The organism is Streptomyces sp. Ru72 (assembly GCF_002920635.1).
Lineage (GTDB): Bacteria > Actinomycetota > Actinomycetes > Streptomycetales > Streptomycetaceae > Streptomyces.
This window is the reverse complement of record NZ_PQSR01000066.1, coordinates 1-45,115: the sequence shown is the minus strand read 5'-3', so window position 1 is coordinate 45,115 and position 45,115 is coordinate 1. Positions and strand designations below refer to the sequence as shown.

General features: G+C 71.4%; 44 protein-coding genes and 1 pseudogene. 36 read left to right on the top strand and 9 right to left on the bottom strand.

The window, feature by feature from the left end:
- Positions 1 to 81 precede the first annotated feature (81 nt).
- The 24 genes and pseudogenes from C3488_RS26375 to C3488_RS26260 all read left to right on the top strand — a co-directional run bounded on the left by C3488_RS26375 (position 82) and on the right by C3488_RS26260 (position 25,726).
- Positions 82 to 906 (top strand): thioesterase II family protein, encoded by an 825-nt coding sequence (locus C3488_RS26375; protein WP_181139205.1) that lies wholly within the window; start codon positions 82 to 84, stop codon positions 904 to 906.
- Complete coding sequence (locus tag C3488_RS26370) at positions 903 to 2,285, top strand: carotenoid oxygenase family protein (protein ID WP_103843404.1); 1,383 nt, start codon at positions 903 to 905, stop codon at positions 2,283 to 2,285. Before C3488_RS26375 ends, C3488_RS26370 begins: the two co-directional genes overlap by 4 nt.
- A 15-nt stretch (positions 2,286 to 2,300) precedes the next feature.
- Positions 2,301 to 3,650 (top strand): annotated as a pseudogene (locus C3488_RS26365) (aldehyde dehydrogenase family protein); the annotation flags it as partial.
- Between the two features lie 75 nt (positions 3,651 to 3,725).
- Positions 3,726 to 4,865 carry a nucleotide disphospho-sugar-binding domain-containing protein gene (locus C3488_RS26360; RefSeq protein WP_103843413.1) on the top strand — a complete coding sequence of 380 codons (1,140 nt, stop codon included), beginning with the start codon at positions 3,726 to 3,728 and terminating at the stop codon, positions 4,863 to 4,865.
- A 29-nt stretch (positions 4,866 to 4,894) separates the two neighbouring features.
- A complete protein-coding gene (locus tag C3488_RS26355) occupies positions 4,895 to 5,962 on the top strand; it encodes a glucose-1-phosphate thymidylyltransferase (RefSeq protein ID WP_103843402.1) in 1,068 nt (355 codons plus the stop codon).
- Entirely contained in the window at positions 5,959 to 6,945 is a 987-nt protein-coding gene (gene rfbB / locus C3488_RS26350; RefSeq protein WP_103843401.1) for a dTDP-glucose 4,6-dehydratase, read from the top strand. Before C3488_RS26355 ends, rfbB begins: the two co-directional genes overlap by 4 nt.
- Positions 6,946 to 6,993: 48 nt before the next feature.
- Entirely contained in the window at positions 6,994 to 7,758 is a 765-nt protein-coding gene (locus C3488_RS26345) for an NAD(P)-dependent oxidoreductase (RefSeq protein ID WP_103843400.1), read from the top strand.
- 37 nt (positions 7,759 to 7,795) lie between these two features.
- Positions 7,796 to 9,214: an NDP-hexose 2,3-dehydratase family protein gene (locus C3488_RS26340; RefSeq protein WP_103843399.1), complete on the top strand. Its 1,419-nt coding sequence runs from the start codon at positions 7,796 to 7,798 to the stop codon at positions 9,212 to 9,214.
- Positions 9,214 to 10,170, top strand: coding sequence for a Gfo/Idh/MocA family protein (locus tag C3488_RS26335; RefSeq protein WP_103843398.1), 957 nt, complete (start codon positions 9,214 to 9,216; stop codon positions 10,168 to 10,170). Before C3488_RS26340 ends, C3488_RS26335 begins: the two co-directional genes overlap by 1 nt.
- A 43-nt stretch (positions 10,171 to 10,213) precedes the next feature.
- Positions 10,214 to 10,846, top strand: coding sequence for a DsbA family protein (locus tag C3488_RS26330; RefSeq protein ID WP_103843397.1), 633 nt, complete (start codon positions 10,214 to 10,216; stop codon positions 10,844 to 10,846).
- Positions 10,847 to 11,276: 430 nt separating this feature from the next.
- Positions 11,277 to 12,752: an FAD-dependent monooxygenase gene (locus C3488_RS26325; RefSeq protein WP_103843412.1), complete on the top strand. Its 1,476-nt coding sequence runs from the start codon at positions 11,277 to 11,279 to the stop codon at positions 12,750 to 12,752.
- A gap of 48 nt (positions 12,753 to 12,800) precedes the next feature.
- Entirely contained in the window at positions 12,801 to 13,460 is a 660-nt protein-coding gene (locus tag C3488_RS26320) for a TetR/AcrR family transcriptional regulator (protein WP_181139203.1), read from the top strand.
- A 20-nt stretch (positions 13,461 to 13,480) separates the two neighbouring features.
- The gene (locus C3488_RS26315) at positions 13,481 to 13,810 is read left to right on the top strand and encodes a TcmI family type II polyketide cyclase (protein WP_103843396.1); all 330 of its coding nucleotides are present in this window, start codon (positions 13,481 to 13,483) and stop codon (positions 13,808 to 13,810) included.
- Positions 13,811 to 13,847: 37 nt separating this feature from the next.
- A complete protein-coding gene (locus tag C3488_RS26310; RefSeq protein WP_258053649.1) occupies positions 13,848 to 15,116 on the top strand; it encodes a beta-ketoacyl synthase in 1,269 nt (422 codons plus the stop codon).
- Entirely contained in the window at positions 15,113 to 16,330 is a 1,218-nt protein-coding gene (locus C3488_RS26305; protein WP_103843394.1) for a ketosynthase chain-length factor, read from the top strand. Before C3488_RS26310 ends, C3488_RS26305 begins: the two co-directional genes overlap by 4 nt.
- 54 nt (positions 16,331 to 16,384) lie before the next feature.
- Positions 16,385 to 16,654, top strand: coding sequence for an acyl carrier protein (locus tag C3488_RS26300; RefSeq protein ID WP_103843393.1), 270 nt, complete (start codon positions 16,385 to 16,387; stop codon positions 16,652 to 16,654).
- A gap of 77 nt (positions 16,655 to 16,731) precedes the next feature.
- Entirely contained in the window at positions 16,732 to 17,517 is a 786-nt protein-coding gene (gene fabG / locus C3488_RS26295; protein ID WP_103843392.1) for a 3-oxoacyl-ACP reductase FabG, read from the top strand.
- Between the two features lie 38 nt (positions 17,518 to 17,555).
- Positions 17,556 to 18,491, top strand: coding sequence for an aromatase/cyclase (locus C3488_RS26290; RefSeq protein WP_103843391.1), 936 nt, complete (start codon positions 17,556 to 17,558; stop codon positions 18,489 to 18,491).
- Between the two features lie 2 nt (positions 18,492 to 18,493).
- Entirely contained in the window at positions 18,494 to 20,815 is a 2,322-nt protein-coding gene (locus C3488_RS26285; RefSeq protein ID WP_103843390.1) for an SDR family oxidoreductase, read from the top strand.
- Positions 20,816 to 20,946: 131 nt separating this feature from the next.
- Positions 20,947 to 22,380, top strand: coding sequence for an MFS transporter (locus C3488_RS26280; RefSeq protein WP_103843389.1), 1,434 nt, complete (start codon positions 20,947 to 20,949; stop codon positions 22,378 to 22,380).
- Entirely contained in the window at positions 22,377 to 22,961 is a 585-nt protein-coding gene (locus tag C3488_RS26275; protein ID WP_103843388.1) for an NADPH-dependent FMN reductase, read from the top strand. The genes C3488_RS26280 and C3488_RS26275 overlap by 4 nt, the downstream gene beginning before the upstream one ends.
- A 316-nt stretch (positions 22,962 to 23,277) precedes the next feature.
- Positions 23,278 to 24,843, top strand: a complete 1,566-nt coding sequence (locus C3488_RS26270) for an acyl-CoA carboxylase subunit beta (protein WP_103843387.1) — start codon at positions 23,278 to 23,280, stop codon at positions 24,841 to 24,843.
- Between the two features lie 33 nt (positions 24,844 to 24,876).
- Positions 24,877 to 25,134, top strand: a complete 258-nt coding sequence (locus tag C3488_RS26265) for an acyl-CoA carboxylase subunit epsilon (RefSeq protein ID WP_103843410.1) — start codon at positions 24,877 to 24,879, stop codon at positions 25,132 to 25,134.
- A 115-nt stretch (positions 25,135 to 25,249) separates the two neighbouring features.
- Entirely contained in the window at positions 25,250 to 25,726 is a 477-nt protein-coding gene (locus C3488_RS26260) for a nuclear transport factor 2 family protein (protein ID WP_181139202.1), read from the top strand.
- 87 nt (positions 25,727 to 25,813) lie between these two features.
- On the opposite strand, the gene C3488_RS26255 is transcribed toward C3488_RS26260, so the two are convergent.
- The gene (locus C3488_RS26255) at positions 25,814 to 26,689 is read right to left on the bottom strand and encodes a hypothetical protein (RefSeq protein ID WP_103843409.1); all 876 of its coding nucleotides are present in this window, start codon (positions 26,687 to 26,689) and stop codon (positions 25,814 to 25,816) included.
- A 139-nt stretch (positions 26,690 to 26,828) separates the two neighbouring features.
- Between C3488_RS26255 and C3488_RS40740 the strand changes: the two genes are divergently transcribed.
- The 5 genes from C3488_RS40740 (at position 26,829) to C3488_RS26240 (ending at position 30,039) form a co-directional block, all read left to right on the top strand.
- Positions 26,829 to 26,969: a hypothetical protein gene (locus C3488_RS40740; RefSeq protein WP_181139201.1), complete on the top strand. Its 141-nt coding sequence runs from the start codon at positions 26,829 to 26,831 to the stop codon at positions 26,967 to 26,969.
- A gap of 3 nt (positions 26,970 to 26,972) precedes the next feature.
- The gene (locus tag C3488_RS26250) at positions 26,973 to 27,944 is read left to right on the top strand and encodes an alpha/beta hydrolase (protein WP_103843385.1); all 972 of its coding nucleotides are present in this window, start codon (positions 26,973 to 26,975) and stop codon (positions 27,942 to 27,944) included.
- Positions 27,941 to 28,066: a hypothetical protein gene (locus C3488_RS41800; protein ID WP_258053648.1), complete on the top strand. Its 126-nt coding sequence runs from the start codon at positions 27,941 to 27,943 to the stop codon at positions 28,064 to 28,066. Before C3488_RS26250 ends, C3488_RS41800 begins: the two co-directional genes overlap by 4 nt.
- Before the next feature lie 100 nt (positions 28,067 to 28,166).
- On the top strand, positions 28,167 to 29,372 hold the full coding sequence (locus tag C3488_RS26245) for an MFS transporter (RefSeq protein WP_103843408.1): 1,206 nt from the start codon (positions 28,167 to 28,169) through the stop codon (positions 29,370 to 29,372).
- Positions 29,373 to 29,445: 73 nt separating this feature from the next.
- Complete coding sequence (locus tag C3488_RS26240; protein ID WP_103843384.1) at positions 29,446 to 30,039, top strand: NADPH-dependent FMN reductase; 594 nt, start codon at positions 29,446 to 29,448, stop codon at positions 30,037 to 30,039.
- A gap of 4 nt (positions 30,040 to 30,043) precedes the next feature.
- Here the strand turns inward: C3488_RS26240 and soxR are convergent, their stop codons facing one another.
- The 3 genes from soxR to C3488_RS26225 all read right to left on the bottom strand — a co-directional run bounded on the left by soxR (position 30,044) and on the right by C3488_RS26225 (position 32,222).
- A complete protein-coding gene (gene soxR, locus C3488_RS26235) occupies positions 30,044 to 30,505 on the bottom strand; it encodes a redox-sensitive transcriptional activator SoxR (protein ID WP_103843383.1) in 462 nt (153 codons plus the stop codon).
- 49 nt (positions 30,506 to 30,554) lie between these two features.
- A complete protein-coding gene (locus C3488_RS41110; protein WP_219822337.1) occupies positions 30,555 to 31,409 on the bottom strand; it encodes a hypothetical protein in 855 nt (284 codons plus the stop codon).
- 84 nt (positions 31,410 to 31,493) lie between these two features.
- Positions 31,494 to 32,222: a TetR/AcrR family transcriptional regulator gene (locus C3488_RS26225; RefSeq protein ID WP_103843382.1), complete on the bottom strand. Its 729-nt coding sequence runs from the start codon at positions 32,220 to 32,222 to the stop codon at positions 31,494 to 31,496.
- 334 nt (positions 32,223 to 32,556) lie between these two features.
- Between C3488_RS26225 and C3488_RS26220 the strand changes: the two genes are divergently transcribed.
- The 7 genes from C3488_RS26220 to C3488_RS26190 all read left to right on the top strand — a co-directional run bounded on the left by C3488_RS26220 (position 32,557) and on the right by C3488_RS26190 (position 39,780).
- Complete coding sequence (locus C3488_RS26220; RefSeq protein WP_103843381.1) at positions 32,557 to 33,297, top strand: response regulator transcription factor; 741 nt, start codon at positions 32,557 to 32,559, stop codon at positions 33,295 to 33,297.
- Between the two features lie 258 nt (positions 33,298 to 33,555).
- Positions 33,556 to 33,804, top strand: a complete 249-nt coding sequence (locus C3488_RS26215) for an acyl carrier protein (RefSeq protein ID WP_103843380.1) — start codon at positions 33,556 to 33,558, stop codon at positions 33,802 to 33,804.
- Positions 33,801 to 34,889 (top strand): beta-ketoacyl synthase N-terminal-like domain-containing protein, encoded by a 1,089-nt coding sequence (locus tag C3488_RS26210; RefSeq protein ID WP_103843379.1) that lies wholly within the window; start codon positions 33,801 to 33,803, stop codon positions 34,887 to 34,889. The genes C3488_RS26215 and C3488_RS26210 overlap by 4 nt, the downstream gene beginning before the upstream one ends.
- A 191-nt stretch (positions 34,890 to 35,080) precedes the next feature.
- Positions 35,081 to 36,016 (top strand): 3-oxoacyl-[acyl-carrier-protein] synthase III C-terminal domain-containing protein, encoded by a 936-nt coding sequence (locus C3488_RS26205; RefSeq protein ID WP_103843378.1) that lies wholly within the window; start codon positions 35,081 to 35,083, stop codon positions 36,014 to 36,016.
- Positions 36,013 to 36,726 (top strand): hypothetical protein, encoded by a 714-nt coding sequence (locus C3488_RS26200; RefSeq protein ID WP_103843377.1) that lies wholly within the window; start codon positions 36,013 to 36,015, stop codon positions 36,724 to 36,726. Before C3488_RS26205 ends, C3488_RS26200 begins: the two co-directional genes overlap by 4 nt.
- A gap of 39 nt (positions 36,727 to 36,765) precedes the next feature.
- Positions 36,766 to 38,034, top strand: a complete 1,269-nt coding sequence (locus C3488_RS26195) for a beta-ketoacyl synthase (RefSeq protein ID WP_103843376.1) — start codon at positions 36,766 to 36,768, stop codon at positions 38,032 to 38,034.
- A 132-nt stretch (positions 38,035 to 38,166) separates the two neighbouring features.
- Positions 38,167 to 39,780: a DHA2 family efflux MFS transporter permease subunit gene (locus C3488_RS26190; RefSeq protein WP_258053646.1), complete on the top strand. Its 1,614-nt coding sequence runs from the start codon at positions 38,167 to 38,169 to the stop codon at positions 39,778 to 39,780.
- Positions 39,781 to 39,927: 147 nt separating this feature from the next.
- Here the strand turns inward: C3488_RS26190 and C3488_RS26185 are convergent, their stop codons facing one another.
- From C3488_RS26185 to C3488_RS26165, 5 genes are all read right to left on the bottom strand, one after another.
- Positions 39,928 to 40,461, bottom strand: coding sequence for a hypothetical protein (locus tag C3488_RS26185; protein WP_258053645.1), 534 nt, complete (start codon positions 40,459 to 40,461; stop codon positions 39,928 to 39,930).
- A gap of 319 nt (positions 40,462 to 40,780) precedes the next feature.
- The gene (locus tag C3488_RS26180; protein ID WP_258053644.1) at positions 40,781 to 41,566 is read right to left on the bottom strand and encodes an immunity 49 family protein; all 786 of its coding nucleotides are present in this window, start codon (positions 41,564 to 41,566) and stop codon (positions 40,781 to 40,783) included.
- 195 nt (positions 41,567 to 41,761) lie between these two features.
- Positions 41,762 to 43,951, bottom strand: a complete 2,190-nt coding sequence (locus tag C3488_RS26175; protein WP_103843373.1) for an SUKH-4 family immunity protein — start codon at positions 43,949 to 43,951, stop codon at positions 41,762 to 41,764.
- 54 nt (positions 43,952 to 44,005) lie between these two features.
- Positions 44,006 to 44,413: a toxin glutamine deamidase domain-containing protein gene (locus C3488_RS42720; protein ID WP_103843372.1), complete on the bottom strand. Its 408-nt coding sequence runs from the start codon at positions 44,411 to 44,413 to the stop codon at positions 44,006 to 44,008.
- Positions 44,376 to 45,035 (bottom strand): hypothetical protein, encoded by a 660-nt coding sequence (locus C3488_RS26165; RefSeq protein WP_103843371.1) that lies wholly within the window; start codon positions 45,033 to 45,035, stop codon positions 44,376 to 44,378. The genes C3488_RS42720 and C3488_RS26165 overlap by 38 nt, the downstream gene beginning before the upstream one ends.
- Between the last annotated feature and the right edge of the window lie 80 nt (positions 45,036 to 45,115).

The window sequence follows — 45,115 nt, the reverse complement described above, 5'->3', positions numbered from 1 at the left end:
GGGCACCATCAAGGGCCTGAGCGCCGAGGTCGGCGCCTCCATCACCTCCGGTGCCGCGATCTGCGAGATCAAGGACGGGTCGTGAGCAGCGGGACCGGCCGAGCCGACGCGGCGGACCCGCAGTGGACGGTGCGGTTGCGACGGGCGGACCGCCCAGCCCGCCGGCTGCTCGTCTTTCCGCACGCGGGGGCCGGACCTGACACCTATCTACGGCTGCTCGACGACCTGCCCGCCGACGTGGAGCTGCTGGGGGTCGCCCTCCCGGGCCGTGAGCACCGTACCGCCGAGCCCCCCGGCACCACCTTGACCGCGACCGTGTCCGGGATACTCGGTGAACTGAGGCGCCGGGAGCCGTTGCCCACGGTGTACTACGGGCACAGCATGGGCGCGCTGCTGGCCGTCGCAACCGCCCGTGCCGACCCCGCCCGGTGCCGTGCGCTGGTGCTCACCGCGGGTGTGCCCGGGGCCGACGCCCTGAACCTGCCCGTCGCGCTGGACACCCCGGAAGGGCTGGAGCTGATGTTCGCCCGGCACCGGGTGCCGATGCGGGCGCTCGACTCGGACCTGGCCCGTACCCCCGAGGAGTACCGCCTCGCCCACGACCTCATCCTGGCGCGCGAGGCCCTGCTCGCCGTCGGCGGACTGCGGCTGGACTGCCCGATAACGGCGATCGGCGGCCGCGACGACCAGCTCGCACCGGCCGCCGCGGTTCCGGGCTGGCAGCGGTACACCACTGGGCCGTTCCGTCACACGACCGTGAAGGGCGCCCACTTCTTCCCGTTCCTGCAGACCAGCGGAAGCGCCGTGCTGGCCGCGATCAGTGAGGCGCTCGAACCGGCCCCCCTCGGTGCGGGGGCCGCACCCGTCAGCGCCGTCCGGACCACCCCGACAGGAGGCATTGGATGACCACCCCGGCCAAGGAGCCCTTCCGCGGTGCCCTGAGTCCGGTGACGGAGGAGGTCACCGCCTTCGACCTGCCCGTCACCGGCACCCTGCCGCCCGAGCTCACCGGCCTCTTCGTGCGCAACGGCCCCAACCCGCTGGTCCCCGACGAGCCCCGCAACCACCTCTTCCGGGGCGAGGGCATGGTGCACGGTGTCCGCCTGCGCGACGGCAGGGCCGAGTGGTACCGCAACCGCTGGGTGCGCTCCGCCGCCGTCTCCCGTGCACTCGGTGAACGCCGCCGGCGCGGCGCGGCCGCCGCCCGCGCCGACATCTCGCCCAACACCCATGTCGTCGGACACGCCGGACGGATCCTCGCCCTCATCGAGTCGGGGTTCCGCCCGTACGAGCTGAGCGAGGAGCTGGAGACCTACGGCGCCTGCGACTTCGACGGGTCCCTGCCGGCCGGCTTCACCGCCCATCCCAAGCTGGATCCGGAGACCGGTGAGCTGCACGCCGTCGCGCACGCCACCCGGTTCCCCTTCGTGCAGCACCTCGTCGTCTCGCCGTCCGGGCTCGTCACCAGCGTGGTGAACGTCCCGGCGCCGCACCGCCCGGTGATGCACGACTTCGGCCTGACCCGACGGTACGTGGTCCTGTACGACCTGCCGGTGGTCAACAGCCTGGCGGCGGCCGCGGCCGGGGAGCCGATGGTCTACGACTGGGACGACAGCCGTCCGGCGCGGATCGGGCTCCTGCCGCGGGGCGGCACCGAGGTGCGGTGGTTCGAGATCGAGCCGTGCTGGGTCTTCCACACGCTCAACGCCTACGACGACGGCGACCGCGTCGTGGTCGACGTGATCCGCTATCCACGGATGTTCGACGGCCTCCGGCTGGACGGCAACTCCCTGCCGACGCTGGACCGGTGGGTGGTCGACACCGTCGGCGGGAAGGTCACGGAGACCCGGCTCGACGACCGTCCGCAGGAATTCCCGGGAGTCTCCCCGGACCGGGTCTCGCGGCCGCACCGCTACGGCTACGCCGCCACCGTCCCCGACCTGCACGACTACTTCGGCCCGCACGGGGACGTGCTCGGCGCGGACGGCACCGGGCCGGTCGCCGACGACACCCTGCTCAAGCACGACTTCACCACCGGCAGCACCGAGGTGCGGTCCTTCCGCCGCGGCCACTACACGGCCGAGCCGGTCTTCGTACCGGCCGCCGCCGCCCGGGGCGAGGACGACGGCTGGCTGCTCACCTACGTGTACGACCCCGAGCGCGGCGCCTCCGACCTCGTGGTGCTCTCCGCCGAGGACTTCACCGGCGCGCCCGTCGCGAACGTCCACCTGCCCGGCCGGGTGCCGCTCGGCTTCCACGGCAGCTGGATCCCCGACCAGGGCTGACCCCTCCAACCCGAACCGACCGCAGGAGTCGCGTTGCCCGAACCGACCGACGCCCCCGCCGCCGTCGTCTCCGCTCTGCGTGCCGCCTTCACCGCGGGCCGCACCCGGCCGGCCGCGTGGCGCACCCGGCAGCTCGCCGCCCTGCGCGCCCTGCTGGACGGCCACCGCGCGGAACTCGCCGACGCGCTCCACCAGGACCTGGGCAAGAGCCGCACCGAGGCCCTCGCCGTCGAGGTCGACTTCGTCATCCAGGAGATCGACTACCTGCTCGGTCATCTCGACAGCTGGATGCGGCCGCAGCCGGTGGCGGTGACCGGCTGCCCGCCCGGCTCGGCGGCAGCGGTCCACCACGTGCCGCTGGGTGTGATTCTCGTCATCGCGCCGTGGAACTATCCGGTGCAGCTCGCCCTGCTGCCGCTGGCCGGGGCGCTGGCCGCCGGCAACGCGGCCGTGGTCAAACCGAGCGAGCTCGCCCCGGCGTCGTCCGCACTGCTGGCCCGGTTGCTGCCGCGTCATCTCGACCCGCAGGCCGTCGCCGTGGTGGAGGGCGGGCCCCGGGCGGCACAGGAGCTGCTCGCCGAGCGGTTCGACCACGTCTTCTACACCGGCAGCACGGCCGTGGGCCGGATGGTGATGCGTGCCGCGGCCGAGCACCTGACCCCGGTGACCCTGGAACTCGGCGGCAAGTCACCCGTGTTCGTCGACCGGGACGCGCCCCTGGCGCACACCGCAAAGCGCCTGGTGCGCGCCAAGTTCACCAACGCGGGGCAGGCGTGCGTCGCCCCCGACTATGTGCTCACCGATCCGGCCACCGCCCGGGCGCTCGAACCGGAGCTGGTACGAGCGCTGCACCGGCTCTACGGGCCGGACCCACAGGCCGCGCCGGGCTACGGGCGGATAGTCAGCACCCGTCACTTCGACCGGCTGACCGGGCTGCTGGGCGCCGGGCGGACGGTCGTCGGCGGCACCGGTAACCGGGCCTCCCGGTACCTGGCACCGACCGTGCTGGCGGAGGTGCCGGCCGACGCCCCGGTGATGCAGGAGGAGGTGTTCGGACCGGTGCTCCCCATCACGGAGGTGGCCGGCCCGGAGGAGGCCGTCGCCTTCATCAACGGGCAGGAACGCCCGCTGGCCGTCTACGCCTTCACCGGAAACGACGAGACCCGCCGACGGCTGACGGCGGAGACCACCTCCGGTGCCGTGGTGTTCGGCATGCCCGCGGTACAGGTGATGGCCCCGGAGCTGCCGTTCGGCGGGATCGGCGCGAGCGGAACCGGCGCCTACCGGGGGCTGCACTCGCTGGCCGCGTTCAGCCACCGCAAACCGGTGGTGGACGTGCCGTTCCGCTCCGGGCCCCGGCGCTGAGCCCGCGTGCCCGCCGGTCGCACGCGACCGCCGCACACCCGCCTTCCCCCTCGTGAGGAGACAGACCGCGTGAAGATGCTGTTCGTGGCCGCCGGCAGCCCGGCGACCGTGTTCGCCCTGGCCCCGCTGGCCACCGCCGCACGCAACGCCGGGCACCAGGTGATCATGGCCGCCAACGGGGACATGACGCCGGTCGTCACGTCCATGGGCCTGCCCGCCACCGAGACGACCGACCTGCCCATCAAGGAGTTCATCACCACCGGCCGCGACGGGAAGCCCGTACGGATCCCCGCCGACCCGACCGAGGAGGCGCACTTCACCGGCAGCTGGTTCGCTCGCATGGCCCTGGCCGGGCTGCCGCGGCTGAGGGAACTGGCCGAGCGCTGGCGGCCGGACGTGATCGTCGGCGGCACCCTCAGCTATGTGGCGCCGCTCCTCGCGGCCGGCCTCGGCATTTCCCACGTTCGCCAGACCTGGGATGCGATCGACGCCGACGACATCCACCACGGCGCCCATGCCGAACTCGCCCCCGACCTCGCCTCGCTGGGTCTGGACCGCCTGCCCGAGCCCGACCTGACCATCGACATCTGCCCGCCCAGCCTCAGGCCCGCCGAGGCCGCCGCGGCCCTGCCGATGCGCCACGTATCGGCGGTCCGGCACGACGGCCGCCTGGAACCGTGGATGTACACCCGCGGCGAGCGCTCCCGTATCTGCGTCACCTCCGGCAGCCGTGTCGCCAAGGACAGTTACGACCAGAACTTCGTCTTCCTGCGTTCCCTGGCCCGCGACCTGGCCGCTTGGGACGCCGAGCTCGTCGTCGCGGCGCCCGAGGAGGTGGCCGGGGCGCTGCGTCCCGAGCTGCCTGGGGCCCGCGTGGGCTGGATGCCCCTGGACGTGGTCGCCCCCACCTGTGACCTGATGGTGCATCACGGCGGTGGCGTCACCACACTCTCCGGTCTGGCCGCCGGTGTGCCGCAGCTGCTGATCCCCAAGGGCGCGGTGCTGTGCAAGCCCGCGCTCCGCGTCGCCGACCGGGGGGCGGGGATCACGCTGCTGCCCGGTGAGGACACCCCCGAGGCCGTCTCGGCGGCCTGCCGTGAGCTGCTGGAGAAGCCGGACTACCGGCAGCGGGCGGGTGAACTGGCCGCTGAGATCGCCCGAATGCCGGCGCCCGCGCAGCTGGTCCCCGTACTCGAACAGCTCGCCCGCAATTGACCCCTTCGCCAACCGAAAGGACCTCTCCCATGAAGGCACTGGTGCTGTCAGGAGGGTCGGGAACACGTCTTCGCCCCTTCAGCTACTCGATGCCCAAGCAGCTGATCCCCGTCGCCAACACCCCCGTCCTCGTCCACGTCCTGCGCAACATCGAGGAGCTGGGCGTCAAGGAGATCGGTGTGGTCGTCGGTGACCGCGGCGCCGAGATCGAGGCGGCGATCGGCGACGGCTCCCGATTCGGGGCCCGGGTGACGTATCTGCGGCAGGACGCGCCGCGGGGCCTGGCCGACACCGTCGCCGTGGCCCGCGACTTCCTGGGCGACGACGACTTCGTGATGTACCTGGGCGACATCATGCTGCCCGACGGCATCGCCGACGCGGCCGCCGAGTTCACCGCCCGTCGGCCCGCCGCCCAGGTGCTGGTCCACAAGGTCGCCGATCCGCGTGCCTTCGGCGTGGTGGAGCTCGGGCCGGACGGCGAGGTGCAGCGGCTGGTGGAGAAGCCCGAGCACCCGCGCAGCGACCTCGCCCTGTGCGGGGTGTACTTCTTCACCTCCGCCGTGCACGAGGCGGTGGCCACGATCGCCCCGAGCCCCCGCGGCGAACTCGAGATCACCGACGCGGTGCAGTGGCTGCTGACCCACGGCGCGGACGTCCGGGCCCACCGGTACGCCGGTTACTGGAAGGACACCGGCCGGGTGGAGGACGTCCTGGAGTGCAACCGGCATCTCCTCGACCGGGCGGCCCGCTCCGTGTCCGGCACGGTGGACCAGGACAGTGAGCTGGTGGGAGAAGTGGTGGTGGAACCGGGGGCGCGGATCGTCCGCTCCCGCATCACCGGCCCCGTCATCGTGGGCGCCGGCTCACTCGTCCAGGACAGCCGGCTCGGCCCGTACACCTCGGTGGGCCGTGACTGCGTGGTGCACGGCAGCCGGCTGGAGGACTCCATCGCCCTCGACGGGGCATCGGTCACCGGTATCGACGGGCTGCGGCACTCCCTCATCGGGCGGTCCGCCTCCGTGGGTGCGGTGCGCGAGGACAGCGACCACCTCCGGCTCGTCGTCGGCGACCACACGCAGGTGGAGGTGGCGGCATGAGGATCCTGGTCACGGGCGCCGCGGGCTTCATCGGTTCCCACTTCGTGCGCAGCCTGCTCGACAACCGTTATCCGGCGTGGACGGACGCCCGGGTCACCGCCCTGGACAAGCTCACCTACGCCGGAAACCGCGACAACCTGCCGGGCGCTCATCCGCGTCTGGAGTTCGTCCACGGGGACATCTGCGACCGTGCCCTGCTGGCGGAGCTGCTGCCCGGCCACGACGCCGTGGTCCACTTCGCCGCCGAGTCGCACGTGGACCGCTCCCTGGACGGCGCGGGCGAGTTCTTCCGTACGAACGTGTGCGGCACGCAGACCCTGTTCGACGCGGCCCTGGCCGCCGGGGTCCCCCGTGTCGTCCATGTCTCCACGGACGAGGTGTACGGCTCGCTCGCCGAGGGCTCGTGGACCGAGGACTGCCCGCTGCTGCCCAACTCGCCCTACGCAGCCTCCAAGGCCGCCTCAGACCTTGTGGCCCGGGCGTACTGGCGCAGCCACGGACTGAACGTGTCCGTCACGCGGTGCTCCAACAACTACGGGCCTTACCAGCACCCGGAGAAGCTGATACCGCTGTTCGTCACCAACCTGCTGGAGGGGCGGACGGTCCCGCTGTACGGCGACGGCCGCAACGTCCGCGAATGGCTGCATGTCGACGACCACTGCCGGGCCATCGCCCTCGTCCTCGACGGCGGGCGGGCCGGCGAGGTCTACAACATCGGCGGCGGCAACGAGCACACCAACCTCGACCTCACCCGGCGTCTGCTGGAGCTGCTCGGCGCCGGGGAGGAGAGCGTGCGGCGGGTGCCCGACCGCAAGGCGCACGACCTGCGCTACTCCATCGACGACACGAAGATCCGCGAGGAACTGGGGTACGCCCCGCGGATCGATTTCGCACAGGGCCTCACCGACACCGTCGCCTGGTACACCGACCACCCGCACTGGTGGAAACCGGTGAAGCACCCGGCGGACGACTCCGCCCGCTGACCCCCGCCCCCACACCTGCCCGTCACCGACCGGAACAGGACCACGCGCATGCACATCGTGGGGAACGGCTTCCTCGCACGGAACCTGCGGCCCCTCGCCGACCGCCACCCCGACACCGTCGCCCTTGCAGCAGGCGTCTCCTGGGCCAGCGGCACCCGCGAGGAGGACTTCGCCCGCGAGCGGGCGCTTCTCGCCGACACCGCCCGGCGCTGCGTCGCCACCGGCCGACGGCTGCTGTTCTTCTCCACCTCCTCCGCGGGCCTGTACGGCCCCCTCGACGGTCCGGCCCGCGAGGACGTCCCCGTCACCCCGTCCACCCCCTACGGCGCCCACAAGCTCGCCCAGGAGGACCTGCTGCGGGCCAGCGGCGCCGATCACCTGATCCTGCGCCTGAGCCATCTCGTCGGCCCGGGCCAGCCCGACCACCAGCTCCTGCCGACCCTGGTGCGGAGCCTGCGCGAGGGCACCGTACGGATCCACCGGGGCGCCACCCGGGACCTCATCGCGGTCGCCGACGTGGTCGACATCATCGACCGTCTGCTCGCGCTTCCGCTGCGGTCCGGCACGGTCAACGTCGCCTCCGGCAGGGCGGTCCCGGTCGAGGAGATCGCCGGGCATCTGCGCCGCCGGATGGGCGTCACGGCACACACCGAATACGTGGACGCCGGCCCCGTCCACCCGCACACCGTGTCCATCGACACATTGCGTGCCCTCGTCCCGCAGACCGCTCCCCTGGGCCTGGACCCCGACTACCCGAGCCGGATCCTGGACGGCTGTCTCGCCGAGGCGGGGCCGTGGCCCACCCCCGCCTGACCCGCCCCGCCGCCCCCGAGAGCAAGGAGAAACCGCGATGCCGCTCGCGCCCACTCACCGCGCCCCCGCCGCGCTCAGGCCACGCCAGGACGCGGACCTCGGCGCCCGCCTCGCCGCCTCCGCCGTGGCTGCCGACGGCGTCCACCGCAGCACCGCGGACGTCGTGGGCTGGCTGGCCGAGCGCGGCCGTGCCCACGCCTTCCGGGTCGACCGCATTCCCTTCGCCGCTCTGGACGGATGGTCGTTTGAACCCGGCACCGGCAACCTGAGGCACCGTACCGGCCGGTTCTTCACCGTGGAGGGGCTGCATGTCCGGCAGGAGGGCGAGCCACTCGGCGACGGCCCCGCCGCCCAGTGGAACCAGCCCATCATCGTCCAGCCAGAAGTCGGCATCCTGGGCATCCTCGCCAAGGAGTTCGACGGTGTGCTGCACTTCCTGATGCAGGCGAAGATGGAGCCGGGCAACCCTAATCTCCTGCAACTGTCCCCGACCGTGCAGGCCACCCGCAGCAACTACACGGGCGCCCACCGCGGCTCCGCCGTCCGGTACCTCGAGTACTTCACCGGGCCCCGGCGCGGGCGGGTGCTCGCCGACTCGCTGCAGTCCGAGCACGGCTCGTGGTTCCACCGGAAGTCCAACCGCAACATGGTCGTCGAGGTGACGGGCGACGTCCCGCTGCACGAGGACTTCGTGTGGCTGACCCTCGGTCAGATCAACGCGCTCCTGCACCGCGACAACACGGTCAACATGGACTCCCGCACCGTGCTGTCCTGCCTGCCCCCGGCTCGTGGCCCGCTCGCCCACGCCGTGCTCGGCGACACCGAGCTGCTCTCCTGGATCACCGGCGAACGCTCCCGGCACCATGTGCGGGCCCGGCGCGTCCCGCTCGCCGGACTGCCCGGCTGGACCAGGGACGAGCACGCCGTCAGCCACGACGAGGGCCGCTACTTCCAGGTCATCGCCGTCGACGTCCGGGCCGGCAACCGAGAGGTGTCCGGCTGGAGTCAGCCGTTGTTCGCCCCCGTCGGCCGCGGCGTCACCGCATTCCTGAGGCGGGAGTTCGGCGGCGTTGCGCATCTGCTGGTGCACGCCCGGGTCGAAGGCGGCTTCCTCGACACCGTCGAACTCGGGCCGTCGCTCCAGTGCACTCCTGGCAACCACGCGCACCTGCCCCCGGAGCAACGCCCTCGTTTTCTCGACGCCGTGCTCAACGCCCCCGCGGGGGCCATACGGTACGAGGCCGTGCACGCCGAGGAGGGCGGCCGCTTCTACCACGCCGAGAGCCGCTACCTGATCGTCGACGCCGACGAGGACACCGCGCCCGCGGACCCGCCGCCCGGCTACGCCTGGGTGACGCCCGCGCAGCTGTCCGCCCTGGCACGGCACGGCCACTACCTCAACGTTCAGGCCCGCACCCTGCTGGCCTGCGTCAACGCCCTGCCGGGAGACGAGTGATGAGCGACGCCGTACGGATCGGCGTGCTGGGCTGCGCCGACATCGCCGTACGCCGGATGCTGCCCGCGTTCGCGGCGCACCCCGGCACCCGGGTCGCGGCCGTCGCCAGCCGCGATCCGGACCGGGCCCGCCGGACCGCCGACCGCTTCGGCGGCCGGCCGATGTACGGCTACGCCGAACTCCTCGCGCGGGACGACGTCGACGCCGTCTACCTCCCGCTGCCCGCCGCCCTGCACGCCGACTGGACCCGGGCCGCCCTCGACGCGGGCAAGCACGTCCTGGTGGAGAAGCCCATCGCCCAGGACGCGGACACGGCCGCCGGGCTGTGCGAGCGGGCTCGCTCGGCCGGACTGGCCCTCGTCGAGAACGTTCTGTTCCTCCACCACCCGCAGCACGCGGCGGTACAGCGGCTCATCGCCGAGGGCGCGATCGGTGAACTCCGCTCCCTGCAGGCGGTGTTCACCATCCCGGCGCCCGGCGAGCACGACATCCGCCACGACCCGGAGCTGGGCGGCGGTGCCCTCGCCGACGTCGGCCTGTATCCGGTCCGCGCCGCTCTGCACCTCCTCGGCGGCAGGCTGGAGGTCGTCGGCGCGCACCTCGCCGCCGGGCCCGGCCGGCGCGTCGAGACCTCCGGCGGCGCGCTGCTGCGCACCCCGCACGACGTCACCGTCCACCTGGAGTTCGGGATGGCGCACGCCTACCGTTCGGAGTACCAGTTGTGGGGCAGCGAGGGGGGTATCCGAGTGCAGCGGGCATTCACGCCCCCCGCCGACCACGTTCCCGATGTCGTCCTGCAGCGGGGTGGCCGCACCGAGCGGATCCGGCTGGACCCGTTCGACCAGGTCGCGGCTGCGGTCGGGGCCTTCGCCGACGCCGTGCGGAAGGGCGCCGCACCCGACGAGGACATGGTCGCGCAGGCAGCGTTGCTGGACGCGATCCGCACATCGGCATGACCTCACGCCGAGCACGACACACACACACTGAGGAGACCCAGACATGCAGCAGCAGACCGCGGTGCGGGCGGAGATCGTGGTGGACGTGATCTGCGCCCACTCCTACATCGGCTGGACCCGGTTCGCCCGTGCCGCCGCCCGCCTGCGCGAGGAGGGCGTCGACGTCCAGGTGGACGTCCTGCCCTTCGAGCTGGCGCCCGGCGCGCCGACCACCGGGAGTCCGCTGCTGGAGGTGCTGCGCCATGCCTTCGGCGAGCACGCGGTGACGAACGCCCTCGCCCTCGCCGACCGGGCCGTCGACGAGGGCCTGAGCTTCGACTACGGACGGGCCGTGGCCACGGGTACCTTCGAGGCCCACCGGCTCATCCTGCTGGCGGGCCGCCAGGGCCACGCCGAGCAGATGACGGAGCGGCTGTTCCGCGCCCACTTCACCGACGGCCTGCACATCGGCGACCCGCAGGTGCTGGCCCGACTGGCCGCCGAGGTGGGCGTGCGCATCGACGACGAGGCGGCCGCCGGCAGCGCCGAGGAGCTGAAGCAACGCCTGGAGTACGTCCGCGGCCACGGCGTGCGGGGCGTTCCCGTGTTCGTCGTCGACGGGGTGCCGCCGATGACCGGCGAGCAGCCCGAGGACGCCCTCTACGGCGCCCTGCGCTCCGCTGCGGGCCGCGCGTAGCCCGGCGAGGGCCCGCGACACCGTCACCCCGACTCCACCCCCACGCCCCATCCCGGGCGGGGGGTGGTTTTGCATTCACCTGATGTTTGTCTCACCCTTCTCTGTCGGCCGTGCGAATGCCTGACGAAACATTGCGCAGACCTGAAGTTCCGGCCGTTGAAACCGAGTTCGATTCCGAAGAAACTGATGACTAGCCTCGCAATCTTTGGCGCGATCGACGCTCGGTTTCTCACCCGCCATGTTGCCCGGACATCGTCCGCCGGCCTGTTCCGCGGTGCCACGTCCACTCTGCGCCGGAACAACATCTCTTTCTGACTGCGAAGTTCGAAACGACAGCCTTCGCATCTCATGGGCGGGCACCGCCTTGACGTTCGTCGACACCCTGATGCGCTGACTCGGAAGGAATCCGTACATGGCCGAGGAGAGGTACATGGACGCTGAAGTGATGATCGCGGGTGCGGGACCGGCCGGGTTGATGCTCGCCGCGGAACTGCGGCTCGCGGGAGTCGACGTCATCATCCTCGAACGCCTCGAAAGGCGTACCGGAGAATCCCGGGGCCTGGGTTTCACCGCGCGGACCATGGAGGTCTTCGACCAGCGGGGGATCCTGCCCCGGTTCGGCGAGATCGAGACCAGCACACAGGGCCACTTCGGCGGCCTTCCCGTGGACTTCGGTGTGCTCGAAGGAGCCTGGCAGGCCGCCAAGACCGTGCCGCAGTCCGTCACCGAGACCCACCTGGAGGAATGGGCCACCAGCCTCGGCGCGGACATCCGCCGCGGTCACGAGCTGCTCTCCCTCGACGACGACGAGGACGGCGTCACGGTCGAGGTCCGCGGCCCCGAGGGCACCCACACCCTGCGCGTCGCCTACCTGGTGGGCTGCGACGGCGGGCGCAGCACGGTACGCAAGGCCGCGGGCTTCGACTTCCCGGGTACGCCCGCGACGATGGAGATGTTCCTCGCCGACCTCAAGGGCGTCGAGCTCGCCCCGCGCATGATCGGCGAGACGCTGCCCGGCGGCATGGTCATGGTCGGCCCGCTGCCCGGCGGCATCACCCGCATCATCGTGTGCGAGCGCGGCACCCCGCCCCGGCGACGCGACACCCCGCCGGCCTTCGAGGAGGTCGCCGACGCCTGGAAGCGGCTGACCGGCGAGGACATCTCCCACGCCGAAGCCGTGTGGGTCAGCTCGTTCGGCGACGCGACCCGCCAGGTCACCGAGTACCGCCGCGGACGCGTCATCCTGGCGGGCGACTCCGCGCACACCCACCTGCCCGCCGGCGGCCAGGGCATGAACACCAGCATCCAGGACGCGGTGAACCTCGGCTGGAAGCTCGCCGCCACCGTCAAGGGCCGCGCCCCGCAAGACCTGCTGGACACCTACCACAGCGAGCGGCACGCGGTGGGCCGGCGGTTGCTGATGAACACCCGCGCCCAGGGCCTGCTCTTCCTCAGCGGTCCCGAGATGCAGCCGCTGCGCGACGTGCTCGGCGAGCTCATCCGGTACGAGGACGTCAGCAGGCACCTCGCCGCCATGGTCAGCGGCCTGGAGGTCACCTACGACGTCGGCACCGGAACTCACCCGCTGCTCGGCAGGCGCATGCCGCACCTCGACCTGACGGTCGGCGACCGCCGGACCAGCAGCACCGAACTGCTGCACTCCGCCCGTGGCGTGCTCCTGGACCTCGAGGACAACCCGAGGCTGCGGGCCCGGGCCGCAGGCTGGGCCGACCGAGTGGACGTCGTCACCGGCGTGCCGGGGACCGTCTCCGAGGCCGGCGGGCTGACCGGGACCACGGCCGTACTGATCCGCCCCGACGGCTACGTCGCCTGGGCGGCGCCCGGCAGCCACCACGACCTGCCCATGGCCCTGGAGCGCTGGTTCGGCCGCCCTCGGTCGGCGTGACCGGCCGTGCACAGCCCACAGGACCGCACATCGACCAAAGGAGCATCCATGGCCACGCCGGCAGCAACGATCAACCGTGTCCAGCCCGGTCCGGCGGAGGAACGGCGGGACATCGTGCAGGCGGCCCGTGACGTCTTCGCCCGCGAGGGCTGGACGCACACCACCGTCGAGGAGATCGCCGCCCGGGCGGGCGTCGCACCGGAGACGGTGGAGCACTACTTCCGGGACCGGGAGCGGCTGCTGCTGTCCGTCGTGCTGGAGAGCGCCGCCCAGGTCGCCGCCGCGCTGACCATCGCCGCCGAGGAGCACCTCGTCGAGGTCACCGACCTGGAGCGGGACCTCGCCGCCCTCGGCCGTGCGTGGCTCGCGCCGCTGACGGACTTCCCCGAGCACTTCGCCATCATCCGGCACATCGGTGCCGAGATCGACCGGCTGCCCGCGGGGCTGCTGGAGATGTGGCAGAGCGCCGGACCCCAGCAGGCCCGGCGGCAGCTGGGACGCCGACTCGAACACCTCGCGGAGCTGGGGCTGCTGGACATCACCGACGCCGACCACGCCGCCGAACGGTTCATCCAGCTGGTCACGGGTGGCGTCGTCCAGCGCTCCTTCCACGGCGCGTGCCCGCTCCCGGACTTCGAGACCGACACGCTCGTCACCCGCGGAGTGGCCGATTTCATCCGCCTGTTCAGCCCCGTGGCCCCCCGTTGACACAGGAAAGAGAGAAAAAAATGCACAGCACCCTGATCGTGGCCCGGATGGATGTCGCGTCGAGCGCGGAAGTCGCCGAGATCTTCGCGGAATTCGACCGGACCGACATGCCGCACCGCATGGGCACCCGACGCCGCCAGCTCTTCGCGTACAAAGGCCTGTACTTCCATCTGCAGGACTTCGACGCGGACAACGGCGGCGAACTCATCGAGGAAGCCAAGACCGACCCGCGGTTCATACGGATCAGCCAGGATCTCAAGCCGTTCATCGAGGCCTACGACCCGGAGACCTGGCGTTCCCCGGCCGATGCCATGGCCACGCGTTTCTACGACTGGACGGCTTCCCGGTGAGGCCGTCGTCCGCCGATTTGAGGGGAGGCGCTCACTCGTGGGCCGCCGTGTAGTGATAACGGGAGTCGGGGTGCTGGCGCCGGGCGGAATCGGCGTCAAGAACTTCTGGAATCTGCTGAGCGAAGGACGCACGGCGACCAGGGGTATCACCTTCTTCGACCCCTCCCAGTTCCGCTCCAGGGTTGCGGCGGAGGCCGACTTCGACCCCGAGCTGCATGGGCTGACTCCGCAGGAGATCCGCCGCATGGACCGCGCCGCGCAGTTCGGCGTGGTGGCGGCGCGTGAGGCGCTCGCCGACAGCGGACTCGACCTCGCAGGGTTCGATCCGCACCGCACCGGGGTCACCATCGGCAGCGCGGTCGGTGCGACCACCGGACTCGACGACGAGTACCGGGTGGTCAGCGACGACGGCCGGCTCGACCTGGTCGACCACCGGTACGCCCCGCCGCACCTGTACAACTACTTCGTGCCGAGCTCGTTCTCGGCCGAGGTCGCCTGGGCGGTCGGTGCCGAAGGGCCGGCCACCGTGGTGTCCACCGGCTGCACCTCCGGGCTCGACTCGGTCGGGCATGCGGTCGAGCTGATCCGGGAAGGCACCGCCGACGTGATGGTCGCCGGCGCCACAGACGCCCCGATCTCGCCGATCACCATGGCCTGCTTCGACGCGATCAAGGCGACCACGCCGCGTAACGACGACCCGGAGCACGCCTCACGCCCCTTCGACGGCACCCGCAACGGCTTCGTCCTCGGCGAGGGCGCAGCCGTCTTCATCCTGGAGGAACTGGGCAGCGCCAGGCGAAGGGGAGCGCACATCTACGCGGAGATCGCGGGCTACGCCTCCCGCTGCAACGCCTTCCACATGACGGGCCTGCGCCCCGACGGCCGCGAGATGGCCGAGGCGATCAATGTGGCCATGGCCGAGGCGCGGATGAACCCGGAGGACCTCGACTACATCAACGCCCACGGTTCCGGCACCAAGCAGAACGACCGCCATGAGACAGCGGCGTTCAAGCTCAGCCTCGGCCGGCACGCCTACCGCACCCCGGTGAGCTCCATCAAGTCGATGGTGGGCCACTCACTGGGCGCGATCGGCTCGATCGAGATCGCCGCGTCCGTGCTGGCCATGGAGAACAACGTGGTGCCGCCCACCGCGAACCTGCACACCCCCGACCCCGAGTGCGATCTCGACTACGTCCCGCTCGTCGCGCGGGACCAGCTGACCGATGCGGTGCTCACGGTCGGCAGTGGATTCGGCGGGTTCCAGAGCGCGATGGTGCTGGCCGGACCCGAGAGGAGCGTCTCGTGAGCGCCAGGACAGTCGTCACCGGAATCGGCGTCGCGACCGCCAACGGGCTCGGCGTGGAGGAGTTCTGGGCTGCGACACGGGTCGGCAAGAACGCCATCGGCCGCATCACCCGGTTCGATGCCGAGCAGTACCCGTCCCGGCTTGCCGGCGAGATCCGCGGATTCGCGGTCGAGGACCACCTGCCGAGCAGGCTGATCCCGCAGACGGACCGGATGACCCAGCTCGCCCTGGTCGCCGCCGACTGCGCCTTCGCGGACGCGGACGTCTCGCCCGGCGACATCCCCGAATACGACATGGGCGTCGTGACCGCCTCCACCTCGGGCGGGTTCGAGTTCGGCCAGAACGAACTCAAGAAGCTGTGGAGCCAGGGCAGCCGGTACGTCAGCGCCTACCAGTCCTTCGCCTGGTTCTACGCGGTCAACAGCGGCCAGATCTCCATCCGGAACGGGATGCGCGGCCCCAGCGGTGTGGTCGTCAGCGATCACGCCGGCGGACTCGACGCCATCGCCCAGGCTCGCCGGCAGATCCGCAAGGGCAGCAAGCTGATCGTCTCGGGCGGTTTCGACGCCTCGATCTGCCCCTGGGGCTGGGCCGCGCAGTCCGCCGGCGGTGGGCTCTCCACCAGCGAGGATCCCGACCGCGCCTACCTTCCCTTCGACGACAACGCCCGGGGATATGTGCCCGGCGAGGGCGGCGCGTTGCTGATCCTCGAGGAAGAGCGCACGGCCCGCGAACGCGGCGCCGAGAACATCTATGGCGAGATCGCCGGGTACGGAGCCACCTTCGACCCCAAGCCCGGCAGCGGCCGTGAGCCCGGCCTGGCCCGTGCCATCGAGATCGCGCTCGCCGACGCCGGCGTCGCGGCCGGCGACGTCGACGTGGTCTTCGCGGACGCGGCCGCCACTCCGTCGCTGGACCGCGAGGAGTCCGAAGCCATCGCGGCCGTCTTCGGTCCGTTCGGCGTTCCGGTCACCGCGCCCAAGACGATGATCGGCCGACTGTACTCGGGCGCCGCCCCGGTGGACGTGGTCTCCGCCCTGCTCGCCATGCGCGAGGGGCTGATCCCGCCCACCACCAACGTGGAGCTGTCGTCCGCCTACGACATCGACCTGGTGACGGGGCACCCGCGTACCGCCTTGGCCCGCACCGCGCTCGTGCTGGCCCGCGGCTACGGCGGCTTCAACTCGGCACTCGTGGTCCGGGCGACCGACTGACCGCTCCTTCCCCGCATCCGCACCCGGATGCGGCTGATCTCATGAAGGGACCCCATGTCCGAGCAGAAATTCACCCTTGACGACCTCAAGCGCATCCTGCGCGAGGGGGCCGGCACCGACGAGGGCGTCGACCTCGACGGCGACATCCTCGACACCGACTTCGAGGCGCTGGGCTACGAGTCGCTGGCCCTGCTGGAGACCGGCGGCCGGATCGAGCGCGAGTACGGCATCTCGCTGGACGACGACATCTTCACCGACAACCGCACCCCGCGCAGCCTGGTCGCGGCCATCAACGGCTACCTCGAGGAACTCGTCGCGCAGTAGTCCCCCCCCCCGCGGCCGCCGGGTTCCGCCCGGCGGCCGCCCCGTCACCGTGCCCTGCCCTTTGGAGAGAAGAAAACATGCCGCAGCAGGACCAGCGGGTCGCCATCGTCACCGGTGCCACCAGCGGAATCGGGCTCGCCGTCGCCCGTCTCCTGGCCGCCGGGAACCACCAAGTGTTCATCGGCGCACGCAACGCCGACAACGTGGCCCGGACCGTAAAGGAACTCCAGGCCGAGGGCCTGGACGTGGACGGCACCACCGTCGACGTCCGCTCGGACGACGATGTCACCGCCTTCGTACAGGCCGCCGTGGACCGCTTCGGAACCATCGACGTGCTGGTGAACAACGCCGGCCGCAGCGGAGGCGGGGTCACCGCCGACATCGACACCGAGCTGTGGCACGACGTGATCGACACCAACCTCAACAGCGTCTTCCGGGTCACGAAGGCGGTGCTCAACACCGGCGGCATGCGCGCCAAAGACCGGGGCCGCATCATCAACATCGCCTCGACCGCGGGCAAGCAGGGCGTGGTCCTGGGCGCCCCCTACTCGGCCTCCAAGCACGGTGTCGTCGGCTTCACCAAGGCCCTCGGCAACGAGCTCGCCCCGACCGGCATCACCGTCAACGCGGTCTGCCCGGGCTATGTCGAGACGCCGATGGCGCAGCGTGTCCGTCAGGGCTACGCAGCCGCCCTCGAGGCCACCGAGGAGCAGATCCTCGCGAAGTTCCAGGCGAAGATCCCGCTCGGCCGCTACTCCACGCCGGAGGAGGTCGCCGGCCTGGTCGGCTACCTCACCTCCGACACCGCCGCCTCCATCACCTCGCAGGCCCTCAACGTCTGCGGCGGCCTCGGCAACTTCTGACAGCCCGCCAACGCCCTCTGCGCAAGGAGAAGTTCACGATGACGACCCGTGAAGTGGAGCACGAGATCACCGTCTCGGCACCGGCCGATGCCGTCTACCGGCTCATCGCCGAGGTGCGGAACTGGCCGCGCATCTTCCCGCCCACCATCTACGTCGACCACGTCGAGCAGGAGGGGGACAGCCAGCGCATCAGTATCTGGGCCACCGCCAACGGCGAGGCCAAGAACTGGACCTCGCGCCGGACCCTCGACCCCGGGAACCTGCGGATCGAGTTCCGCCAGGAGGTCAGCACCCCGCCGGTCGCCGCCATGGGAGGCACCTGGATCATCGAACCCGTCTCCGCGACGGAGTCCCGGGTGCGGCTGCTGCACGACTACCGCGCCGTCGACGACGACCCCCAGGGCCTGGAGTGGATCGACGAGGCCGTCGACCGCAACTCCCGCTCGGAGCTCGCCGCGCTGAAGGCCAACGTCGAACTCGCCCACGCCGCCGAGGATCTGACGTTCTCCTTCGAGGACACGGTCCACATCGCCGGTTCCGCCAAGGACGTCTACGACTTCATCAACGAGGCCCACCTCTGGTCCGAGCGGCTGCCGCACGTGGCGACCGTCCGGCTGACGGAGGACACCCCCGGCCTGCAGACGCTGGAGATGGACACCCGCGCCAAGGACGGTTCGACGCACACCACGAAGTCGTACCGGGTGACCTTCCCGGACCGGAAGATCGCCTACAAGCAGGTCACGCTGCCGGCGCTGATGACCCTGCACACCGGCTACTGGACGTTCGCCGAGACGGAGAACGGCGTCGCCGCCTCCTCGCAGCACACCGTCACCGTCAACACCGCGAACATCGCCGCCGTCCTCGGCGCGGACGCCACCGTCGAGGACGCGAAGACCTTCGTCCAGGACGCCCTGAGCACCAACAGCCGCGCCACCCTCGGCCACGCCAAGGACTACGCGGAGGCCCGGGCCTGACCATGAACCAGGACTGCACCACCACTGAGGTGATCGTGGTCGGCGGGGGCCCGGTCGGGCTGATGCTCGCCTGCGAGCTGCGGCTCGGGGGCGCGAAGGTCGTGGTCCTGGAGCAACTGGCCGCGCCGACCACGGAATCGCGGGCGTCCACCCTGCACGCCCGCACCATGGAGATCCTCGACAGCCGGGGGCTGCTGGACGGGCTGGGCGAGATCCCCGATGAACCGCGCGGGCACTTCGGCGGGCTTCCACTGGAGCTGACCCTGCCCAGCCCCTATCCAGGCCAGTGGAAGGTCCCGCAGACCCGGCTGGAGGAACTGCTGGGAGCCCGGGCCGCACAGCTGGGTGCGGACGTGCGCCGCAGTCACGAGGTGACCGCGCTGCGCGTCACCGACTCCGGGGCCGAGGCCGAGGTGCGGGGCCCGGGTGGGCGGACCCTGCGCTTTCGCGCCCCGTACCTGGTCGGCTGCGACGGCGAGGACAGCGCCGTTCGCCGGCTCGGCGGTTTCCGCTTCCCGGGTACCGACGCCGCCCGTGAACTGCTCCGCGCGGACGTGGCGGGCGTCGACATCCCCAACCGGCGGTTCGAACGGCTGCCGGCGGGACTGGCCATCGCGGCCCGTCGCCCGGACGGCGTGACCCGGGTGATGGTGCACCGGTTCGGTGCCCGGCCGCAGCCCGGACAGCCGGAGTTCGCCGACGTGGTGGACGCCTGGAAGGGGGTCACGGGTGAGGACCTGAGCGGCGGCACACCCCTGTGGGTGAACTCCTTCGGTGACGCGGCGCGGCAGGTCACCGCCTACCGCCGCGGCCCGCTGCTGTTGGCCGGCGACGCCGCCCACCGGCAGATGCCGATCGGCGGCCAGGCCCTCAACCTGGGGCTCCAGGACGCCGTCAACCTCGGCTGGAAACTGGCCGCCCAGGTCACCGGACGCGCTCCGCAGGGCCTGCTGGAGACGTACCACACCGAACGGCACCCGGTCGGCGCCCGGGTGCTGGGCAACATCGCCGCCCAGGCGCGGCTGCTGCTCGGCGGCCCCGAGGTCGACGCCCTGCGCGGGGTGCTGGCCGAGCTGATCCCGATGGAGAACGTCCGTACCCGGCTGGCCGGGATGGTCTCCGGACTCGACATCACGTACGCCATGGGGGACGACGCCGGCCGACCGCCGATCGGACAGCGCCTCACGCCCCGCGACACCGTCGTCGACGGCACCCCCGTCGGCACCGCCGAGCTGCTGCGCACCGGTCAGGGCCTGCTCGTCGTACCGCCCGGCGCCACCGACCTGTGCGCCGCGGCCGCGCCCTGGGCCGAGTCGGTCCGCGCCGTGGACGGCGGCCCCGGTGACACCGACGCCCTGCTCGTCCGGCCCGACGGCTACGTGGCGTGGGCCGGTACCTCGGCCGCGGAGGCCACTGCGGCGCTGCGGCGCTGGTTCGGCGAACCCTCCGCCGCCGGACCTTCCACGGCCGGCACCTCTGCCGCCGAACCGTCCACCGTCGTGCGTCCGGCCGCCGCGGCCCGGGCGTCCGCCACCGCAACCCCGAAGAACTGGAGAACCGACATGGCAAAGCTCACGGGCAGGATCGCGCTGGTCACCGGTGCGAGCCGCGGCATGGGGCGCGCCACGGCCCTGCGGCTGGCGGCCGAGGGCGCCCTGGTCGCCGTGCACTACACGAGCAGCGAGGACGCCGCGGCCGATGTCGTGGCGACGATCGAGAAGGACGGCGGCCGGGCCTTCACCGTCCGTGCCGAGCTGGGCGTCCCCGGCGACGTCCACGAGCTCTTCCTCGGCCTGGAGGAGGGGCTGCGCGAGCGCACGGGCTCCACCGACCTCGACATCCTGGTCAACAACGCCGGCGTGATGGGCGGCGTCAAGCCGGAGGACACCACGCCGGAGGCGTTCGACCGGATCTTCGCGGTCAACGCCAAGGCGCCGTTCTTCCTCATCCAGCGGGCGCTGAAGAACCTGCGGGACGGCGGCCGCATCATCAACATCTCCTCCGGACTGACCCGCGTCGCCAACCCGGACGAGATCGCTTACGCCATGACCAAGGGCGCGGTCGAACAGCTCGCACTGCACTTCGCCAAGCACCTCGGACCGCGTGGCATCACCGTCAACAGCGTCGCGCCTGGCATCACCCGCAACGGCAATCCGGTCTTCGACATCCCCGAGGCGGTCGAGCAGATGGCGCGACTGTCCGCCTTCGGCAGGGTCGGCGAGCCCGAGGACGTCGCCGACGTGGTGGCCTTCCTCGCCACCGACGAGGCCCGCTGGATCACCGGTGCCTTCATCGACGCCACCGGCGGCACCCTGCTGGGCTGACTCCCGCCCGGCACCGAGACCGGCCGGCCACGGACCCCCCGACGTGGCCGGCCGCCCTTCCCACCCCACCGCCACGGCCGCCGTACCGGCGGCCGGGCGCCCCTCGACCACCCTTCCGGCGGAGCGGGATCATGACCTTTTCGACACACACCCGCACCACCGCCCCGTCCGACGGCCGGTGGACACCGGCCCTGTGGGGCCTGCTCTTCGTGCTCGCGGGCAACATGCTGATCGACGCTCTGGAGGTGTCCGTCGCCCTCGTGGCCCTGCCCGACATCGGCACGGACCTGGGGCTCGCCCCCATCCAACTCCAGTGGGTGATCAGCGGATTCGCCGCCGGGTTCGGCTCACTGCTGCTGTTCGGCGGCCGCGTCGTCGCCATCCTCGGCCGGCGGCCCGTCTACCTGGCCGCCCTGGTGGTCTTCGCCGCCGCCTCCCTGGCCGGAGCCCTCGCGCAAGGCCCGGAACTGCTCGTCGCCACCCGGTTCGTCAAGGGATTCTGCGCCGCGCTCACCGCCCCCACCGGGCTCGCGATCATCGTGTCGGCGTTCCCGGAGGGTCCCGCCCGCAGCCGCGCGATATCGGTCTACTCCCTGTTCGGCGCGGGCGGATTCGCCACCGGCCTGCTGGTGTCCGGGCTCCTCACCGAGGCCGGCTGGCGCTGGACGTTCGCCTTCCCGGCCCCGGTCGCGCTGCTGCTGTTCCTCGCCGGCCTGCGCCTGGTGCCCGCCGACTCCGCGGGCCGCGCCACGCCGCGCCGGTACGACCTGGCGGGCGCCCTCAGCCTCGCGGCCACGTGCCTGTGCCTGATCCAGGCGCTCGGCTTCGGACCGCGCGCGGGCTGGAACGACCCGCGCACCCTCGGCGCGTTCGCCCTCGCCGCGGTCCTCGCCGTCGTACACGTACGGGTGGAACGGGCGGCCCCGGAACCCCTGCTCCGGCTGGACCTCCTCGGCCACGGGCCCCTGGTGCGCTCGGCGCTCGGCGCCGCCGCGCTCAACGGGTCGTATCTGAGCCTGCTCCTGCTGAGCACCTTCCAGCTGCAACAACGTGCCGGGCTCAGTCCCCTGCAGACCGGCCTCGCCTTCCTCCCGGCCAGTGCGCCGCTCGTGCTCAGCGCCCTGTTCTCCGGCCGGATGGCCGCCCGGTTCGGCACCGCCCGGCTGATCGCCGCGGGCGCCGCCGCCGCGCCGCTCGGCTATCTGCTCTACTCCGCCGACCCCCGTACCGACCTCCGGTACGCCACGCAGGTGCTGCCCACCATGCTGCTGCTCGGCACCGCGTTCGTCCTCGCCTTCGCCGCCTTCCACCTCCAGGCCACGGCGGCTGCGCCGGCACACCGTCAGGCGGAGGCGAGCGGGCTGTACCAGACCGCCGTCCAGTTGGGTGCGGCACTGGCCACCGCCCTCACCGCCGCGGTGTACACCTCCGCGGGCGATCGCCCGGCGCTGTGGCTGGTCACCGCCATCGGCCTGGCCGGTCTCCTCGTCGCCCTGCCGGGCCTGCGCCGGACCCACCGACTCCCTTCCCCCTCCAACAGCACCACCCGAAAGGAAGACCGATGACCAACGGACCCCTGCGCCTCGCGCTGATCAACAGCAGTGTCCGCGAGGGCCGTTTCGGCCCCGTGGTCGCCAAGTGGTTCGCCGCCCAGGCCGCGGAACGCTCCGACCTGTCCCTCGACGTGATCGACCTGGCAGACCACGAGCTGCCGCACGCCCTGTCGTTCGACCCGGCCCCGGCGGCCGCCGAGGCCCTGGCCCAGGTGTCGCCGCGCCTCGCGGAGGCCGATGCGTTCGTCGTGGTGACGCCCGAGTACAACCACAGCTTCCCGGCATCCCTCAAGCAGTTGATCGACTGGCACTCCGTCCAATGGCGTGCGAAGCCGGTCGGTTTCGTCTCCTACGGGGGTCTGTCGGGCGGCCTGCGCGCGGTGGAGCAGCTGCGGCCGGTCTTCGCCGAACTGCACGCGGTCACCGTGCGCGACGTCGTCAGCTTCCACAGCGCCTGGGAGCAGTTCGGGCAGGACGGCAGCCCTAAGGACGAGACGGGCCCGGCGGGCGCTGCCAAGGTCCTGCTCGACCAGCTCGTGTGGTGGGGCACCGCCCTGCGCGAGGCGCGCGCCAAGAGCCCCTACCAGGCCTGACGAGACACAGCCGTCGGGAGGTCGAGGCGTGGGTGCCTCGGCTCGCTGTTGCGGTCGGCCCCGGCCGGCGGCTACAGGGAGACCGGGCGCCCGTGCCTCTTCCCGCCATGGCAGCCGGACCGATGAGCCGGTCGCCTCGGCGGACGACCGCACGCACGGGCCCCAAGGCCGTCCTCCGCTCCCGTCCAGACCCCGCTCCACCGCGCTGATCAGGCACCGTCGCCCCCTGCGACGTGATCCGCCGGACAGGCCCCGGCACCGCCCACCCGCCGCAGGGCCGTCGCCCGACCACCGACCCAGAGAAGGTGTGAACACCATGCCGGCAACGCACGAGTCGATCCAGTCACGCATCGACGAGCTGACCGAGATCAAAGAGTCCGCGCGGAGCGGCCCGGACCCCGCCGCCACCGAACGCCAGCACGCCAGGGGCAAGCTGACCGCCCACGAGCGCATCGCGCTCCTGCTGGACAAGGGGTCGTTCAACGAGGTCGAGCCCCTGCGCCGGCACCGGGCCTCCGGCTTCGGCCTGGAGCACAAGAAGCCGTACAGCGACGGCGTCGTCACCGGCTGGGGCACGGTCCACGGCCGTACCGTCTTCGTCTACGCCCATGACTTCCGGATCTTCGGCGGGGCGCTGGGCGAGGCGCACGCCGAGAAGATTCACAAGGTGATGGACCTGGCGGAGGCCGCCGGCGCCCCGTTGGTCTCCCTCAACGACGGGGCCGGCGCCCGAATCCAGGAGGGCGTCTCGGCGCTGGCCGGCTACGGCGGCATCTTCCAGCGCAACACCCGCGCTTCCGGGGTCATACCCCAGATCAGCGTGATGCTCGGCCCGTGCGCCGGTGGCGCGGCATACTCCCCGGCGCTCACCGACTTCGTCTTCATGGTGCGCGAGACCTCGCAGATGTTCATCACCGGCCCCGATGTCGTCAAGGCGGTCACCGGCGAGGAGATAACGCAGAACGGGCTCGGTGGTGCCGACGTCCACGCAGGCACGTCGGGCGTCGCCCATTTCGCCTACGACGACGAGGAACAGTGCATCGAGGACGTGCGCTACCTGCTGTCGCTGTTGCCGGCCAACAACCGTGAGCTGGCGCCCGTGGTGCGCTCCGACGACCCTGCCGACCGGCTCACCGACGCCCTCCTGGACCTGGTCCCGGCCGAAGCCGGACAGGCGTACGACATCCGCCGCGTCATCGACGAAATCGTCGACGACGGCGAGTACTTCGAGGTGCACCCGGCCTGGGCGCCCAACATCGTCTGCGCCCTGGCCCGCCTCGACGGCCATGTGGTCGGCTTCGTCGCCAACCAGCCCGCCGCCATGGCGGGGGTGCTGGACATCGAGGCGTCCGAGAAGGCGGCGCGCTTCGTGCAGTTCTGCGATGCCTTCAACATCCCGCTGGTGACCCTGGTGGACGTACCCGGCTTCCTCCCGGGCGTGGACCAGGAGCACAGCGGGATCATCCGGCGCGGCGCGAAGCTGTTGTACGCGTACTGCAACGCCACCGTGCCGCGGATCTCACTGGTACTCCGCAAGGCGTACGGCGGCGCGTACATCGTCATGGACTCGCGTTCCATCGGGGCCGACCTGGCGCTGGCCTGGCCGACCAACGAGATCGCCGTGATGGGCGCCGAGGGCGCGGCGAACGTGATCTTCCGCCGGGAGATCAATGCGGCGGCCGACCCCGACGCGGTCCGCGCGCAGAAGATCAAGGAGTACCAGGACGAGCTCATGCACCCCTACTACGCGGCTGAACGCGGTCTGATCGACGACGTCATCGACCCGCGCGAGACCCGCTCGGTGCTGATCCGCTCGCTGGAGATGCTGCGTGCCAAGCACGCCGAGCTGCCCTCCCGCAAGCACGGCAACCCCCCGCAATAGACACACGAGTGACGGGAGACAGAAGTGACGGACATGGCGGAAGCGACGGAGAGAGCGGCGACCGTGACCGTGCCCGACTGCCTTCTCGACGCGGTCGGTGCCGTCCGCGTCGAGAAGGGGACGCCCACCGAGGAGGAACTGGCCGCGCTGCTCACGGTTCTGCTGTCCTGCTCGGCCCGGACGTCGGCCGAGGAGGACGAGGCGTCTCCGGTGCGGGCCCGCTGGCGCCGACCCGAGCACGCGTCCGGCCACCGCACCCCGCGCAGCTGGCGCGCGTCCCGCACCCACTGACCCGAGGGTGTCCGCGGAGAAGGACAGCCCGACAGAACGCCATCGACGCCGAGTGAGTGAGGGACGCAACGTGATTTTGACCGAGGAAGGGTCGGAAGCGGGGCTGCAGGAGGAAGTGGCTGGTGACCTCGCGGCGCTGCGCCACCAGGTCCGCGAGCTCACCGACCGTGCGGCGATCAGCGAGCTGATCGACCGCTATGTGGTTCTGCTGGACACCCAGGACGAGAACGGTTTCGACGAGTCCTGGCCCCGCACCCTCTTCACCGAGGACGTGCGGCTCCATTTCCCCATCGGTACCCACGAGGGGATCCCGGGCGTGGCGGAGTTCCACCACGCGGCCAAGCAGAAGTTCGACAGGACCCTGCACCTGAGTGCGAACCATGTCATCCGCCTCGACGGAGACCGGGCGCACGTGAGGTTCCACCTGATCGCGACCCATGTGCACCACGACGGTGGGGCGCCGCTCTTCGACATCGGCGGCCACTACACCGGCGAGGCCGTGCGCACGACGGCAGGCTGGCGGTTCCGGGAGTGGGGATTCCACCTCACCTGGGCGTCGGGACCCGGCCCGGACGGCAAGCCGGTCATGTGAGCCGTCTCCGGCTTCCCGGTCGGCCGGCACCCGGCGCGGGCGTCGGCTGTGGGAGCACGGGCTGCCACAGCCGACGCCCGCGGGTCGTCAGCGTCGGGCGAAGATCTGGAGCAGCTCCGCGGGGAAGGCGCCCGTCGCCGCGGCCGTGGCGGCGAAAGCGCCTACCAGCTCGGTCAGCCGGGTCACGTCCGCAAGCCCCAGGGTCTCGTACGGAGCCCGGTCCAGCCGGTCCGTCTCGGCCTCGATGTCCTCGCGCAGCTCCACCCCCGCCGTGGTCAGGTGGCCTTCGGCGTCCATCAGGCCGCGGGCCCGCAGCCGGTCCTGGGCACCGGCCCAGTCCTCTTCCGTCCAGCCCCGCTTGCTCATGACGATCTCCTTCGGCATGCCGCTGCTGCTCGCCGAGTGGGAGACCAGGGCGTCGAGGCCACCGAGTTCGGCGTTCTGCAGCGCCGCGATGTGGCAGTCGCCGCGGTGCTCGCGCAGCAGTGTGGCGGCGTACCACAGCACCAGATGCGGCTCCTCCGGCACCGGCTGGTCGGCGTGGGCGGAGTACAGCGGACGGCCGGCCCGGTCGCCTGCGCGGGCGGCCCGCAGGGCCAGCTCGGCGGCCTCGGCCATCTCAGGCCCGGTGACGGCTTCCCCCAGATGGCGGCGGAGCGTGGCATCGGCCGCGCGCAGCCGCATCTCCAGCACGGCGCCGGGGGAGACCTGGGCCCACACACGCGGGATGTGCCGGGCGATCAGCTCGTGCTTGAAGCCGTAGAACGCGGCCGTGACCACGCCGGAACCCACCGGGCCCAGCGCGGCGGAACGGCCCGCGAGATAGACGGCCATCGGATCGTCGATGCTGTGGTCGGCCAGCTGAACCTCCAGGTCGGGGGCGAAGTAGACGGTCGAGTGCAGGGAATTGAGGGCGTCCTGGCAGCGTCGGCCGACGCGCTCGGGAAGCGAGGTCATGGTCATGGTCATGTTGTGACGCTATTCAGCGGACATCACCTTCCAGAAGGGTGTTAACCAACACATATACATATTCCAGGCAAATCTCACGGCGATTTAGCGTATTTCACGGTCCCGTGACTCTCTCCGAGACAGGAAGAACACCATGCCGCTGACCGTCCCCGTCGCCGCCCGGCCGGCCACCGAGCAGTGCCACCCCGCTGTACCGCCTCTGCGCACCCTGCTGGGCCGGCGTATCTCCTGGGGGCTTGCCACCGCCCGCGGCTCCCGGCGCAGGGGTCGCTGACCCATGGCCGACTCGCTGGACTCCGGTGCTCCGGAGGTTCATGACATCGTCCTCGACGCGGCGGGCGTCCCGATCTCCGCGCTGCTGGCCGAGCCGCGAGGGACCCAGCCCCGCGCGACCGTGGTCGCCGTTCACGGCGGCGGAATGAGTGCGGGCTACTTCGACAGCCAGGCCCGCCCCGGGCTCTCGTTGCTGGCACTCGGAGCCCAGCTCGGATACACCGTGCTGGCGGTGGACCGCCCCGGCTACGGCCTGTCGGCACCCCACCTGCCCGAAGGTCAGACCGTGCACGACCAGGCGGCCACCCTGCATGCCGCCCTGGCCGACTTCGCCGCCCGCCGCGACACGGCGGCGCCCTTCTTCCTGCTCGCCCACTCCAACGGCGGCAAGCTGGCGCTGGCCGCCGCGGCCCGGGACGACGGCGCACTGCTCGGCCTCGACATCTCCGGCCTCGGCAGCCGCCTCGCCGTGGACCGGCACCAGCTGCCCGGCCCGGACGGACACGGCGACTGGCGCAGGCACTGGGGCGCCCTGCGGCTGTATCCGCCGGACGCCTTCCGGCTCAGCGGCGCTCTCGTCAGGCCCGTACCGCTGAGGGAGGCGAGCGAGGGACCGCTGTGGCCGGAGCTGTACCCCGACATCGCCGCGCGGGTCCGGGTGCCGGTCCGCTTCACCTTCGCCGAGCACGAACGATGGTGGCGGTTCGACGAGGAGGCCCTCGACGCCCTCAGGAAGCCGCTGGGCGCACCGAAGGTGAACATCGACCTCCAGCCGGACGCCGGGCACAACATCAGCCTCGGCTGGGCGGCACGCACCTACCACCTGCGGGCCCTCGGATTCCTGGAGGAGTGCCTCCTCGCCAGGGACGCCGCACCGCCCGGCGGTGAACCGCAGGACCCCCGCCGGACACCCCTCTCCCGTGGACCACGGACCCCCGTCCGGGCCCGACCACTCGTGAAAGGAAGGCAGACGTGAGTTCCTACGTCCTCGTGGACGAAGAGCGCGCCCCTGCAGAGCCCGACACCCGCCGGCCCGCACTGCTCGCCGGTGAGGAAGGGGAGACCCCTGACCAGTGCATCTTCCGTGGCATCGACTGAACCGCAGCGGACCGGGCCGCCCGGCGACGGGGAACGGACCGGGCCGCCGGACGACGGGAAGACGCCGGCGAGGCGCGCCTTCGCCGGCGTCTTCCGGTCCCTGACGGTCCGCAACTTCCGGCTCTTCGCCACCGGACAGATCGTGTCCGTCGCCGGCACCTGGATGATGGTCGTCGCCCAGGACTGGCTGGTGCTCTCCCTCACCGGCGACTCGGGCACGGCCCTTGGCCTGGTGACGGGACTTCAGTTCACCCCGCTGCTGCTGCTCACCCTGCACGCCGGAGGGGTCGCCGACCGGTATGACAAGCGCCTGCTGCTGACGGCCGCGAACCTCGTCTCGGCCGTTCTCGCCGTGCTGCTCGCGGCCCTGGTCCTGACCGGCCGGGCACGGCTGTGGCAGGTGTGCCTGTTCGCGCTCGGCCTCGGGGTGGTCAACGCATTCGAGGTACCGGCCAGGATGGCGTTCGTCAGTGAGCTGGTCGGTGCCCGGCTGCTGCCGAACGCGTCCGCGCTGAGCGCCGCGTACTTCAACTCGGCGCGGGTCGTGGGACCGGCGTCGGCCGGCCTGCTCATCCACTGGTTCGGCACCGGCTGGGTGATGCTGCTCAACGCGGCGAGCTATCTGGCGACCGTGGTGGCGCTGCGGATGATGCGCCCCGGCGAACTGCACCGGGCCGGCCGCCGGCCAGAGCGCGCTCTGGTGCGGGACGGGATACGGCACCTGGCGGCGCGGCGGGACCTCGTACTGCCGATCGTGCTCGTCGGCGTGGTCGGCATGCTGGGGTTCACCTTCCAGCTCACGCTGCCGCTGCTCGCCAAGACGGTCTTCCACGCCGATGCCGCAGCCTTCGGGCTGCTGACCGCGGCGCTCGCGGCCGGCTCGCTGGCCGCGGCCCTCGCCACCGCACTGCGCCGCGGCCGGCCCTCGTTCGCCCTCGTCATCACGGCCGCGGCCGCGTTCGGGGTGCTGCAGACCCTGGTCGGTCTCGCGGCCACCCCGACCAGCGCCGCGGTGCTGCTGTTCTTCACCGGCTTCGCGTCGGTCTTCTTCGCACAGGCGGCCAACCACCGGATCCAGCTCGGCACCGCTCCCGTCTACCGCGGCAGGGTGATGGCTGTCTACACCCTGGTGTTCCAGGGCACCACCCCGCTCGGGTCACTGCTCGTCGGCACCCTCGTCGGACACCTCGGCGCCCGCTCCGGACTGCTCCTGGGCGGCATCGCCTCGTTGCTGGCTGCGGTGGCCGCCGGGTGGGTGGACCGCCGACGCGCGGCGGACCGCACCGCTGATCGCGCCTTGACCTGAACCTTGGTTCAGCTCCTAGCGTCGTCACCGAGTCGATCAACCGGTCGGCGCCATCGAGTTCTTGGGGGTACCCATGTCCGACAAGCCGCTGCGTATCGCTGTCATCCTGGGAAGCGACCGGGACGGACGGTTCGGGCCTGTCGTCGCGAAGTGGTTCGCCGAGCGGGTGCGGGAGCACACCGGAGCCGAGCCGGACCTGATCGACCTCAAGGAGGTCGGCCTGCCCACGGCTCTGCCCGCGTGGGGCGCCCAGCCGGAGGCCGACGTCGCCGCCGCCGCCGAGGCGGTGCGCGAACGCCTGCGCGCGGCCGACGCCTTCGCGGTCGTCACCCCCGAGTACAACCACAGCTATCCCGCCTCGGTGAAGAACATCATCGACTGGCACAACGTCGAGTGGCACGCCAAGCCCGTCGGTTTCGTCTCCTACGGCGGCATGGCCGGCGGCCTGCGCGCCGTCGAGCACCTGCGCCCGGTCTTCTCCGAGGTGCACGCGATCACCGTCCGGGACACGGTCAGCTTCCACAACGTGTGGTCCCAGTTCGACGCCGAGGGCGAGCCCACCGAACCGGAGGGCTGCAACACCGCGGCCAAGCTGATGATCGACCGGCTGCAGTGGTGGGGCCAGGCTCTCCAGGAGGCGCGTGCCAAGACCCCCTACACGGTCTGACGGATCACGGACCGGCGAGCCGACGGGCCCCCGGGCCCTCCTGGCTCAGGGCGTCACCGGGATTGGCCAGGGCGCAGCTGCCCAAGGACATGCAGCCGCAGCCGATGCACTCCGCGAGCCGGTCGCGCAGGTCCTCCAGCCGTCGGATACGGGCGCTGAGGTCGTCGTGCCAGCAGTGCGATATCCGCGCCCAGTCCTCCTCCGTGGGAGTCCGTCCCTCCGGTAGCAGGCCGAGCACCTCCTGGATCTCCGACAGCGGGATGCCCAGCTGCTGCGACATCCGTATGAAGGTGACCCGGCGCAGCGCGTCCCTGGCGTAGCGGCGCTGGTTGCCGGCGGTGCGCTCGCTGGCCAGGAGGCCGCGGCGCTCGTAGAAGCGGAGCGCGGAGACGGGCACGCCGCTGCGTGCGGCGAGTTCGCCGATGGTGAGACGTGCCGTCTTCGGCGCGAGCGGAGGCGTCTGCATGGAAACCCCGAGGGTGCGAAGCAACGAATGCGGGGCCTGTCGGCCGAGGTCATCCCGTGCGGGCTGTTCTGCGGGTGGTGCGGAACGAGTCCTCGACGTCCTGGGCCCAGTAGTACGTGCGGCCGGCGCGCTTGTCCCGGCGCCACCGGTGTTCGCTGGCGAGCCGGTACACGGTACCAGGGGGGACGTCTCGCAGCCGGGCGACCTCGGCGGCGCTGAGCCACTGCGCGGCCTGCCGGGCACCGCCCGCCACGCCGGTCCGGCCGAGGTGGCGCCCGAGGCGCGTCCATTCCGCCGCCGGCCAGCGGTGTGCGGAATCGGCGCTGCACACGATCTCGGACAGGGCCGCGCCGCCGGTGCGGACATGGGCGACCAGGCTGCCCGTACAGCCGGACTCGGCGCAGGTTCCCACCTCCATACGGCGGCTGGGGTCCGGCTCCACGACCCGGCGTGCGGCACCGACCAGGCGGCCCACCTCACCCGTCACCTCGGCCGCCGTCTCGTGCGCCGCCAGCCAGGAGGCGTGCTGACGGAGGAACAGTGCGAGCGCCGTCACCGTCCGGTGCGGCGGGGTGATGCCGCGCTCCTGGGCCACCAGCCCGCTCCAGGACCCGAGCACTGACAGGATCGACGCCCGTACGTCGGCGGCCCGGGCGTTGAACGGCATCCCCGGCAGCGGGCCGTTGGTGCTCCGGCCCTGCGGCGCAACCGTGCTGTGGCGGCTGCCGAGCAGCGCCGACTCGCAGGAGTGGTAGAGACCCGGCAGCCGCTCCAGGTCCGTGAAGAACCGCCGCTCGCAGGCCGCGCAGAGCCGGCTGCCGGGGGCGGTGGGGTGCGGCTGTGCGGCGCACCCGGGCCCGCCGCACAGCCGCACCGGCGTCCGTTCCGTGTCATGGATGTCCATGGTCGAAAACGGTAGGCAGAGCGTTCGGATCCGGACAATGCGCGCCGCTCTAAGCTTTCACTAACCGGATTTCGCCGACTCCGGTCACCGCCCCACGACGGCGGCGATGCTGTCCAGCACCCGGTCGAGCCCGAACCGGAAGCGGGTGTCCGCCTCCAGGCGCAGGGTGTCCGTCTCCGCCAGAATCCGGGCGAACATCGGGTACTTCCCGCTCTCCGTCAGGTGACGTGCGTACGGCTCGGACTGTCGGATCCACTCCTGCATGTCCACCTTGGTGCGCCGCGCCTCCTCCGCCCAGCCGACCTCGTTGCGGATGAAGCCCTCGACGTATCCGCTGAACAGACCCACCACGCTGAGGAGTTCGTCGACGGACAACCCGAAGCGCGCGAGCGTGCCGAGGACGAACTCCTGCTGGCGCAGGGTGTTGGGCCCCCAGATGGGGTGCCCGGGGGTGCGGGTGGCCAGCCAGGGGTGCCGCAGCCAGAGCGCGCGCCGCTGATGGGCCGTGAGCGTCAGGTCCGCCCGCCAGTCGGAGGAAGGCTCCTCCGGCAGCTCCACCTCGCCGGCGACGTGGTCGACCATCAGCTCCACGAGGTCGTCGCGGTTCGGGACGTAGTGGTAGAGCGTCATCACCCCGGTGCCGAGCTCGGCGGCGATGCGGCGCATCGACATGCGCTCCAGGCCCTCCTCGTCGGCGATCCGGACGGCGGCGGCCACGATGTCGGCCCGGCTCAGGCCCCGGCGCGGGCCCGGCCCCCGCCGGAGCGGGGCCTCGGGGCGCATCCAGATGCTCGCGTACTCCTCGTCGGCCACCGCTCTCCCTGTTCTTCGCCGCCTCGACGGGCACTCGCGCACACGCTACCCCGGCACCGCTCCGACCGGTGACCCGGCCCACACCGGATAAAGGTCGATGCACAATTCGACAAGGCCATGTTACGTGCACTATATGGGAACGTCAGATTCTTGATCCTGCGCGAGGGGTGTTCTAACGTTCTGAGGGTCGCGACGGGGGGTGGTGAGTGTTGGCGACTTATCGATGCGCGCCGTGCGTGGAATTTCCCGTGATGAATTCTGGTTCCGGGCCGCTCCCTTGCCGTGTCCTTGCCGAAATCGCACGGTCCTGGAATCCGGTCGGGAGTGAGTCCACGTGCTGGTCCTGATACTGACGAACGACTTTGAATTTTCCGCCGAACTGGCATCGGGCTTGGAGAACGGCGGTCACCAGGTCGAGGTCGAGCACAGGCCCGACCTGGCCCTGGCCCGTCTGGCCGAGGTGGACGGCGTCCTGCTCGATCTCCATCTCTCGGGCGCCGACGGCTTCGAGGTGTGCCGGGCGATACGTTCCGCCTCACCGGTGCCGCTCATCGTGGCAGACGCGCACGACGACGTGTTCGACCGGGTGCTGAGCTTCAAGCTGGGAGCCGACGACCATGTCCACCGCTCGTGCAGCGTCCGTGAGCTGACCGCCCGCCTGGAAGCGGTGGTCCGGCGCGTCGACACCTCCTGGCAGCCCTGGAAGCAGGCCGGCGCACAGCCCGACCAGGTCCACGACCTGGGCGAGGTGCAGATCGCCCCGCGGAACCGGAGGGTCACGGTCCACGGGGAGGAAGTGGCGCTGACCCGGAAGGAGTTCGACATCCTCGCGCTTCTGGCCTCGGACGCCGGGCGGGTCTTCGACCGTGAGGACATCATGCGCGAGGTGTGGGGCCACGACGGGGCCGGCGACACCCGGACCCTCGGTGTGCACATGGTCGGGCTCCGGCGGAAGCTGGGCACCCCCGCACTCATCGAGACGGTCAGAGGAATCGGCTTCCGCCTGAACGTGGCGCGCCGCCCCGAGCGCCTGAGCGAGCGGGAGGCCGCCGGTGCCGCCCGGCGCGCCGGGTAGCCGGGCCCTCTCCGGTACGGACCGCAGGCCGTGGTCACCGCCTCTCCGGCGGTGTCCACGGCATTTTCTGCATTGCGGCCCGGAAAGCCCGTGCTTCCGCCACTGCCGGGTTCCCGCATTCCGAAGGGATTTCCGGGAATCTAATGAAAACCTAGAAAGCAGCTGCTTGTTCTTTGTGTGCTCGCTGGCGAAGCTGTTGAGCAATGCTCCGTTGACTGATCACGGGGCGCGATCCCACGGACAAGCGGAGGCGGTCTCATGACTGCGATCAAGGCGGATGACAAGCAGCAGATCAAGGAGATCATCTGTGACATTCTCGAGCTGGAGGAGGACGAAATCAGCGAGACGAGCCGGTTCGTCGAGGAGCACGACGCCGACTCCATGCGCCTGATCGAGATCCTTTCCTCGCTGGAGCTCAACCTCGGCGTCACCATCGAGCAGGCCGACCTGCCGCGAATGGTGAACCTCGCCGGTGTGTACGAGGTTGTCGCGGAAGCCGCTCGATGACCGGCGTCCGCACGCCGCGCGCGCGGCTGGACATCGTCGGCTGGTCCGCGACCTCGCCGTTCGGCACCGGCCGCCGGGCCTTCGCCGACGGGCTGCGTAAGGGACGTGTCACCGCCGCCCCGCTCGACCACGAGCGGTGGCAGGTCCCGCCCGGTCCCGCCTGCCTGGTCCCGGACTTCGACGTCCGCGCCGTGCTGGGCAAGAAGGGCACCCGGATGATGAACCGGGTGACCGGACTCGCCGTCAGCACCGTCGGAGACCTGCTGGCGGGCCTCGACCGCACGCAGCTCACCCCGGAGGACACCGGCATGGTGCTCGGCACCACCGGTGGCAGCGTGCAGAGCACCCTCGACTTCACCCGCGGCTCCCTGACCGGCAGGCGCCCCTACCTCGTCGAGTCGGGTCTCATCCCGTACGGGGTGATGAACGGGGCCGCCGGCCAGGTCGCCATCTGGCACCAGTTGAAGGGGCCGAACGCCACGCTGGCGGCGGGACGCTCCGCCGGGGTGCTCGCCCTCAACTACGCCCGGCGGCTGCTGCTGACGGGACGGGCCGGCATGGTGCTGTGCGGCGCGGCCGAGGAGTACTCGACCGCCCGGGCGTGGCTGGCCAGGCACACCGCGGAGGGCGATCCCGACGAGCTGCTCCTCGGTGAGGGCTGCGCGATGTTCGCCCTGGCCGCCGCGGACCCCGACACGCCCCCCACGGGGACCTCACTGGTCGGCGCCAAGGCCATGACGTGCAGCGGCGGTGACTGGCAGGCGGCCGTACGGCGCTGCGTCGAACGGCTGTTGTCCGACGCGGACGCCAAACCGGACGAGGTGTGGGCCGTCAGCCCGTCCGGCGCCGCCGGTGCCCCCGGCGACGCGGAACAGGAACTGGCCGAGGAGCTGGTCGCGGCCGGCGGCACCGCGGTGCCCGTCGCCCACCTGGTCGGAGAGGGCCACGCCACCTCCGCCGCGTTCCAGCTCGCCGCGGTCCTCAGCCGGGCGGAGGAGGACGACCGGTCGGCCGGCCGGCTCTCACTGGTCACCACCACGGACGAGGGCGGAACCGTCGCCGCTCTTCTGCTGCGCCACCACTGAGAGCTCCCGGTGCACCCGGGACGGGTCTGCGAGCCGTCCCGGACGACTGACGAACGGTCTGTGCGCCGTACCGGACGACTGGCCGAGCAGATCCCCGGCGCCGTACCCGCGCCCCCAGCCCGTGTGCCACGGCGGGCCGGGCCGGGCGGCGTACCACCCGAGAAAGGCCGCAGTTGATCACCCTGGAAGCAGTGGAGTCCCATCTCCCCGAACGCACGGTCACGGTCGAGGACCGTGCGGCCGAGCTGGGCATCACCCCGGAGCAGACGCACATGTTCCGTCGCCACTTCGGGCTCGACCGCATGCACTACGACCCGTCCGTGGACCTGGTGGAACAGCTCGTGCAGTCCGCCGCGCGGGCTCTCGGCGACACCCCGCGCGCCGACGTGCGCCATCTGATCCTCGGTCACGCTCTGCACGGCGCCGGTCACATGGCGCCCGACATCGTCCGGGTGCTGGCCCGGCGGCTGGGCCTGGAGCACGCCACGGCCTTCGCCCTCACGCAGCAGAACTGTGCGGTGTCGATGTCCGCAGTGGACGTCGCGGGCGCGCTGCTGCAGACCGAGCCGGACCCGTCCGCGCGCGCCCTCGTCCTCGTCGGGGACAAGCCGCGCACACGGCAGGCCAAGCTCATCATGAACACCTGCATCGTCGCGGACGGGACCGCCGCGGCGCTCGTGGCGTGGGACGGGCCGGGCGTGCCCGTGCGCTCCTTCGCCACCCGCACCCTCGGGCAGTTCTCCGACGGCATGCTCTCCTCCCCTGAGACCTTGCGTGCCTCCGCCGAACTGCGGCCCCGGGTGCTGGCGGAGGTGATGGAGGAGGCGGCGCGGCGGGCCGGCCACACGCTCGCCGACATCCAGTGGTTCATCCCCTCCAATCCCAACCTCGTGTTCTGGCAGGACGCCGTGCCGGACGAGGAACTGCGCAGCAGGTTCTTCCTCGGCAACATCCCCCGGTACAGCCACTGCCTGGCCGCCGACGTACTCGCCAACTACGTGAGTCTGCGGGAGGAGAAGCAGTTGGAGCCGGACCGGCCCGTCATGTTCGTGGCCATAGGCGTGGGAATGACCTTCTCCGCGATGGTCGCCACCCCCCGCCTCGAGCACGGGGCGGTCAGCCGATGAGCCTGCGCCTGCACAGTGCCGTGGAGTACGCGGCCGGGCCGCCCGGCTTGGACCGGCCGCCGCTGCACCACGCGGACATCGTCGACCGGCTGCTGGAACGGGCGGCCGAGCCGGAACCGGCCGCCGGGCCCGGCCCGGATCTGGTGGTACTCGTCTATGCCGCCCCGGACACCCAGGGCCACAAGACCACCGCCTCCCATCTGAACCTGCGCACCGGTGGGGCGGCGCACAGCTTCGCGCTCACCGTCCAGGGCACCGGCGGGCCGTTCGCCGCGCTGCGGGTGGCCGAGGCGTGCGCCCGGACCGGCCGGGGCTCCTCGTCGGTGCTGGCCCTCGTGGAGTGCGCGGGCGCCGAGGGGGTGTCCGCCGCGTCCGGCGTCCTGCTCCGCCTGGACGGGCAGCCCGGTTACGGCGTGGCCGAGACCCGCTCCGTCCCACTGGACCGACTCGCCGACGCGTGTGCGGCCCTGGTGCCCGAGAAGGGCCGGCTGCTGCTCGTCCTCGGTCCGGGAACGGACCCGGAGGCGGCCCCGGCACAACGGACGGACGTCCGCACCCCCCCTCCGGACAGCTCGTGCACCGCCGTGTGGCGGCTGCTGGCGAGGGAGTCGGAGGCGTGGCGGGAACAGTACCCGGTGGTGGCGCTGTGCGCCGCGGACCCGGACACGCGCACCGGCCACCTCGCCGTACTACGTGACCTGGACCAATGAGAGACGCCTGCGGGCGGGACCGAGGAAGAGAGATACGACATGACTGACGTGACGGCGCCGGCCGGGCAGCTGCCCGACCGGGACCGGGTGGTAGTGACGGGTCTGGGAGTGTTCTCCAGTATCGGCGTGGGGGTCCCGGAGTTCACCGAGGGACTGCGGGCCGGGCGCAACGGCGTCTCACCGATCTCGGCGTTCGACACCTCCGGCTTCGACCACGCCAACGGCTGCGAGGTGCGGGACTTCGAGCCCGGCCCCTGGCTGCGCCGCTGGCAGGAGGAGGAACTGGGCCGGACGGCCCAGTTCTCGGTGGCCGCCGCACGGATGGCCGTCGCCGATGCGGGCCTGACGGACGAGCAGCTGCGGGCGGCCCGCGTCCAGGTCACCGTGGGCACCACGGACGGGGAGTCGCAGGACCTGGACCGGCTGGCCGCCGAGTGGGTGGCCGACGGGCCGCAGTCGTGGAATCCACAGACGGCCGCCCGGGTCGGCGCGGGCCGCCTCTCCGCCGCCGTCGCCTGGGAGTTCGAGCTCAGCGACAGCGAGGCCGTCACGCTCGCCACAGCGTGCTCGGCCGGCAACTACGCGATCGGCATGGGCCTGGACGCCATCCGGGTCGGGGACGCGGACATCGCGCTGTGCGGCGGTGCGGACGCCATGTGCCAGAAGTCCTTCGCGGCCTTCTACCGGCTGGGAACGATCGCTCCGGACTTCTGCCGCCCCTTCGACAAGGACCGGCAGGGCATCCTCACCGGCGAGGGCGCCGGGGTACTGGTGCTGGAGCGGCTGGAGTCGGCGCTGGCTCGCGGCGCACGGATCTACGCCGAGGTGCTGGGGTACGGGCTGAGCTGCGACGCCCACCACCCGGTGCAGCCCGAGCAGTCGAGCATCGCCCGTTGCATGCGCGGCGCGCTGGACGACGCGGGCGTGCGCCCGGAGGAGGTCGACCTCATCTCCGCGCACGGCACCGGCACCCGGACCAACGACGTGACCGAGTCGCGCGCGATCCGTGAGGTCTACGACGGCGCTCCGCCGCGGACCGTCTCGCTGAAGTCGATGCTCGGCCACACGATGGGAGCGGCCAGCGCGCTGGCGGCGGTGGCCTGCTCGGTGGCGCTCACCGAGGGGTTCATTCCACCGACCATCAACCACCGCGAGACGGACCCCGAGTGCGAGATCGACTGCGTGCCGAACCAGTCGGTGCCGGCCCAGTTGCGGGTGGTGCAGAACAACGGCTTGGCGTTCGCGGGCAACAACGCTGTGGTGGTCCTCGGCCGCTACCCGGACCCGCAGGAACCCCCGGCCGCGTAACAGCGGCTCCGCAGGCCGAAACGGCACTTGCGTACACCGTACTAAGATGGCACTCTGGAGTCATCTTAGTGCGGTGTACGAAGATAGTGGGCGGATCACCGGCACCCCTCGTCTGGAAATTAAGGAGAAGCCATGGAGACGGAAGAGGACTCCCCGGCGGTGCGTGACCACGCCGGTTCGCGACGTGCGGGGCCGGCTGGGAGCACGCCCGGGGCGGCGGTCCGCCGCCGAACCGCCTTCGGCGTGCTGTCGCTGCTGCTGGGCATGGTGCTCGGCGTCCTGGACCAGGTGATCGTGGGCACGGCCCTGCCTACGATGGTCGGCGAACTAGGGGGGCTCAGCCTGTTGCCGTGGGTGGTGACGGCCTACGGGCTCGCCACCGCCGTCACCACTCCGTTGTGGGGCAAGTTCGGCGACCTCTACGGCCGCCGCCGCACCTTCATCGGTGCGATCTCGCTGTTCCTCATCGGCTCCATGGCGGCGGGTCTGGCCCAGGACATGACGCAGCTCATCGCCTTCCGCGTGGTCCAGGGGCTGGGCGCGGGCGGGCTGATGGTCGGTGCCTTCGCCCTCATCGGCGACCTGATCCCGGACCCGGCCGACCGGGTCAAGGTACAGTCGGTCATCGGTGCGGTCATCCCCATCGCCCTCGTCGGAGGACCGCTGCTCGGCGGCATCCTCACCCAGCACGCCAGCTGGCGCTGGGCCTTCTACCTCAACGTCCCGGTCGGCGCCGTGGCACTGGCCGCCGCCGCCATCGGCATCCCCGCCGCTGCCCGAAGCGCCAAGCAGCGCATCGACGGTCTGGGAGTGGGGCTGCTCACCGTCGCCGTGGTCGCGATGACCCTGCTCGCGGGGTGGGCCGGCACCCGGTACGCCTGGGGCTCCTGGCAGATCGCCGGCCTGGCCCTCGTCGCGGCGGTGGCCCTGGCGGCCCTGGTCCGGGTCGAGCGCCGCGCCGCCGAACCGATCCTGCCGCCCCGGCTCTTCCGCTCCCGAGACTTCAACCTCGCCCAGGTTCTGGGCCTCCTGGTGGCCGCCGCAATGCTGGGCGTCATGGTCCACCTGCCGCTCTACATGCAGAGCGTCCGTGGAGCCTCCCCGACCGTCAGCGGCCTGTTGCTGTTGCCCTTCATGGGCGGGATGATCGCCGCGCAGCTGCTCGCCGCCCGGCTGGTGCTGCGCAGCGGCCGGGTCCGGGTGCTGGCGCTCACCGGCACCGGCACGGCCGCCGTCGGGCTGGGCCTGCTCACCCTCTTGGACACCGTGACGACGACGACACTCGCCGCCGGCCTCGGCCTTGTAGCCGGCTTCGGGATCGGTATGACCCTCCAGAGCACCCTGGTCATCACCTTCGGCAGTGGGGACCGTCGTGACATCGGGGTGGCCAGCGGCCTGCTCAACCTCTTCCGGGCCATCGGGGGTTCCCTGGGTCTGGCCCTGCTCGGCTCCGTCTACGCGGCCTCGGCCGAGGACACTCTCACCCAGCGGCTCGGCACCAAGGCAGGCCACGCGCTGTCCGCCTCCAGTCAGCACCTCGACCCCCAGGCCCTGACCCACCTCCCCGCCGACGCCCTGTCCGCCTTCCGCTCGTCCGTCGTCAACGGCCTGCACAGTGTCCTGCTGGGCGGCGTCGCCCTCGCCGCCGTCGGCTTCGCTGTCGCATGGCTGCTACGCCCCCGCATGGCGGCCCCCGCCGCCACCCCGGGCAACGCTTCCGCCGAGACCCCGGCCGAAGGCGTCTGAGAACACCGAATGGCCGGTGGCCCGCCAGGCCACCGGCCATTTCCTCGAGGTGCAAGCCCGGCAGACCGTGCCGCCCGGCAACCTCAGCCGCGAGGACACCGGCGAACCGGGCCCCGGGCCGGGCCCGGACCGGCGCCCGACGACGAGTCACGTCTGACGGCGCCTGTTGCCGACGGCGTAGGCAAGGCCCCAAGCGGCGGCCGCGGCGACCACGAGGCCGAGCGGGGAGAACCAGTCGACTCCGCCGTGGGCTTCGCTGGTCCACCAGGCCTTGGCCGGGAAGAAGGGCTCGACCTCCAGCAGGTCCATGAGGGCCACGGGCGACCGCTCCCAGGCGAAGACCAGCGGGATGGCGTTGACGTAGCCGAAGAAGGCGCCGAGCGCGGCGATGACGGCCCCACCGATCCGGGCGCCGTTGCTCCGGTGAGCCACCAGGCCGACGAGGGAGCCGACAATCGCGCCGTTCAGCAGCGCATGGGCCAGGTAGAGGGTGTTGGCCGTGGTGAGCGACTGATGCTTGTACGTTGCCAGGATGAGACCGCTGTAGAGCAGCGAGACGACGACCGAGACGAAGAATGCGAGGAGGACCGCGCCGACCGGATTGCCGCTTGCACTCGGTTGCCGGCTGAAGGGCGGTGTTTGGAACGGCGGTCCGGGCTGCGCCGGGTATGGGGGTTGCACCGGCGGCAGGCCTGGGACGGGCGGTGGCCCGCCGTACACCGGAGCCTGGCCCGCAACGGGTGGCAACCCGGCCCGCATCGGTTGCTGCCCCGGAACCGGCGGCGGCCCGAATCCCAGCTGCTGCTGTGGCGGCGGCGGGGCGGGCTGGGCGTACGGGTTGGAGGGGTTCTGCGGTGGCTGTGGTGGCTGCGGTGGTGGTTGGAACGGCGGCTGGCTCATGATTCCCCCATGTAGTCAACTGGCAGAAGCAGCAAGTTATCAGGGAGATCAGGAGGTGGCCGTCGGAGCCGGAGCGAGCCGCGTGAAGGGTACTGAGGGGCTAGCGCGACGGAGCTGGTCTGCCGTTCGACGAGGCGGGGAAGTCACCGACACGGCCGCGTTCCAGCAAGTACTTGGGGATGTAGTCCGACTCCACCTCGATGGCGATGCCGCCGTCGTAGGCGAGGCAGGCCATGGCCAGCGGACCCAGTGCGACGAGACCACTCACCTGTGCAGCCCTCGACTCCTCTTCCGTCCAGTACTCCTTGTGCGATTCCAGGGCCTTGACCAGTTCCACATGGAAGCGCTCCCCGGCGCCTCGGACGAACCGGTAGAACAGGTTGAGCGGGGGATACAGGACACGCAGCATCAGACTGCGGTCGGCGGCCCGCAGGGCCTCGGGTTTCGTTCCCTTGATGGCGGCCACCAGCTTGTCGCCGAGAGCGGGACCCTGCTTCCAGTACGTCTGGAGGGTGTCGACCCAGTCGTAGACGTACTCGTCGTACACCGCCCCGGATTCGCGCAGCAGTGAGATCGGGACGTTGCTCAGCTCTGTGAGTCGTCGGCGATCGCGGCAGACGAGCGCCAAGTAGAAGGCGGTGAGCCAGTTGCCCGCGTTGGCCGGCGGATGCGGGCCTGTGGAGGGGATCGTGCGCAGCCGGCCTGAGATCAGGCACTCCACCGTGGGTTCCGATGAGGTGGCGGCCCGGAACAGGGCGGAGCCGATCTGCATCGCCGCGACCCATGCCTCCCAGGTCTCGATGCGTGCGGCGCGGGGATCCAGCGCGCAGTGGTTCTTGGCGTTCGCCAGCGCCCTGTTCATACCGGTGTTGAACGTGCTGGGCATGGTCTCGAGCTTCCGGACCCGGGCTTCGGTGTCGTCAGCGAGTGCTTGCACGCTGAACACACGGTCGGCAGGCACATCGTGACGTGTCACGCGCATGGTCATCCCTGCCCGTCCTCCGGCCTTCGGATGTCGAAGTACTCCATGGTGGACTCACCGAACCTCTTGCTGCGAAGCCGACTTCCTGCGTCAGGCCGATCAAAGGCCGTCCAGATGTCCGTCGAGTGCTCCCTGCCAACTCGACGAGGCTGCGGCCTCGGGATCGACCTCTCCCGCCCAGGCCTTCACACTGCGGCGGGCATCCCGTCCTTCGTCGCTCCGGAACGGGAAGTCGCTCAGGACGAGCATGCGGTACAGGCCGATGAGCGTCATGAACTGGGGCAGGCTGCTGCCGAGGATTTCCGGTCCGGCGGCGGAGACGAGCAGGATGCGACCTGTCCGGCCCTCCAGGGCCACGGATTCGGTGAGCCAGTGTCCCAGGAGGTAGGCAACGCCGCTCGAATGCGGAAGTCCGACGGGTTCGAGACCCGTTTGGTCGAGCGTCACGGTGGTCAGGAAGGCCGGTGCGGTTCCGCCACCGAGGGCGGGAAAGCCGACTTCGGAGATGATCGCGCGTGCCTGTGGCTCGGTCAGCGCAGCCGGTAGGTCGGCGACGGGTACACGGCGCAGGGCGCGGTCGCCGAAAGTGTCGGCGAACCATCTGTTGAGCTCTTCGCCTTGTTCGGCAACGGGGCGGGGCATGGGCCACGGGGCCGTGGAACGGGCTGACGGGACGAGCGACCGCTGCCACACCCCAGGCCCTGCCGTCAGTTCCTCGGGGTGCAGGACATCGAAGGCGTACAGGCCCCTCGGCCCGTACGCCACCCAGCGCCCGTCGTCCGCAACTTCGGCTCCGCTACGGGGAACCAGCAGCCCTGGCCAGTCAGGACGGCCCGCCCCGGACGAACCGGCGTATCGCCTGCTCTCGAGCGCGCTGCCCACGGTCCGTTCCACATCTCCTTCGTCACCGATGAACTGGTGGACCACCCTGGGCTGAAGCAACTTCTCACCATCGGACAACCGCCAGATGCGTTCCCGCACCTGGTCGTCCCCCCAATCGTCGAGGCCGTCAGCCAAGGGCTCCTCGAGTTCCTCCTGGCTGAAGACGCCGCTGTGCTCGCTTGCTGCGACGGGGATGCCCGCATAGATGCCGAAGTCCACCCCACGCGTTGGTCCGGGTAGGTCCGGCAGCGCTCCCAGCACACCGTAGGGACGCCACTTCGACCATGCGGTGCGCCATGCCAGCGGCACTGGGCTTGCGCACTCGAGCTGCTCGGCCCAGTCACGGCGGCCGCGGTTCACGGCTGCCCAGTGCAGCCAGGCCAGCCACTCACTCTGCGAGTCGGGGGTGACACCGTCCCGTTCCAGATAGTGGGCGTCTGCGGCGACACCCCCCACCGGAGGGCCTCCGGGCCACGCCAGCTCGACCGCTTGCTGCAGCGAGACGCGATCGGCCACGGCCGCCAGGACGGGCTGCTCCTCGATGAGCTGGGGCAGCATGCCGGAAAGCGCGGCATGGACGGCGAGCGCGCGGCCGGCGTACGTGGCGATCCGCACGTCGGCTGTGCCCGCGGTCGTTGGGGACACCGCGGAGAGGAGGGCCTCGGTGATGGCCAGTTGCTCCACGTCCGTGATCGGCTCGGCCCTGCGGAGCAGACGCTTGAGTGCGTCCGACGCCAGTCGCACGATAGGGGAACCGTCGGCACCCACCGCCAAGTGGAGGGCATTCGGTCGCTGCTCCACAATGTGACGCAGGGTGTCCTCGGTGTGCTGTCCACCCAACGCCGTGTCCATGAACTGCCAAGCGGACAAGGGGACTTCACGCAGCTCGGCTGCCGCAAGGGCACGGAGGGCGGGATGCTCGGCGAGAAGCGCTGCGGGGGCCGGGCCTTCGAACTCTCCCTCCAGCAGGACCTCGTCGGGGCGTTCTGGCCGTGCAGGATCACTCGGCTCGTCGAACTCCAGGACGGGAAGTACATGGCCACGGCTCATACTGCTGAACTCCCCGGCGACACGGTCGATGAGGTCCGACTCGGTCGAGGAATACAGGGTGCCCGCCCACTGCACATTGGCAAGAAACAGGATCCCGCCCTTGCGAAGACCCGCCAGCGTGTCCTTCAGCGGGTCACCCAGGGGGTGATGCCTGGCTTGGAGACCGAAGTGCGCAAGGAGTCGCCCGAGCACCTGATCGGCCTTCAAGCCACGGCAGTCCAGGAACAACGAGCCGGGCAACTCCTCGTGCAGCCCGGCCAGGAGAGCCGTTTTGCCCACCCCCGGCGAGCCGCGCACTGTGAGCTTGGGCGCGTGTTTCGGCGGGTCGGCCAACCAGCTCACGATCTGCTGATCCACTTCCCCGGCAAACACGGTGCATCACTCCGATCAGACCCGGCCGATCAGGGTACGTCAGCGCTCGCGGCGAGCGCTGACGTCCAGACTCTGGCAAGTTCCCCACGGAAGCGGTGCATGTCGGCGTTGCGCGCATCCACGGCCTGCTGCCGAACCCTCTCCAGGTGCTCGCCGCGCGAGGACGTGGCCGTGGTGGTTGACGGCGTCGAAGGCGTGGCCGCCTCCGCCGGGCCAGTCGACCTGGACGATGGCCGCTGAGCCGTGACCGGCTTGCTGGAGGGTGTTGGCGATGTCACGTCGCGCATCGGCGAACCGCCCGCCGCGCCGCCGCCCGCCCCCGCTCCTGCGGACGGCGGCCGGAGGCGGGGCGCACGAAGGGCCGGACCTCGGTGAAGCACAGCGTGTCAGTCGCCCCCACCGGCACGGCTCAGACGAAGTAGCTGACCAGGAAGGACACCCCGGCACCCACGATCCCCACGCCGATCATCCCGATGAGGACCGGACGCGTCGCTCCCCGCCCCGCCGCCTCCCATGCCTCGTCGTACGAGACGCGGCTCGGGCCGAACGGCGCGTAACCCGTGGCCAGGCAGAAGACGCCGAGGCCGGTGAGTACCCACCCGCCGAAGAAGGCCCCGAAGAAGCGCCAGGCGCGGTCCATTCCGCCCTGGACGTAGTCGCCGTTCCCCGAGGTGACCGTCGTCGGCGTGTCCGTCTGCTGCACCGCCAGCTCGGCTCCCTCCGCGTACCGATGCCTGACCTGCACCGCCGCGGCCGTGTCCTTGCTCTTGCCGTCGTCCGACACGAAGGTGCCCTCGCAGCGGACGGGGCGGCGGTTCTTGTGGCTGCTTCGCGAGGCGTTGTTCGGGTAGCTCATCTCGCACTGCTTCACGGTCAGCGTGCCGTGCGTGCCGGCCCAACCCGCCAGGTACGCCCCCTCGTACGCTCCCCACCCGCTCAGGGCGAGGCCGGCGAGCAGGAAGACCAGACCGCCCCAGCGCCCGAGGCGGCCGAAGGCCCTGCCGACGAGACCGGCGGCCGGGGAGCGGTCGGTTCCGTTGTGCTTTCCCGTGCTGCGCGTCTGAGCCATGACGACGAAGTCCTTCTCCTCTTCGGCCGATTGGGGGTCAGCATGGCATCCGTCGATTACAGGAGATACTTCGGGTGTCC

Coding starts and splice junctions, on each gene's coding strand:
- C3488_RS26370 (WP_103843404.1), top strand. CDS start 903: ATGACCACCCCGGCCAAGGAGCCCTTCCGCGGTGCCCTGAGTCCGGTG.
- C3488_RS26360 (WP_103843413.1), top strand. CDS start 3,726: ATGCTGTTCGTGGCCGCCGGCAGCCCGGCGACCGTGTTCGCCCTGGCC.
- C3488_RS26355 (WP_103843402.1), top strand. CDS start 4,895: ATGAAGGCACTGGTGCTGTCAGGAGGGTCGGGAACACGTCTTCGCCCC.
- rfbB (WP_103843401.1), top strand. CDS start 5,959: ATGAGGATCCTGGTCACGGGCGCCGCGGGCTTCATCGGTTCCCACTTC.
- C3488_RS26345 (WP_103843400.1), top strand. CDS start 6,994: ATGCACATCGTGGGGAACGGCTTCCTCGCACGGAACCTGCGGCCCCTC.
- C3488_RS26340 (WP_103843399.1), top strand. CDS start 7,796: ATGCCGCTCGCGCCCACTCACCGCGCCCCCGCCGCGCTCAGGCCACGC.
- C3488_RS26335 (WP_103843398.1), top strand. CDS start 9,214: ATGAGCGACGCCGTACGGATCGGCGTGCTGGGCTGCGCCGACATCGCC.
- C3488_RS26330 (WP_103843397.1), top strand. CDS start 10,214: ATGCAGCAGCAGACCGCGGTGCGGGCGGAGATCGTGGTGGACGTGATC.
- C3488_RS26325 (WP_103843412.1), top strand. CDS start 11,277: ATGGACGCTGAAGTGATGATCGCGGGTGCGGGACCGGCCGGGTTGATG.
- C3488_RS26320 (WP_181139203.1), top strand. CDS start 12,801: ATGGCCACGCCGGCAGCAACGATCAACCGTGTCCAGCCCGGTCCGGCG.
- C3488_RS26315 (WP_103843396.1), top strand. CDS start 13,481: ATGCACAGCACCCTGATCGTGGCCCGGATGGATGTCGCGTCGAGCGCG.
- C3488_RS26300 (WP_103843393.1), top strand. CDS start 16,385: ATGTCCGAGCAGAAATTCACCCTTGACGACCTCAAGCGCATCCTGCGC.
- fabG (WP_103843392.1), top strand. CDS start 16,732: ATGCCGCAGCAGGACCAGCGGGTCGCCATCGTCACCGGTGCCACCAGC.
- C3488_RS26290 (WP_103843391.1), top strand. CDS start 17,556: ATGACGACCCGTGAAGTGGAGCACGAGATCACCGTCTCGGCACCGGCC.
- C3488_RS26285 (WP_103843390.1), top strand. CDS start 18,494: ATGAACCAGGACTGCACCACCACTGAGGTGATCGTGGTCGGCGGGGGC.
- C3488_RS26280 (WP_103843389.1), top strand. CDS start 20,947: ATGACCTTTTCGACACACACCCGCACCACCGCCCCGTCCGACGGCCGG.
- C3488_RS26275 (WP_103843388.1), top strand. CDS start 22,377: ATGACCAACGGACCCCTGCGCCTCGCGCTGATCAACAGCAGTGTCCGC.
- C3488_RS26270 (WP_103843387.1), top strand. CDS start 23,278: ATGCCGGCAACGCACGAGTCGATCCAGTCACGCATCGACGAGCTGACC.
- C3488_RS26265 (WP_103843410.1), top strand. CDS start 24,877: ATGGCGGAAGCGACGGAGAGAGCGGCGACCGTGACCGTGCCCGACTGC.
- C3488_RS26255 (WP_103843409.1), bottom strand. CDS start 26,689: ATGACCATGACCTCGCTTCCCGAGCGCGTCGGCCGACGCTGCCAGGAC.
- C3488_RS40740 (WP_181139201.1), top strand. CDS start 26,829: ATGCCGCTGACCGTCCCCGTCGCCGCCCGGCCGGCCACCGAGCAGTGC.
- C3488_RS26250 (WP_103843385.1), top strand. CDS start 26,973: ATGGCCGACTCGCTGGACTCCGGTGCTCCGGAGGTTCATGACATCGTC.
- C3488_RS26240 (WP_103843384.1), top strand. CDS start 29,446: ATGTCCGACAAGCCGCTGCGTATCGCTGTCATCCTGGGAAGCGACCGG.
- soxR (WP_103843383.1), bottom strand. CDS start 30,505: ATGCAGACGCCTCCGCTCGCGCCGAAGACGGCACGTCTCACCATCGGC.
- C3488_RS41110 (WP_219822337.1), bottom strand. CDS start 31,409: ATGGACATCCATGACACGGAACGGACGCCGGTGCGGCTGTGCGGCGGG.
- C3488_RS26215 (WP_103843380.1), top strand. CDS start 33,556: ATGACTGCGATCAAGGCGGATGACAAGCAGCAGATCAAGGAGATCATC.
- C3488_RS26210 (WP_103843379.1), top strand. CDS start 33,801: ATGACCGGCGTCCGCACGCCGCGCGCGCGGCTGGACATCGTCGGCTGG.
- C3488_RS26200 (WP_103843377.1), top strand. CDS start 36,013: ATGAGCCTGCGCCTGCACAGTGCCGTGGAGTACGCGGCCGGGCCGCCC.
- C3488_RS26195 (WP_103843376.1), top strand. CDS start 36,766: ATGACTGACGTGACGGCGCCGGCCGGGCAGCTGCCCGACCGGGACCGG.
- C3488_RS26190 (WP_258053646.1), top strand. CDS start 38,167: ATGGAGACGGAAGAGGACTCCCCGGCGGTGCGTGACCACGCCGGTTCG.
- C3488_RS26180 (WP_258053644.1), bottom strand. CDS start 41,566: ATGCCCAGCACGTTCAACACCGGTATGAACAGGGCGCTGGCGAACGCC.
- C3488_RS26165 (WP_103843371.1), bottom strand. CDS start 45,035: ATGGCTCAGACGCGCAGCACGGGAAAGCACAACGGAACCGACCGCTCC.